This window comes from Streptomyces sp. MMCC 100 (genome assembly GCF_041538145.2).
In the GTDB taxonomy this organism is placed as follows: domain Bacteria; phylum Actinomycetota; class Actinomycetes; order Streptomycetales; family Streptomycetaceae; genus Streptomyces.
This window is the reverse complement of record NZ_JBGORK020000001.1, coordinates 1,251,156-1,305,686: the sequence shown is the minus strand read 5'-3', so window position 1 is coordinate 1,305,686 and position 54,531 is coordinate 1,251,156. Positions and strand designations below refer to the sequence as shown.

Here is a 54,531-nt window from a genome sequence, read left to right as displayed (position 1 = left end):
CCATGTCGAGCAGCAGGGCACGGGCGGACAGAACGGTGGTGGCGGTGGCCGTCATCGGCAGACTCCAAGGCGCGGGGAGGAAACAAGGCGGCCCCGCCCGCCGGTCAGGGAGAACGGGCGGGAGCCACTTTGTTCATCCACGGTACAAAACAGACCGGGGATCGCGCCAGCGGGCCACGTCACCGGAACGCGCCGGAGCCTCACCGGGCCCCGCCGGCCGGCGCTCAGCCGGCGATCGCCTCCCACAGGCTCCACACGCCCAGGCCCAGCATGAGCACCGCCGCGATCTTCGTGATCAGCCCCAGCGGCACCCGCTTCATGAGGGCCTTCCCACCGATGATGCCGAGCCCGGCCACCGCCCACAGCGCGAGCACCGCACCGAGGCCGACGGAGAGCGGATCGTCGTAGCGGGCGGCGAGGTTGGCCGTCATGATCTGCGTCAGGTCGCCGAACTCGGCGACCAGGATGAGCATGAATCCCGCCCCGGCGACCTTCCAGAAGGACTGGTCCTCCGGCTTGCGGATCTCCTCGTCCTCGTCGTCCTTCTTCATCAGCAATACGGCGGCGCCGCCCAGGAACAGCACCCCGGTCACCGCGTGCACGATCTGCTGGGGCAGCAGGGTCAGCACGCTGCCGGCCGCGACCGCCAGCACGACGTGCAGCAGGAAGGCGGCGGCCACGCCCGCGAAGACGTACGAGGCGCGATAGCGGGTGCCGAGGACGAGGCCGGCGAGCGCGGTCTTGTCCGGCAGTTCGGCGAGGAAGACGACACCGAAGACGAGCGCCGTCACGGTCAGGCTGATCAAGGTTCCTCAATCGGTCGGGGCCGCCCCACCGAGAGTGCTGGTTTCGCGGACTTCACGACCTCCGCGACGCAAGACACCTCGGCACGGCAGCACACGGATCCACCCGTGCCGTACGGCACGGGAGTGCGCTGCTTGCCGAAGGTCTCGCTGGCCTGCCTCGCGTGCGAGGCCTGCCTCCGGGCGCCGGCTCAGGCGGGCTGAGCAGTATGTCGACGGTCCGGCGAAGAGCTACTCCCCTTCTGTGCCGTCCATAGTACGCGAGCCTTCCGGACGGGGCCGAGGGCCGAAAGTCCCGCCGGGCAACCGGCCGCGCATTCCGTCACGGGTTCCGTAACGACTTCCGGCACGACTTCCGTAACGACTTCCGTAACGACTTCCGGCACGACTTCCGGCACGGATTCCGGCACGGATTCCGTCACGACGCCCGTCACGACATCCGTCACGGATTCCGTCACGAGTCTCGTCGCACTCCTAGACGTGCCATGCACACGTCACTAACTTCTTACCGACCGCACACCTGTGCGCCATGCGGCGTCGCGAGCATTCCCCTGCCCGCGTCCCAACACCCCCACACTCAAAGGGAGTTCGCATGCCGAAGTTCTACGCGCGTCGACGCCTCGGTTTCCTCGCCGCGTTCACCGGACTCATAGCCTCCGCCGGGCTCCTCAACGGCCCGGCCGCCTCCGCCGCCCTCCCCACCCCGGTCAGCGCCGCCACCGCCCGCACCTACCTCGCCTCCCTCACCGTGAAGACCGAGAGCCGCACCGGCTACGACCGCGACCTCTTCCCGCACTGGATCACCCAGTCCGGCACCTGCAACACCCGCGAGACCGTCCTCAAGCGCGACGGCTCGGGCGTCGTCACCGACTCCTCGTGCGCCGCCACCAGCGGCAGCTGGTACTCCCCCTACGACGGCGCCACCTGGTCCGCCTCCTCCGACGTCGACATCGACCACCTCGTACCGCTCGCCGAGGCCTGGGACTCCGGCGCCGGCTCCTGGACCACCTCGCGGCGCCAGTCCTTCGCCAACGACCTGACCCGCCCCCAGCTCCTCGCGGTCACCGACAACGTCAACCAGTCCAAGGGCGACCAGGACCCGGCCACCTGGATGCCCTCCCGCAGCGCCTACCGCTGCACGTACGTGCGGGCCTGGGTGCAGGTGAAGTACTACTACGACCTCTCGGTCGACTCGGCGGAGAAGTCCGCCCTGCAGGGGTACCTCGCGAACTGCTGACGCCCCGCCCGCGATCCGTTCGGTACGGAACCTCCCCGCCGGCCTCCGTCGTTCCGTACCGTACGGGGCGACGGAGGAGATGATCATTATGGCGGAACTGCGCCTGGGCCCACTGCTGAGGTACACCGACGGTTCCTGCGCGACCGTCTGGGTCGAGACGAGCGGCCCCTGCACCGCCGAGGTGCGCTGCGCCGACGGCGCCCGGGGCACGGCCCGCACCTTCCGGATCGCGGGCCACCACTACGCCCTGGTCCCGGTCGGCGGCCTGACCCCCGGCACGGCGACGGAGTACGAGGTGCTCCTCGACGGCGCGAGCGTGTGGCCGCCGCCGGACTCCCGCTTCCCGCCCTCGGTGATCGCCACGCCGACGGACGACGACGGTCTGCGCGTCGCCTTCTGCTCCTGCCGCTGGGCCGCGCCACCGGCCGGCGGGAAGGACCCGGTGGGCCCGGACGCGCTGGACACCCTCTCCGCCCGTGTCGCGGCCGACCCCGAGGGCGTCCGCCCCGACGTACTGCTGCTGCTCGGTGACCAGGTGTACGCCGACGAGATCTCCGACGCCACCCGCCGCTGGATCGCCGACCGCCGTGACCTGGACCGGCCTCCCGGCGACCAGGTCGCCGACTACGAGGAGTACACCCGCCTCTACTACGAATCCTGGCTCGACCCCGAGGTGCGCTGGCTGCTGTCCACCGTGCCCAGCTGCATGATCTTCGACGACCACGACGTCATCGACGACTGGAACACCTCCGCCGCCTGGCTCGCCGACATGCGGACCACCGACTGGTGGCAGGAGCGGCTGCTGAGCGGGCTGATGTCGTACTGGGTGTACCAGCAGCTGGGCAACCTCTCCCCGGACGAGCTGACCGCCGACCCGCTGTACGCGGCCGTCCGCGAGACCCCCGACGGCACCGACGCCCTGCGGGCCTTCGCGGCGCGGGCCGACGCCGATCCGGCCTCCGTCCGCTGGAGCTACCGGCGCGACTTCGGCCGCACACGGCTGCTGATGGTGGACTCCCGCGCGGCCCGCGTCCTGGAGGAGGACCGCCGCACGATGCTCGACCCGGGCGAGGCCGCCTGGCTGCGCGAGCAGATCATGGAAGGGCGGGACGAGGGCGGCTCCGGGGACGAGGGCGGGGGGAAGGGTGCGGAGGCGGGCCGCGGTGCATACGACCACCTGCTGATCGGCACCTCCCTGCCCTGGCTGCTGCCCCACCTGGTGCACGACGTGGAGGCATGGAACGCGGCGATGTGCGGCGGAGAGCGCGGCGAGCGCTGGGCGCGGCGCGGGGAGCGGATACGGCGCGGGGCCGACCTGGAGCACTGGTCCGCGTTCCCGTCGTCCTTCGACGCCCTCGGCGACCTGATCGCCGAGGCCGGTACGGGGCCGGGGGCGCCCGCGACGGTGAGCGTGCTGTCGGGTGACGTCCACCACGCCTACGTGGCCGAGCCTTCGTGGCCGGGGCGTGCGCCCGACGCGCGGGTGGCACAGCTGACCTGCTCCCCCGTCCACAACTCCGTGCCGCTCTCGATCCGCCTCGGCTTCCGCTTCGGCTGGAGCGCTCCGGCGCGTGCCCTCGGGCGGCGCATCGCCCGGCACGGACGCTGCGCTCCGCCGGCGGTGAGCTGGCGGAGGACCGGCGGCCCCTGGTTCGGCAACCAGATCATGACGCTGACCCTGCGGGGGCGGTCGGCGCGGCTGCGCCTGGAACAGGCCCGGGCGAATCGCGACGGTACGAACGCACTCCGGACGATCACGGACCGGGAACTGGCGTAGCCGGACCGGAGCCGGCACAGACGGACCGGCAGCCGGCACAGACGGACCGGCAGTCGGCACAGACGGATCGCGAGCCGGCACGAACGGACCGGGAGCCGACACGAACGGACCGGGACTCGGCGCGGCCGACGTGGGCTGCGCGGGCGTGCCACGGACCGCGCGGGCGTGTGTCGGCGGCGGGGCCTGCGCCGGGCGGTACGGGCGTGCGCCGGGCGGCGCGGGGTATGGATTGAGACACGTCGGCGGGCCGTGGCGCGCGCGTGGGAGCGCTCCCACCTGCCCCGGCGACAAAGGCGCGCAGGTGACCGCACGTCAGGCTATGGCGAAATGTTGAACTTGCAAGTACTCGTTAGGCACACCTAACGTGGGCAGCCCACTCGGTTCCGTCCCCCACCGGCCCCTCCCCGGCCGGCCGACCGAAGGAGCGACCCCTCATGCCCGGACGCCTCAACAGCGTCAGCGCCCAGCCGTACGTACTCGGCCTGTTCCGCATAGTCGTCAGCCTGCTCTTCGCCTGCCACGGCGCCGCCTCCCTCTTCGGCTTCCTCGGCGGCGCCGCGGGATCGGGCGGCACGATCGACGCGGGCACCTGGCCGGGCTGGTACGCGGCCGTGATCCAGCTGGTCGGCGGCGGCCTCGTCCTGCTGGGCCTCGGCACCCGCCCGGCAGCGGTCATCTGCTCCGGCTCCATGGCCTACGCGTACTTCAAGGTGCACCAGCCGGGCGCCCTGTGGCCGTTGGAGAACGGCGGCGAGGCCCCCGCCATGTTCTGCTGGGCCTTCCTGCTGCTCGCCTTCACCGGTTCCGGTGCCTTCGGCCTGGACCGCCTCCTCGCCCGGCGCACGTCCGAGCGGGAGCAGTCCGCCCCGGAGCGGCAGACGCCGGTCGCGGCCTGACCGGACCGCCACGCCCCCTCCCCGGCACGCACGCCGGCGGAGCCCTCCCGGAACCGCGGTGCCTCCCGCACGTGGAGGCACCGCTGTCGTGTGCGGAGGGGGACGGCGCCGGCAACGTCGGTGTGAACGTCCGGCGGCGAACACACAAGCCCCCTGTGAACCCTCTGCCACACCCCGGGCGTACGCTGTATGGCTGTCATTGGCCGCTCCTGCCGTCCCCGCGTTTCGCGGCATGGCCCGGCCCACGGGGGAGTATCGGGGAGTAGTGGTGGTCGAGAGTCTGGGAAGCATCGGGTCGCTGGTCAGCAGCCCATGGATCTATGCGCTGGTGGCCGTCTCGGTGCTCCTCGACATCTTCCTGCCGGTGCTGCCGAGCGGGGTCCTGGTGATCACGGCGGCGACGGCGGCGGCCGCCGGTTCGGGAGCGGCGGCCGCCGGACGGGTTCCGCAGGACGTCCCGGACATCCTCGTCCTGACGCTCTGCGCCGCCACCGCCTCCGTCATCGGTGACCTGGCCGTCTACCGCCTCGCCTGGCGCGGCGGGGCACGCCTGGACCGCGCGATCGCCCGTTCCCGGCGGCTGACCACCGCGCAGGAACGTCTCGGCGGTGCCCTGGCCCGCGGCGGCGGTGCCCTCGTCGTCCTGGCCCGCTTCGCCCCGGCCGGCCGCTCGGTCGTCTCGCTCGTGGCCGGCGCGGCCCATCGCCGGATCCGCGAGTTCCTCCCCTGGTCGGCCCTCGCCGGGCTGGCCTGGGCCGCCTACAGCGTCGCCCTCGGCTACTTCGGCGGCCAGTGGCTGGGCGCGAGCTGGCTGGCGACGGGAGTGTCACTGGTGGCGCTGTTCGGTGCGGGGGCGGGCGCGGCGTACCTGATGCGCCGCCAGCCCCGGCCGACCGAGGCCTCGTAGCGGCACGGACCACGCGCGGCGTCGCCGAACCGGGTCAAGAGGCCCGTCGCGTGCCGGCGCCTCCCCGTATCTCCAGGCCGGCCAGGAGCTCGGCCGTGGCCTCGGCGACGGCCTCGACGGCGTGCTCGAAGACCTCCTGGTTGTGCGCGGCGGGCGCGCGGAAACCGGAGACCTTGCGTACGTACTGAAGGGCGGCGGCCCTGATCTCGTCCTCGGTGGCCTCCTCGGCCAGCACGGGCGGGCGCAGGGTCTTGATGCTGCGGCACATGACGTCAGCCTTCCCTCTCCAGGTCCACGCACCAGTCGTTCGACCTGATCCAGTGGCCCTTCGGATACTCGAAGTCGGCCTGCCCGAGCAGCGTGAACCCGGCCCCTCGGCAGACCGCGTTGGAGGCGGCGTGGTCGACACTCGGGAACGCGTGCAGATACCGGTGGGACCCGGCCGCGCGCGCCGCCTCCCGTACGGCACGGGCCGCCCGCACGGCCAGCCCCCGCCCCTGGAACTCCGGCAGCACGCCCCACCCGGTCTCCCAGATCTCGGCGTCCTGCCAGGTCCGCCGCCAGTACCCGATGGAGCCGACGGTCTCGCCGCCGTCCGCCAGGATCACCCGGTACATCCGCCCCGGCGCCTGCTCCACGTACCGCCGGTGCCGGGCCAGGAGCTCTTCCTCGCTCTCCGGGCCGCCCAGGTGCTCGGTCATCTCCGGGCTGTTGAGCCTGCGCAGCAGCCACAGGTCCCCCTCCGCCCAGGGGACCAGGCTCACCCGCTCCCCACCCGCTCCGGTCCGTTCGTCCACGCCGTCCATGTCTTTCACGGTAGGGCAGGGGTCTGACAGTCGACCCCCGGCCGCGGGGCCACCCTTTCGCGTGAACCACCGAAGGGAACGCGCGCCTCAAAATCGAACAGGCGTATCATTGGGATGTGGCTACGACCTATGATTTCCCCAGTGACCTCCTCGCCGGTCAGGAGGAACTGCATCAGGTCCGGGCCGAGCTTTCGGCCCTGCTGAAGAGACTTCCCTGGTCCGTCGAACCGCTCGAGGGGTTCAGCGACGACAACGGCTGGCGCAAGGTCGAGCGCCCGGCCTCGCCCGGCTGGTCGGCGGACGAACAGGCCGAGGTCGAGAAGCTCCGGCAGCGCGAGCGCGAGCTGGCCGTGTTCGTCAGCACCCACCGCTACTGGTCGGAGATAACCGGCCCCGACCAGGTGCGCGCCCGGTCGGAACTGAAACGCGCCCACGAGGCCCCGCTCCCGCAGACCCCGCCCGGGCACGCCTGAGGAGCGCCACCCGGGCGGGGTCCGTGGGGAAGGCCGAGGACGACCGGGGACTCAGCCCTTGCCGAGGAGCTTGTTCATCTCGGTGATCTCGGCGTTCTGCGCGGTGATGACGTCATCGGCGAGGGCCTTGGCCGGGGCGTAGCGGCCCTTGGCCTTCTCGGTCCCGGCCATCTCGACGGCGCCCTCGTGATGCTCGACCATCATGGTCAGGAACATCGTGTCGAACGCCCGGCCCGAGGTCTTCTCCAGCTTCGCCATGTCCTCGCCGTCCATCATCCCGGGCATGCCCGAGTGCCCCGAGTGATCCATGCCGGGCATCGATTCCGTCGCCCCCGCGGAGGCCGACGAGGTCATCGGCTCCGGCACCTCCTCGCCCCAGGCCGTCAGCCAGCCGGTCATGGTCGTGATCTCCGGGTCCTGCGCCTTCTCGATGCGCGTGGCGAGGTCCTCGACCCCGGGCGACGCCGACCGGTCCGCGGCCAGCCGTGCCATCTCGAGCGCCTGCCGGTGGTGCGGGATCATGCCCTGCGCGAAGGCGACGTCCTGGGCGTTGTGCGCGTTCTCGCCGGCCTCGTTCCCGGCGGTGCGTCCGGCGTCGGCGCTCGCGGACCCGGAGCCGTGCGGGCCCTCGTGAGCGCTGCGGCCGCTGTCGTTGCCGCCGTCGCCGCCACAGGCGGCGAGGACGAACGCGGCGGTGGCCGTCGCCGCCACCAGGGCGGTACGGCGCGTGAGGGTACGGATGCTGGTCGTGCTGGTCGTGCTGGTCATGCGTGAACTCCTGCTGTGAGCGGGGATGGACATGCCGCTGCACCACGCCGCGCTCGGGCAGCGCGGGTGCGGGGGCGGTGTCTATATCCGCAGGAGTTGGAGTTCGGCGAGGGTGGGCGGCGCCCGCGCACCGTCCGGTGCGTCGACCGCGTACGCGCGTACGGTCCCGTCGCCCACGACGACGGGGACCGGGTCGGGGACGGGCGCCGGCAGCACCGGTCCGTCACTCACCGCGCCGGAGGCGCACACCGCGTCGGCGTGCCGGAGGTGTCCACCGCCGCAGGAGCCGTCGTCCTGCGGACAGCCCGCGTGCGCCTCGACCGCACCCATCGGTGGGGACGCCTCTGACGGCGTGTCCGAGTCCGAGTTCGAGTCCGCGTCCGTGTCCGTGGACGCGGCCATCGGCGCCGCCGACGCGTGCGGGTGCCCGGTGGAGCGCTCCGGGAGGCCGCCGCCCGGCGCCAGCCCGTGCATGCCGAGGAGCCCGGCGAGCAGCCCGAGCACACACACGCCCTGCCACCACCGCGCGGGCGGTCGCTGGACGTGCTGCTCGGGGCTTCTCACGGACCTCATCCTAGGGAGACCGGGAACGACCGCACGCGTAAGGCCCCCGGAAGAACTCCGGGGGCCTTCGCGCCGACGACGGCGCCGGTCCTGGTGGGCGCGGACGGTTTCGAACCGCCGACATCCTGCTTGTAAGGCAGGCGCTCTACCCCTGAGCTACGCACCCAGGACGAGTCGACAGCCTACATGGCCCGGGGCGCTGCCCGGCAAACGCGTTCGCGCCGTGCTCCGGCCGACGGACCGGGGGTTAACCCCACCCCCGATCCGGTAGCCGCCCGGATCCCGGCGGGGGCCCGGGCTCCGTACGGTCGAAGAGCCTCGCCGAGATAGGGTGTCCGCCACCGCGGAGAGCCCCGGGCGCGGCACCTCGTCGTCCGTTCCAGGGGGAGACCGTCATGCCCGCCCGTACCGTTCCCGTCCGCGTGTTCGCCGCCGTCGGAGCCGTCGCCGTTCTCGTCGCGGGCCTGAGCGCCTGCGCCTCCGCCTCGGACGACAAGGACCCCGAGCACCGGTCGTTCGACCTCCAGGGCCGTACGCTCACCGTGGATTCCGACGACTCCGCGCTGGAGATCGTCGCCTCGGACGACCACGCGTCCGGGAAGATCGAGGTCACCCGCTGGTTCTCCGGGTCGGTCGCCGTCGGTTCCGAGCCCAAGGTGACCTGGAAGATGAACGGCGACCGGCTGGTGCTGCGGATGCACTGCTCCGGCGTGGTCGCCGACTGCGCGGCCAGGCATCGCGTCGAGGTGCCGCGCGGCGTCGCCGTCAAGGTGAAGGACGGGGACGGCAGCGTACGGGCGAGCGGGTTCGAGGACGCGCTGAACATCCGTACCGGCGACGGTTCCGTGCACGTCACCGACTCCTCCGGGCCGCTGGAGCTGCGTACCGACGACGGTTCCGTACGTGCCGCGGTCTCCTCCCGCCGGGTGAGCGCGCACACCGGCGACGGTTCGGTCCGGCTGGACCTCGGCACCGTCCCGGACCAGGTGGAATCCCGCACCGGCGACGGCTCCGTGACGATCTCACTGCCCCGGGCCACGTACAAGGTGACGACGGACACCGGTGACGGCGCGGTCGACGTGTCCGTGCCCACGGACGGCGCCAGCGCACACGTGGTCGACGCCCGGTCCGGTGACGGCAGAATCACCGTCCGAACCGCGAACTGACCGACCCGTGTGTTCGTCCCTATCGGGTGGGAGAATGAACCCGGGCAGGACGGACGACACGGGAGAGTGATGTGACGGCGACACCATCGCAGCCGTACTCGCCGATGGTGGCGCGCGCCCAGCGCCTGCCGCACCGCTCCCGCCGGCGCCGGACCGGCGCGGTCCCTGACGTGCTCACCCTGATGGGCCTGCCCCTGCTCGCCGTCTTCGCGCTGCCCGCCGCGTTCGCCGGGGGCGGTACCCGGCGCTGGTTCGGCGGGCGGGCCGAGAGCCAGCGGGCCGAGGCCCAGACCGCGAAGGACGACGCGGCCGCCGCTTTCTACGAGCTGGACACCGCCCAGCGGGACCTGCGGATCTCGATAGAGACGATCGCGGCCGTCGACTCCTCCCCCGCCGCCCGACGCGCGGTCACCGACTTCGAGGCCCTCGGCCGGCGTATCGACGAGGTCAGCCACCAGTACATCAGCGCCGTCGACGCCCACGACCTGGACCGGGACGACCTGGAGGCGTCGGCCGCCGCCCGCGCCCGCACCGAACTGACCGCCGCCAAGACAGAGCTGGGCCGGGTCAAGCAGGAACTGGACCGCTTCGCCGAGGGCCTCGGCCCCCTCCTCGGCAAGGCGGAGACCCAGCTGGCCCGGCTGGCACCCGCCGTGGAGCGCGCCCGGCAGGCCCTGCTCGCCGCCTCCAACGCCCTGGACGCCGCACGCGGATCCGGTCTGAAGGCGGACGACCTCGCCACCCGTCTCGCCACCCTCGGCCCGGAGCTGACCCGCCTGAACCAGGGCGCGGGACAGCACGGAGTGCCCCAGACCCTCGAGCGCGCCGAGCGAGTCACCCGGGAGGCCGAGGCGGTCCGCGCCGAGGCGGAACGGCTGCCCGAGCGCGCCGCCGAGATCGACCACCGCCTGGTCTCGCTGCGCACCCGCGCCCAGGCGCTGACCACCCGCACTGAGCAGGTCGAGCCGGTGCTCAGCGAGCTGCGGCGCCGGTTCACCGCCGCATGCTGGCAGGACCTCCAGCACGTACCGGACCAGGCCACCGAATCGGTCCGGCAGGCCGAGCGGAAACTGTCCGAGGCACAGACCGCCCGCGGCGAACAGCGCTGGCCCGACGCGACCGCCCTGCTGTCGACGGTACGAGCGCTGCTGAACTCGACCGACGAGGCCGTCTCGGCGGCCGGCGACCGGCTGCGGCAGCTGAACTCCGTGCAGAAGGACCCGCAGCAGGAGATCGAGCGCACCCGCTTCGCCATCCGCGACGCCCAGCGCCTGGCCATGTCCGGTCGCAACACCCCCGAGCCCCGCCACGCGCGCCCCCTGGACGACGCCGTGGCCCGGCTGGAACGGGCGATCACCACGCTGGAGGGCCGGCACCCCGACTACTGGCACTTCCTGACGGAGACGGAAGCGGTCCGGCAGACGGTGGCCCATGTGGTCACCAAGATCCGCGAGGAGCGCGGGGCCGGTCACTGATCACCTCGGACGACCGGGGCCGTCGGCCGACCGTGCCGGTTAACCTGTGCGCATGCCTCGCTACGAGTACCGCTGCCGGAGCTGCGGCGACACCTTCGAACTGAGCCGTCCCATGGCCGAGTCCTCTGCTCCCGCCGCCTGTCCGGCGGGTCACGACGACACGGTGAAGCTGCTGTCGACGGTCGCGGTCGGCGGCTCTGCCTCCGCGCCGGCGCCCTCGTCGGGCGGTGGCGGTGGCGGTGGGGGTTGCTGCGGCGGGGGCTGCTGCGGCTGAGGTCGGCTCGCGTCGGACTCCTTCGGCTCCTGTCAGGTCCCTTCGGCTCCGTCAGCTCCCCAGGTAGCGCAGCACCGCCAGCACCCTGCGTGAATAGCCCTCACCTCCGGTCAGCTCCAGCTTGTCGAAGATCGCGTTGGTGTGTTTCTCCACCGCGCTCTGCGAGATGTGCAGGCGGCGCGCGATACCCGCGTTGGTGTGGCCCTGCGCCATCTCGGCCAGCACGTCCCGCTCCCGCACGGTGAGCCGGGCGAGCAGGTCGGTGTGTGTCGTGCGGCCGAGCAGCTGACGGACCACCTCCGGGTCGAACGCGGCGCGTCCGGCGGCGACCCGCTCCAGCGCGTCCAGGAACTCGTCGACCTGGACCACCCGGTCCTTGAGCAGATATCCGACTCCTTCCGTGTCTCCGGTGAGCAGCTCGGTCGCGTATCGCTTCTCCACGTACTGCGAGAGGACCAGCACTCCGACCTCCGGCCACCGCTCGCGTATCTCCAGGGCCGCGCGCAGGCCCTCGTCCGTGTGCGTGGGCGGCATCCGGACGTCGGCGACGACCACGTCCGGCGGGTCCTCGGCGACCGCCTTCAGCAGCAGCTCGGCGTTGCCGACGGCCGCGAGGATCTCGTGGCCCTCCTCCGCCAGCAGCCGCACCAGCCCCTCCCTCAGCAGGGTCGAGTCCTCGGCGAGGATCACCCGCATGGCAGCTCCGCGGCCACGAGGGTCGGCCCTCCCGGCGGGCTGACCACGCTGAGGCTGCCGTCGAGGGCGGCGACGCGCCGGGCGAGCCCGAACAGTCCGCTGCCCGCGGCGTTCGCCCCGCCGCAGCCGTCGTCCCGCACGCTCACGTACATCCGTTCCTCCTCCGCTCTGACCGCGACGCTTATACGGGTCGGCGCCGCGTGCTTGACCGCGTTGGTGACCGCCTCGCAGACCACGAAGTACGCGACGGTCGCGACGGCCTGCTCGGGCTCCTCGGCGAGGTCGTACTCCACTCCCACCGGTACGGACGCCCGCTCGGCCACCGTCTCCAGGGCCGCGCGCAGCCCCGCCTCGTCCAGCGTGGTCGGGTAGATCCGCCAGGCCACCTCGCGCAGCTCGTCCAGGGCACGGCGGCTCTCGTCATGGGCCTGGGCCAGCAGCCGGTCCCGGCGGTCGGCGTCCTGACTGCGGCGGGCCCGGCCGAGCAGCATGCCGAGGGCGACGAGGCGCTGCTGCACACCGTCGTGCAGGTCCCGCTCGATGCGGCGCCGTTCGTCGTTCACGGCGTCGACGACCGCGGCGCGGCTGGCGGACAGCTCGGCGATCCGCCGCTCCAGCTCCTCCTGGTGGCGAGGGCCGAGGAAGTGCCGCGCCAGCTGCCCCTCCAGTCCGGCCACACCGAATATTCCCTGCACGGCGAGGAACACGAGGAAGAAGCCGCCCAGACTGCCCAGGACCAGCGAACCGGGGTTGCGTATGCCGTCCAGCAGGAGCCAGCCGTACAGCCCGAAGGTGCCGTACGCCAGACCGATGGCGGCCGTCAGCATCACGACCCCGCCCAGGACGCCCAGGGTCCAGTGGCAGGCGACGTACCGCAGCGCCCGCACGTCCTCGTACACGGGTGTGACGCGGAGGTCGAGCCACATCCGCAGCCGGCCGCGCTCCAGCTCCGCCAGGATCCGCGCGCCCGCGAGGACCGGGCGCAGTACGGCACGGCGCCCGTCCGGCCAGGCCGCCACCGGCAGCAGGACCACGCCGGCCAGCAGGGCGAAGAGCAGCTCGACGGCGGCCGCGGCGGTCCCCATGATGAGGCCCACCCCGCACCGCACTGCACGTCGCGCCATGTTTCGCATGATCGCGAGGCTAGCCGGGCGCGACAGCCGCGCACACTGCGGAAAACCGCAATTCCCGCCTGTGGTGTACCGCAGTCGATCATGCGGTCTTCCTCAGGGTCCCTTCAGCCGCGGTTTTCTAGCGTGGTCGTCATGACAGCCATCGCAGCGCAGCCGGCCGTGGAAAGCGGCGCGGCCCCGCAGTGGATCAACGACCTCATGGACGCCCTCGGCGCACCCGGCGCCGGTCTCGCCATCGCTCTGGAGAACCTTTTTCCTCCGCTGCCGAGCGAGGTGATCCTGCCGCTCGCCGGGTTCGCGGCGAGCTCCGGCCGGATGAGCCTGATCGCCGTCCTGCTGTGGACGACGGCGGGTTCGGTGATCGGCGCGCTCGCCCTGTACGGGATCGGCGCCCTGCTCGGCCGGGACCGCACGGTGGCGATAGCGGGTAAGCTGCCGCTGGTGAAGGTGTCCGACATAGAGAAGACGGAGGCGTGGTTCCTCCGGCACGGGACCAAGGCCGTGTTCTTCGGCCGGATGATCCCCGTCTTCCGCAGCCTGATCTCGGTACCGGCGGGCGTGGAGCGGATGCAGCTGCCCGTCTTCCTCGCCCTGACGACGCTGGGCAGTGCGATCTGGAACACCGTGTTCGTCCTCGCGGGCTACGCGCTGGGGGACAACTGGTCGGAGGTCTCGGACATCGCCTCCACCTACTCGAAGGTGATCCTCGTGGCAGCCGCCCTGGCACTGCTGGTCTTCATCGGCATGCGCCTGCTGCGGCCGGGCGCCGGACACCGGAGGCGGGGCCGCGGGCACGACGGGCGGCGGGACATACGGCCGCCGGCCGACGACGACGGCCGCCTCGGCTCCGGGGGCGGTGCCGGGGCGGTGGGCCCGGACGGCGGGTTCAGCGAGCCGGGCTCGCCGCGCGCAGGAACTCCCGGAGGATCCGCTCACCGGCCAGGACGCCGCGCTCGGGCAAGGCGCTGATCGTCGGCGCCGCCCACCCGGAGTCGGCCAGCTCACCGTGGCCCGGGCGCCAGCCGCGGTCGGCGGCGAGAAGCAGGTCGGCGTCGAGGAGCGAGTCGCCCGCGGCGAGGGTGAGTTCGGCACCGGTGCGGCGGGCGACCTCGCGCACGGCGGCACTCTTGGTGAGCGGCTTGGGGACGACGTAGATCTTGCGGCCCTGGAGGGACACGGTCCAGCCGCGGTTCTCGGCCCACACGGCGAGTTCCTTCACCCAGTCCTGGGGCAGCAGGTCGCGTTCGACCACCAGGTAGGCGAAGAGGTCCTCGGCGACCCGGTGCTTGCGCACCCACAGCGGGTCGGCGGTGCTCGTCAGGTGGTCGCGGACCTCGGCCAGCGAGGCGCATTCGTCGGCCAGCCGCGCGGTCACCCGTGCGTGCCAGCCGGGGTCGGAGACGCCGTCCACCAGCAGGTGGCCGCCGTTGGCGCAGATCGCGTACTTCGGGGCGGGGCCGGGGAGGTTGATCCGCTGGTACTGCTTGCGGGTCCGGGTGGTGGTCGGCACGAAGAGGGCCGTGTCGCCGAGGTCGGTCAGCAGTCGGGCGGCCGTCTCGGTCAGGTAGGAGAGGGGTCTGCTCTCGTAGACCTCCACGCACAGCAGTCGGGGTGCCCGCAGGTCGGGCATGGTCAGTCCGAGCGCGGCCGCGGAGTAGATGAGCGTGCGGTCGAGGTCGCTGGCGACGAGCACGGGCATCAGAGCGTCACCGCCTTGCCGTCGGCGCCGGTGGCGCCCCGCGTGTACTGGGGGTGGATCAGTCCGACGCAGGTGTAGGGGAGGTCGGCGACCTCCTCCACGGGTACGCCCCGCTGCTCGGCCAGCAGGCGGACGTGGGCCAGGTCGGCGCCGGCGCCGGCCCGGGCCAGCACCTTCCACGGGACACGGCGCAGCATCACCCGCGTGGTCTCGCCGACGCCGGGCTTGACGAGGTTCACGTCGTGGATGCCGTACTCCTCGCTGATGCGCTCGACGGCGGCCCAGCCCTCCCAGGTGGGGGTGCGGTCGGCGGAGAGGAGGTCCTTGGCCTGGGCGTCGACGGTTTCCGTGACGTCCGGGAAGCGGGCGGAGACGGCGTCGAGGAAGTCCGGTGACAGGTCGGCGCCGGCGAGTTCGCGGTAGAACTTCGCGCCGTGGAAGTCGTGCGGGCCGACCAGGTCGGCGCGGAGCACGGTGCGGGATATCAGGCCGGAGACGGTGGAGTTGAGGCAGGCCGAGGGGATGAGGAAGTCGTCCCGGGTGCCGTAGGTGCGTACGCAGGAGCCGGGGTCGGCCAGTACGGCGATCTCCGGGTCGAAGCCGGTGACGCCGTCGGAGGCCTCGAAGTCGCGCAGGGCGGCGGCGAGTTCGCGGGTGATGGCGCCCTTGCCGGTCCAGCCGTCGACGAAGACGACGTCGGCGGGGTCGTGGTGGTCGGCCAGCCAGCGCAGGGCGTTGGCGTCGATGCCCCGCCCCCGGACGATCGACACCGCGTAGTGGGGGAGGTCGAGACCATGGCGGAACCGCGCCCAGCGGCGCATCAGAACGCCGACGGGGGTGCCCGCCCGGGCGAGTGAGACCAGGACGGGGCGGGGCGACCGCTCCGCGAGCACGATCTCGGTGACGGCGCCGACGGCGCGCGCCAGCCGGGCGGCGGACGTCTCCAGCGCCGCGTGGAACAGTTCCTGGTACTGCTCGCTGGGCTGGTACTCCACGGGCAGCGACTCGGCGTAGTGCGCGCCGCCGCTCTGGATCGCCTCTTCGCGCTCTTCGGTCGGCGCCTCCAGCGTCACGTCCGAGAGGTCCTGGAGCAGCCAGCCGACCTCGTCGGGCGCGTACGAGGAGAATGCGGGGCCGCGCAGCGGCTCGGGCAGCATGGAGGGCCTTTCTGGGGCTTGCGGGGCATGCGAGGCGTGTGGGACGTACGACGGGACGACCGCGAGCAGGACGTGGGGGACGTGGTCGGCGAGCCGGGCAGCCAGTCCGTCCGGGGCGTGCAGCGCGGGGGTGTCGGCGGCCGAGTCGACGACGGCGACGACGGCGTCGAAACCGGCGCCCGCGACGTTGTAGGCGTAGCGCTCGCCGGGGCCGTCGGCCGGGTCGTCGTGCGCGGGGAAGACCAGGCGGGTGCGTATGGCGTAGCCGGGGTCGTCGACGGCGAGGACGGGAGAGCGGGTGGTGGTGGAGTAGCGCACGTCGACGTCGCCGCCGACGGTCTGCTCCAGCACTCGGGCCAGGCGGAGGGGGGCGTACATGAGCTCCTCGAAGCCGAGGACGAGTACGCGCCGGGCGCCGGCCGGCAGCGCCTCGGCGATGCGCGCCGCCATGCCGGGCAGGGCGCCCTCCAGCCGGCCCCGGTCCTCGGCGGTGAACCCGTGCCGCCCGCCGTCGGGCACGTCGTGGGGCCAGCCCAGGTCGACACGCTCGACGGAGCCGGACGGAGCGGCGGCGGGGCCCCTCCCGGTCGGCTCCGTGGTCGGCTCCGTGGTCGGCGCCTCGTGCCGGGCGACCAGTTCCTGCCCCTTCTCCAGCACACCCGGCGGCAGTCGGACCGTGCCCGATGCGGTGGTCACCAGGTCGACGCGGGCGCCGATCTCGCGGGCGAAGTCGTCCAGCCGGCCCGCGTCGGCGGGCGAGCGCATGTCGACCAGGGCCACCACGACGTACCGCTTGCGGGGATAGCGCTCGTGCAGGGCGCGGACGGTGTTGAGCACCGTGTTGCCGGTGGAGAACTCGTCGTCGACGAGGACCAGCGGCCCGTCCCCGGCCAGCAGCGCCGGGTTCTCCGGCAGCAGGAGGTGGGAGGTCGCGTGCGAGTGGGACTCCTCGAAGCCGCCCGCCCGGGCGACTCCGGTGACCGTGCGGCGGGTGGAGTGCAGGTACGGGGCGGGGCCCAGGCCGTCGGCGACGGAGTGGCCGAGTCCGGTGGCCGTCTCCGCGTAGCCGAGGACGACCGCGCGTTCGGCCGCCTCGGCGCCGAGCAGGTCGCGGACGCGTCGGCCGAGGGCGACGCCGTGGCCGTACACGACGGAGGGCGACTGCGGGACGTGTTTGCCGAGCACGTTGGAGACGAGGAGGTGCGCCCGCTTGGGGTTGCGGCGCAGGGCGAGCCCCAGCAGGCCGGTCAGCGCCTCGTCGCCGGTGAGTTCGACGCCGAGCCGCTCGGCGACCCAGCTGCCGGACCAGACTCCGGCCTCCCCTTCGGCGTGCGCGGCGTGCGCCCTCTCGGTCATGTACTCGTGCCTCCCGTTGTCCGCCGCGGCACGGGGCCTGGCGTCGGTCATGGATTCTTGCGTTCGGCGTCCGGCGTTCCCGTCGCCCGGCGTTCAGTCGGACAGGCCGGCTGCGAGCAGTTCCACGAAACCGATGTCCTCGTTCGCCACCCCGAAGATCTCGGCGCGCAGCAGGGTCCGCCCGGCCCAGGCGCGGTGGGGCTTCACCTCGTTCATCTTGTTCGTGTAGGCCGACCTCATCACGCCTCCACCGCATCGTTCGGGCCGCAGGATGTCCTGGGCGTCGCTGAACTCCTCGTGGCTGACCACGGACAGGGCGTGCACGGGGAGCACGTGCGAGGGGTGGATGCAGGTCTTGCCCAGCAGGCCGTTGGCCCGGTCCAGGGAGATCTCGCGCAGCAGGCCGTCCATGGAGTGCTCGATGAGCTTCTGGCGCAGTTCGACGGCCTGTCCCTCGAGGAAGGGGCTCTGCCGCAGTTGCGGTTTGAACATCCTCTCCTGGACGCGGAAGTACTCCCACACGGGTCCGGTCACCGTGAAGCCGGTGCCGTCGGCGCGGGCGAGCATGTTCACCACGTCGGCGATCACGGAGGCGACGATCTGGACGTCGTAGGCCGTCATGTCGGGGCCTCGGCGCAGCCCGTAGGAGGAGCAGAAGTCGGTCACGCCGAGCCGCAGGGCGAGCACGCGGTCCCGGTACTTGTCGACCGCGCGGAAGATGCCCTCCAGCGTCTGCACCCGGGACTCCCGGTACAGCAGGTCCGGGGACTCGAGCACGGGCATGGCGAAGAGCCTGCGGCCGCTGGTGGCCTCGGCGGCGGCGAGCGCCTCCAGGAAGGGGATGCCGCGTTCCTCGGTGAACTTCGGCAGCACGAACCCGGACAGCAGCCGCGCGGCGGGGCCCAGGCGCCGTACGAGGTCGGGTATCTGCTCGGGGGTGCGGACCCGGACGAACAGGAGGGGGACATCGGTGTCGGAACGTTCCGCCAGGTCCGTGAGCCGGCGGACGAGGTTCGCCTCGCCGACGGGCACGTCGGCGTCGTCGATCGAGTCCTCCAGGCACAGCACCATCGACACCAGCCCGCGCGCACCCTGCTTCAGGATGTCGTCGGCGAGGCTCGGCCGGGTGGCCGGGCTGTAGAGCGTGGCGCCCAGGGCCGCGGACAGCAGCCGGGCCGGGGAGTCCGCCGTGAAGAAACAGGGCTCCTGATGAAAGAGACGCTTCCGCACATCAGGGGCTATCTGTCCGAAATGACGCATTTAAACTCCCCCGTGGTGTCTGGACAACCTGTGAATCGTCGAAAGGTGGCCGGTAATAGTACGTACGTATCCGTGTCGGAGGTTCCCACCGGGCATGAATTCCAGGTAACCCGGCCGTGTCGACAGCGGCGACCCGGGGCGGGCGGACACGAGCCGAGTACCCGCCCCCGCGTTGTCGTGACCAGGACCGAGAGGGCAGGATGACGGCATGACGCACGCGATGCTGAAGGGGTCGAACGTCCCGCTGCAAGCCACCACGGTACGCGCCGTGCTGCGCTGGACACCCGGGCAGGGGGTCCCCGACGTCGACGCCTCCGCACTGCTGCTGGGGCCGGACGACCGTGTGCGTTCCGACGAGGACTTCGTCTTCTACAACCAGCCCCGGCACCCCTCCGGCCAGGTCTGGCGGCTCGGCAAGAAGCGGGTCGCCGAGGGACTGACCGACACGATCCAGACAGACCTCTCCGGCGTCGAGCCCTCCGTGGGCCGGATCCTGCTGGTCGCCTCGGCGGACGGCGTCGCCTTCGACCGGGTCACGTGGCTGCGCATCCTGCTGTACGACGCCGCAGCCGCCGACGCGGAACCGCTGGCGTACTTCGACGTCAAGCCGGAGACGGGCCAGGAGACGGCGCTGATCTGCGGCGAGCTGTACCGGCGCGGGGAGGGCTGGAAGTTCCGGGCGCTGGGCGAGGGCTATTCCAACGGGCTCAAGGGTCTGGCGACCGACTTCGGCATCTCGGTGGACGAGTCGGAGGGGGCGGACGACCCCATGTCGGCCCCACGGCCCGATCCGGCTCCGCCGGCCCCCGCCCCGTCCGATCCGTCCGCTCCCTCCCAGTCCACGCCCGACCAGCCCACGCCCGCCCAGTCCGTGTCGGCCCAGTCCGTGTCGGCCCAGTCCGTGTCGGCCCAGCCCGTGTCGGCACAGTCCGGGTCCGCCCCGCCGGTGGTCGGTCCCGACCAGCCGACGGCCGTGCAGCCCCTGCCGGAGGTCTCACGGCCGCTGCCGCCCGAGCAGCCCACCGGTGTACCGGCCCAGCCCGCGTACGGCTATCCGCAGCAGCCGGCGGCCCAGCCCGGCTACGGCTATCCCCAGCCCGCTGCCGGCCGGTCCGGGTACGGGTATCCGCAGGCGCCCGCCGCGGCCGCGGTCACCGGGGCGCAGTCCGGCTACGGCTATCCGCAGCCGGTCACCGGGGCGCCCGATCCGGACTTCCGGCTGCCCCCGCAGGGGCCGCAGTTCCTCGGCCGGTAGCCACCTCGCCTCGGACGGGGTGTGCGGCCGCGGGACGCGTCAGCGCCCCGGGCGCGGGCTCAGCGCTCCGCCTTGCTCTTGTGCCCCCGGCCCCATTGCAGGCCCCACCCGTACAGCCGGTCCAGTTCGCCCTGGAAGCCGTACACGAACTTCACCTCGCGGCGGACGATGATCTCGTCCTTGACGTTCTCGATCATCACCACGGCGCAGGACCGGGCCTGCGGATGGCGCTCGTCGAGGCCTATCTCGATGCGGGGGCCGTTGCTCGGGTAGAGCGTGACGATGGCGTGCGTCCGGTCGAAGGCGGGGGTCTGGTCGTAGATGTAGGCGAAGAGCAGCAGGCGCTTGATGGCGTCCCTGTGGTCGAGGTTGATGTAGATCGTCTCGCCGGAGGCCGAGCCGAAGCGGTCGTCGCCGCTGAGTTTGACGTAGGGCGGGGCGTTGACGTCGCCCAGGAAGCCGCCGAGCGGCTGGACCACCCCGCGGGTGCCGTCCTGGAGTTCGTAGAGGCAGCCGAGGTCGAGGTCGACGTTGACCATGCTCTGGCTGTGGCCGACGACCTCGGGGGGCTTGAGCGCCTTGAAGGGGTGCCGCAGCAGGCTTTCCCGCTGGGTGCCCATGATGTCGGAGGTCCGCATCCGCCAGGAGAGGTTGATGCGGAGATTGCCGGTCGCCGCGCCCTGCTTGGTCAGGGAGACCTGGCTGTGCCGTTTGGTCAGCTGGATGGAGTTGGTCGCCGCGCTGCCCGAGTCGAACTCGGACTCGCGGCCGCGCCACAGCCCGTCCAAGAAGCCCATTCCCGCCCCACCTTCGCGTCACCGCCGACGGGGCGGCCCCGAGGAGTCGTCCTCGTCGGCCGCCCCGCTCAGAGCGTTCCTCGTCCGGGCCGGGTTCACACCAGGGGCACGGGTGCACCGGGAGCGCGCCCCGGCCCGGGAATCAAGGGGTTCACACCCCGGAGGAGACCTCCGCCTTCTCCTGGTCGCCGTCTCCCCCGGCCGCCGCCAGTGCGCGGTTGCGGCGCACCGAGGACCAGAAGGACCAGGCGATCAGGATGACGCCGACGAGGCCGGTGATGATCTCGTGGATCTGGTACTGGATGGTGACCAGCAGGATGATGGACAGGGCGCCGATGGCGTAGTGGGCGCCGTGCTCCAGGTAGACGTAGTCGTCGAGGGTGCCCTGGCGGACCAGGTAGACCGTGAGCGAACGGACGTACATGGCGCCGATGCCGAGGCCGAGGGCCATCAGGACGATGTCGTTGGTGATGGCGAAGGCGCCGATGACACCGTCGAAGGAGAAGGACGCGTCCAGGACCTCCAGGTAGAGGAACATGAAGAACGCGGCCTTGCCCGCCAGCTTGACGGCCGACTTGGGCTTTCCGGCGCGTTCGGCCGCCTCTTCCTCCTCGTGCTCGCGTTCCTCCTCCTCTTCGAGTTTGTCCTCGAAGTATCCGGAGAGTCCGCCGACGATCATGTAGGTGATCAGGCCGGCGATGCCCGCGAGCAGGACGGTTTCCGCCTTGTCGGCGTGTGCGCCGCCGTGCTGGTGGGCGTGGGCGCCGAAGGTGATGGCGGAGACGAGGAGCACGATCAGGGCGATGCAGACCGACAGCATGTCGACCTTGCCGAGCTTCGCGAGCGGGCGCTCCAGCCAGGCCAGCCACTTGATGTCCCGGTCCTCGAAGATGAAGTCGAGGAAGATCATCAGAAGGAACATGCCACCGAAGGCGGCGATCGACGGATGGGCGTCCGTCACCAGTTGCTGATAGCGGTCCTTGTCGGTGAGCGCGAGGTCGACGGCCTCGATCGGTCCGAGCTGGGCGCTGATCGCCACGATCACGACCGGGAACACCAGGCGCATACCGAAGACGGCGATGAGAACGCCGATGGTGAGGAAGATCTTCTGCCAGAAGGCATTCATCTTCTTCAGAATCCCGGCGTTGACCACCGCGTTGTCGAAGGACAGCGAGATCTCCAGGATGGAGAGGATCGCCACGATGCCGAAGGCGGTCCACCCCCCGTAGAAGACCGCCGCGACCAGGCCGAGCGCGGTGACCGCGAACGACCAGCCGAAGGTTTTCAGAAGCACTGGCTACCCAATCGTGTGTGTACGGGGCTCCCCCGCGCCGTACTCGGCTTTACGAAACGTTGACTCCGAAGTCTAGAGCGATGCCCCGAAGCCCCGACGCATACCCCTGCCCCACTGCACGGAACTTCCACTCGCCCTGGTAGCGGTAGAGCTCGCCGAAGATCATCGCGGTCTCCGTGGAGGCGTCCTCGCTGAGGTCGTAGCGGGCCAGCTCCTGGCCGTCGGCCTGGTTGACGACCCGGATGAAGGCGTTGCTGACCTGGCCGAAGGTCTGGCCGCGCTCGTCGGCCATGTGGATCGAGACCGGGAAGACGATCTTGTCGCAGTGGGCGGGCACCTTGGAGAGGTCGACCAGCAGCGATTCGTCGTCGCCGTCGCCCTCGCCGGTGAGGTTGTCGCCGGTGTGCTCGATCGAGCCGTCCGGGCTCTTGAGCTGGTTGTAGAAGACGAACCACTCGTCGCCGAGCACCCGGCCGCTGCTGCACACGAGTGCGCTCGCGTCGAGGTCGAAGGGTGCTCCGGTGGTGGAACGCGCGTCCCAGCCGAGCCCGACCAGTACCTGCGTGAGGTTCGGTGCGGCCTTGGACAGGGAGACGTTGCCGCCCTTGGCAAGCGTGACGCCCATGGTGATGGTCCCTCCCCGGGTGATGGTTCTTGGGTTTCCTGCGCGTCCGGCGCCGCACGTAAACCGTGCGGCGCCGGACGTATCGAGACCGTGGCCTCGCCGGACGATCGAGGCCCTCGCCCCGGCCGTTCGGTCGCTCAGACGTTCACGCCGAAGTCCTGGGCGATGCCGCGCAGGCCGGAGGCGTAGCCCTGGCCGATGGCGCGGAACTTCCACTCCGTGCCGTGCCGGTACAGCTCGCCGAAGACCATGGCGGTCTCCGTGGAGGCGTCCTCGCTCAGGTCGTAGCGGGCGATCTCGGTCTCGCCGGCCTGGTTGACGACGCGGATGAACGCGTTGCGCACCTGGCCGAAGGACTGCTGGCGGTTCTCGGCGTCGTAGATCGAGACCGGGAAGACGATCTTCTCGATGTCGGAGGGGACCGTGGCGAGGTTGATCTTGATCTGCTCGTCGTCGCCCTCGCCCTCACCGGTGATGTTGTCGCCGGTGTGCTCGACCGATCCGTCCGGGCTCTTCAGGTTGTTGAAGAAGATGAAGTGCGCGTCGCTGGCGACCTTGCCGCCGCTGTTCAGCAGCAGTGCGCTGGCGTCGAGGTCGAAGTCGGTACCGGTCGTGGTGCGGATGTCCCACCCCAGACCGACGATGACCGCGGTCAGGCCGGGGGCCTCCTTGGTCAGCGAAACGTTGCCGCCCTTGCTGAGGCTGACTCCCACGAGTCCTCCATTGGTGTCCAGGGGCGGGGTGCCCCGTAGTGCGTGGATATCGGATCAACGATTCGATCCTAGTGACGGGTTCCCGCACCCCGCAGGCCCTGAGGCCGACAAATCACAGCGCGTCGAGCGCCTTCACGTACTCGGTCAGGTCACGGGCGTCCGGCAGACCGTTGACCACGGTCCAGCGCACGACGCCCTCCTGGTCGATGACGAAGGTGCCGCGGACGGCGCAGCCCTTGTCCTCGTCGAAGACGCCGTAGTCGCGCGAGACGTTGCCGTGCGGCCAGAAGTCGGAGAGCAGCGGGTACTCCAGGCCCTCCTGCTCGGCGAAGACGCGCAGGGTGTGGATGGAGTCGTTGGAGACGGCGAGCACCTGGGTGTCCCGGTCGGAGAACTGCGGCAGGTTGTCGCGCACCTCGCACAGCTCGCCGGTGCACACACCGGTGAAGGCGAAGGGGTAGAAGAGCAGCACGACGTTCTTCCGGCCGCGGAACTCGGACAGCCGGACGGTCGCGCCGTGGTTGTCCTTGAGCTCGAAGTCGGGGGCCTTGTCGCCGACCTGGATCGCCATGTCCCGTTCGTCCCTTCCGCAGGAAGTTCTCCGTGAGTGGTTCGCTGGAGACACCCTACGCAGGGAGGGTCGCGGACCCGCGGACGGGCCGACAGCCGTCGGCCGTCGACCCGCCCGGAGTCCGGTGTGTCGCGGAGCCCGGGGGGCTACCGCTTGGACTTGGCGGCCTTGGGCGTCGCCAGCCGGCTGCCGCTCCAGTCCTTTCCGACGCTGACGCTCTTGGACGCCGTCAGTCCGGCGGTCGTCGAGGCTTCCGAGATGTCACTGGCCTCGACGTACCCGTCACGGCCGGTCTTCGGCGTGAGAAGGAGGATCGACCCGCCCTCTTCGATGTACGTGGTGGCATCCACCAGCGCATCCGTCAGGTCGCCGTCGTCGTCACGGAACCACAGCACGACGGCATCGGCCACGTCCTCGTAGTCCTCGTCCACCAGCTCGCCCTCGACGGCGCCCTCAATGGCCTCGCGGAGCTCCTGGTCGACGTCGTCGTCGTAGCCGATCTCCTGGACCACCTGCCCGGGCTGGAAACCCAGCCTGGCGGCAGGGTTCGTCCGCTCCTCCGCGTGGTCCGCGGTCGCGCTCACGGGTTGCCTCCTGATCATGTTTCGGTAGATGTCTTCGGCCTCGCGCGTGCGCGAAGCTTGGCCGTAGTCCACACGGGCGGGACGGATCGCGCAAGTACCCGGCGTCCGGGACCGCCGAAACGGTGACGATCCCGGCCGTGTCGCCGCAACTCCAGCCATGCCGTCCAGCCCGAAGGTGACGTACACCACACCTATCTGCCCCGTTTGCGTATTTGGGAACCATGTGTGGGTACGAGACTCGAATGAACGTGCCCCCGATCCTCACGGGAGAACCGGTTACCCCACGGTACAGATGACGACGGCCCCCGCGAGGTACACGATGGGGAACCAGCGGGGGAATCGGCGCAGACACCCGAAAAGGCACCCGGAAAAGACACCTGGAAAAACGGCCCTCTGACAGCGAAGGAACAGCGTGGCTTCCGCATCCGATCGCAGTGATCGCAGTCCGATCATCATTGGCGGCCTTCCGAGTCAGGTTCCTGACTTCGATCCCGAGGAAACCCAGGAGTGGCTCGACTCCCTCGACGCCGCCGTCGACGAGCGCGGCCGGGAGCGGGCCCGCTATCTGATGCTGCGGCTGATCGAGCGGGCCCGCGAGAAGCGCGTGGCCGTGCCCGAGATGCGCAGTACGGACTATGTCAACACCATCCCGACCAAGAGCGAGCCGTTCTTCCCCGGCAACGAGGAGATCGAACGCAAGATCCTCAACGCCACCCGCTGGAACGCGGCGGTGATGGTCTCGCGCGCGCAGCGGCCCGGCATCGGTGTCGGCGGTCACATCGCGACCTTCGCCTCCTCCGCCTCCCTGTACGACGTGGGCTTCAACCACTTCTTCCGGGGCAAGGACGAGGGCGACGGCGGCGACCAGGTCTTCTTCCAGGGACACGCCTCACCGGGCATCTACGCGCGCGCGTACCTGCTGGACCGGCTCAGCGAGGAGCACCTGGACGGCTTCCGGCAGGAGAAGTCCAAGGCGCCGAACGCGCTGTCGTCGTACCCGCATCCGCGGTCGATGCCGGACTTCTGGGAGTTCCCGACGGTCTCCATGGGCCTCGGCCCGATCGGCGCGATCTTCCAGGCGCGGATGAACCGCTACATGCACGCGCGCGGGATCGCGGACACCTCGCGTTCGCACGTGTGGGCCTACCTCGGCGACGGCGAGATGGACGAGCCGGAGTCGCTGGGCCAGCTGTCCATCGCCGCCCGCGAGGGCCTGGACAACCTGACCTTCGTGGTCAACTGCAACCTCCAGCGCCTCGACGGCCCGGTGCGCGGCAACGGCAAGATCATCCAGGAGCTGGAGTCGGTCTTCCGGGGCGCCGGCTGGAACGTGATCAAGCTGGTGTGGGACCGCACCTGGGACCCGCTGCTCGCCCAGGACCGCGACGGCGTGCTGGTCAACCGCATGAACACGACCCCGGACGGCCAGTTCCAGACGTACGCCACCGAGTCCGGCGCCTACATCCGCGACCACTTCTTCGGCGACGACCACCGACTGCGCGCGATGGTCGAGAACATGACCGACGACCAGATCCTGCACCTGGGCCGCGGCGGCCACGACCACCGCAAGATCTACGCGGCGTACAAGGCGGCGCTGGAGCACAAGGGCCAGCCGACGGTCATCCTGGCCAAGACGATCAAGGGCTGGACGCTGGGCCCGAACTTCGAGGGCCGCAACGCCACGCACCAGATGAAGAAGCTGACGGTCGACGACCTCAAGCGCTTCCGCGACCGGCTGCACCTGCCGATCTCCGACAAGGAGCTGGAGTCCGGCCCGCCGCCGTACTACCACCCGGGCCGGGACACCGAGGAGATGCAGTACATGCACGACCGGCGGCTGGGCTGCGGCGGGTACGTGCCGACCCGGGTCGTCCGGTCGAAGCCGCTTCCCCTACCGGACGACAAGACGTACGCGACCGTGAAGAAGGGGTCGGGCCAGCAGTCCATCGCGACGACGATGGCTTTTGTGCGCCTGCTGAAGGACCTCATGCGGGACAAGGAGATCGGCAAGCGGTTCGTGCTGATCGCGCCGGACGAGTACCGCACGTTCGGCATGGACTCGTTCTTCCCGAGTGCGAAGATCTACAACCCGCTCGGGCAGCAGTACGAGTCCGTGGACCGCGATCTGCTGCTCGCCTACAAGGAGGCGCCGAACGGGCAGATGCTGCACGACGGCATCTCCGAGGCCGGCTGCACGGCCTCGCTGATCGCGGCGGGTTCGGCGTACGCGACGCACGGCGAGCCGCTCATCCCGGTCTACGTCTTCTACTCGATGTTCGGTTTCCAGCGCACCGGCGACCAGTTCTGGCAGATGGGCGACCAGTTGGCGCGCGGTTTCGTGCTGGGCGCGACCGCGGGCCGCACGACCCTGACCGGTGAGGGCCTCCAGCACGCGGACGGGCACTCGCAGCTGCTCGCCTCGACCAACCCGGCGTGCGTGGCGTACGACCCCGCCTTCGGGTTCGAGATCGCGCACATCGTCAAGGACGGGCTGCGCCGGATGTACGGCGGCGACGAGCAGCACCCGCACGGCGAGGACGTCTTCTACTACCTCACCGTCTACAACGAGCCCATCCGGCACCCGGCCGAGCCCGAGAACGTGGACGTCGAGGGCATCCTCAAGGGCGTCTACCGCTTCAGCGAGGGCACGGGCGGCTCTGTCCCGGCGCAGATCATGGCGTCCGGCGTCGCCGTGCCGTGGGCCGTGGAGGCGCAGCGGATCCTCGCCGAGGAGTGGAACGTGCGCGCCGACGTCTGGTCGGCGACCTCCTGGAACGAGCTGCGGCGCGAGGCCGTGGCCTGCGAGGAGCACAACCTGCTGCACCCCGAGGAGGAGCAGCGGGTGCCGTACGTGACGCGGAAGCTGGCGGGTGCGCAGGGGCCGTTCGTGGCGGTGTCCGACTGGATGCGGTCGGTGCCGGACCAGATCGCGCGGTGGGTGCCGGGGACGTACCAGTCGCTGGGCGCCGACGGATTCGGCTTCGCGGACACGCGGGGGGCCGCGCGGCGGTTCTTCCACATCGACGCCGAGTCGATCGTGGTGGGCGTGCTGAGCGAGCTGGCGCGGGAGGGCAAGGTCGACCGGTCGGTGCTGAAGCAGGCGATCGACCGGTACCGGCTGCTCGACGTGACGGCGGCGGACCCGGGGGCGGCCGGCGGGGACGCGTAGGGCGTACGCCGGTCGGTGTGACGTACGCCGGCCGGTGTGACGTACGCCGGTCGGTGTGACGTACGGCGGTCGGTGTCGTACGTAGGGCTCACCCCGCGCGTCATGGGCGGGGGTACACGGCTCACCCCCGTCCGTAACGGGCGGGGGCGGGAACGTCCGGGCGACGGGTGATACCGCGCTGCGGTCAGAACATGCCGTAGCCGGGAGACGTCGCTCCGACGAGCCAGACGAGTGCCAGAAGCGTGTCGATGGCACCCAGGACCAGGGCGACCACGGCCGGTACCGGGCGGGAACCCGCCCAGCTGCGGCCCATGGCGAGCCAGCCGCAGACGATCGCCACGGGGCCGAGGACGATCCCCAGCACGAAGAAGCCGGCGACCGCGCAGACGACTCCGACGATTGCGAGCGTCGCGCGATCCGGCCCGTTCCGTGACCACGTCCGGCCACGTGAGCGGGGGTGCCTGCGCGATCCCTGTCCGAAGCTCGCCATCATCAACTCCCTGAACTCCTTGTGGAGTTCGGGTACCCGCGTGCGGCGACTCATGCCTGCTTCACGGCCGATTCGGGCCTGCTTCGAACGTGCTGCCTGCGCGCCGCCCCCCTCCGGCAGCGCGCCGCAGCCTCTCGTCCTCCGTGCCCTGCGGAGGACTTGACCCACTGTGACCTGCGATGTCCGACGGCGGGGAGGGTTCGCGGTCCCTGTCACCCTGATGGACGAACCGGGCGACAGGGCGCGCACTTCGCGGGCGAATCAGATGTGGCCCACGCCCGCGCCCGCGTCCGCGTTCTCACCGCGCTTGGTGAGGAAGGCGACGAACACCGCCACGACCGCGACCCCGGCGGCGACGAGCGAGGCCAGGCTCATGCCGGAGATGAAGGTGTCGTGGGCGACGCCCGCGATCTTTCCGGCGACCTCGGCCGGGGTGCCCTCGGCCACCGGCGGGACGCCGACCCGGACCGCCTCGGAGGCCTGGTGCGCCTGTTCCGGCGTCAGCTCGGGGAGCCCCGCGTCCGCCCAGTTGCCGGCCAGGTCGTTGTCGACCTTGGAGGCCATCACGGCGCCCAGCACGGCCGTGCCGAGGCTGCCGCCGATCTGCATCGCCGCCTGCTGGAGGCCGCCGGCCACGCCCGAGAGCTCCATCGGCGCGTTGCCGACGATGACCTCGGTGGCGCCGACCATGACGGGCGCGAGGCCGAGGCCCAGCAGGGCGAACCAGAGCGACATGAGGCCGCTGCCGGTGTCCGTCTCCAGCGTCGAGATGCCGAACATGGCGACCGCGGTGCACACCATGCCGCCGGCCAGCGGGATGCGCGGGCCGACCTTGGTGATCATCGCACCGGCCAGCGGCGAGGCGACGATCATCATGCCGGTGAGCGGCAGCAGGTGCAGACCGGCGTCGACCGGGCTCATGCCGTGGACGTTCTGCAGGTAGAAGGTGACGAAGAACAGACCGCCCATGAAGGCGATGGCCATCAGGACCATCAGGACCACACCGGCCGACAGCGGCACCGAGCGGAACATCGCCAGCGGGATCAGCGGCTCCCTCACCTTGGTCTCCCAGAAGGAGAACACGACGAAGCCCACCACCGAACCGCCGATGAACAGCCAGGTCTGACCGGAACCCCAGCCCCACTCGGGAGCCTTGATCAGCGCCCAGACGAGAGCGAACATCGAGGCCGACAGCAGCACGATGCCGACGACGTCGAAGGAGCGCGGCGCGTTCTCGGCCCGGTGGTCCAGCAGGATCATGACGCCGAGCACGACGGCGACGATGCCCACCGGCACGTTGATGAAGAACACGGACTGCCAGTTGACGTGCTCGACCAGCACGCCGCCGAGGATCGGGCCGCCCGCGGTGGAGGCGCCGATGACCATGCCCCAGATGCCGATGGCCATGTTGAGCTTCTCGGCCGGGAAGGTGGCCCGCAGCAGGCCGAGCGCGGCCGGCATCAGCAGCGCGCCGAACAGGCCCTGGAAGACGCGGAAGACGATGACCGCCGCGATGCTGCCGGACAGTCCGATGGCACCGGAGGAGGCGGCGAAGCCGGCCACACCGATGAGGAAGGTCTGCCGGTGGCCGAAGCGGTCACCGAGCTTGCCCGCGGTGATCAGGGCGACCGCGAGGGCGAGGAAGTAGGCGTTGGTGATCCACTGGACGTCCGCGAGGCTGGCGTCCAGGTCGTCCTGGATGGCCGGGTTGGCGATCGCCACGATGGTGCCGTCCAGGGCCACCATCATGACCCCGACCGCGACGGTGACGAGGGTGACCCACGGATGGCCCCGCCATCCCTTGGCGGGCGCTGAACCCGCCGGGGTGCCGTCACCCGGTCCCGGCTTGTCGATGGTGGTCTGACTAGTCATACCGCCGAGGCTAATGACAGCCGCTGACAGTTGACAAACCAATTCACGAGTCAGTAACTGACAAGACATCCCCCATATAGCCTGAACTGCGGAATCAGTACGAAGGAGAGGACCTTTGAAGGTGGCCGGCACGTCGGCGCCGCCGGAGACCGCATCCGCGGCCTCCCGCCCTGGCCTGCGCGAACTCAAGAAACAGCGCACCCGGGACCTGCTGCTGCGCTCCGCCCTCGAACTGTTCACCGAGCGCGGTTACGAGGAGACCACCGTCGACGACATCGCCGAGGCCGCCGATGTCTCGCAGCGCACCTTCTTCCGCTACTTCGCCTCCAAGGAGGAGGCGGCGTTCTTCGTGTCCCGGCTCGCGGAGTCCCGCTTCGTCGACGCCGTGCACGCACGTCCGCCCGAGGAGGCGCCCCTGGACGCGCTGCGCCTGGCCCTAGTGGAGAGCTGGAGCACCATCGGCGAGGCCGTCGAGCAGCTGGTCCCGCTGGAGCTGCACATGCGTTTCTACCGGGTGATCGAGTCGACGCCCGCGCTGCTCGCCGCCCATCTGCGGCGCGCGACGGAGCTCGAGGAGGAGATCGCCCGCGTCGTCGCCGGCCGCGAGGGGCTGGACATCGACAGGGATCCGCGGCCCCGCGTGGTCGTGGCCGTCTTCGGAGCGGTGATGCGGGTGACCGAGCGGCTCTGGTCGGCACGCGACGACGCAAGCCTGGCGGCCCTGCGGGACCTGACGGCCGCTTACCTCGACCAGGTGGCGCCCACGCTCACCGGGAACTGGCGCCGCGCCGAAACGTGATCCGTGTCACTGGATTCACGCGAGACCGGCCCGTTCTCCTAGTGTGTCCTCCCAGTGACTTCCTTCGACACCTCCCCGCAGCTCAACGTCTGGCGCGTACTGCTCGCCCTGGCCGTGGTGTTCGTGATGCTGGCGACCACCGGCTGGACCGCCCTGCGCGACCAGCGGGGCCCCACCGCCCTCGAAGCGTCGGTCACGGCCTGGGAGCACGGCCGGATCGACGGACGGCGGCTGCCCGACGCGCAGGCGGCGCCCACCCGGCTGGCCCGCTTCTTCGCCTCGCTCTCCGCATGGCAGCGCACGAGCCTGGCCCACCGGTATCCGCTGGCCGTCGGCAACATGAACGGCGCCCCCGTCCAACTGCGCTACCTCGCCAACCGCTCCGCGCTGCAGAAGGCACGGTCGGTGGAGCGCACCCGCATGCACGACAAGCGCCTGTCCCCGGCCGGGCAGCGCGAGGCGGGCCGGCGGATGCACAACTACGAGTCGCTGCTCGACCCCGGCCGGCACATCCTCGCCTTCGACCCGGCGGGCTCGGGCAAGGTCGCCGAGGTGTTCGGGAACCTGGACCGCGCCGACCGCGTGTCCGTCGTCGTGCCCGGCGTGGACACCGAACTGCTCACCTTCCAGCGCACCGACCGCAAGAAGTACGCGGCGCCCGTCGGCATGGCCGAGTCGCTGTACGCGGCCGAGCGCGCGGCGAGCCCCGGCACCGGCACAGCGGTGATCGCCTGGGCCGACTACACCTCCCCCAGCGGTCTCGGCATGGAGGCGGCCACGGCGAACCGCGCCGCACACGGGGCCGTGCGGCTGAACGCGCTGCTGCGGGCGCTGCCCGGCCGCTCCCCGGTCTCCCTCTTCTGCCACAGCTACGGCTCGGTGGTGTGCGGCCTCGCCGCCGACACGCTGCCCGGCCGGGTGACCGACATAGCGGTGGCGGGCAGTCCCGGCATGCGCGCCGAGAACGCCTCCCACCTCGATACCTCCGCCCGGGTGTGGGCGATGCGGGACGCCGACGACTGGATCCAGGACGTGCCGTACCTGGAGGTCGGCGGCCTCGGGCACGGCGCCGATCCGGTGTCCGCCGGTTTCGGGGCGCGGGTGCTGTCCGCGCGGGGCGCCCAGGGACACGGCGGCTACTTCGTACCCGGCACGGACAGCCTGCGGAACTTCGCGGGGATCGGGGTTGGCGCATACCGCACGGTCGCCTGCGCCACCGAAGGTGACACATGCCGGGCGGGTTTGTCCGCGGCTACGGCGGCCGGACGCGCGTAGAGGCGCAGAAACTCCGGTTTGCGCGGGGAGGGGACGGAGAGGCTCGTGCCGCATACGATGAGCCGCATGGGTGACGTACTGGCCGGATTTCATGCCGCCTGGGAGTTCGAGTCCGACTCCGTGCTCATCCGTTACGAACGGGGGATTCGAACACCCAAGCTGTTCCAGGCCCTGGGGGAACGCCGTGTGCCCCTGGAGGCGATCGAGGGCGTGACGCTCACGCCCGGCAAGCGTGGCACCGTCGTGCTGCGCGTCGAACCGCGCGCGGGCGCCGATCCGCTGATCGAGGCGGCGGCCGGACAGCTGAAGGAGAGCGGCGACCCCTACCGGCTGGTGCTGCCCGCCGAACGGGAGACGCTCGCGGAGTACTACGCGGACGAGCTGCGGGCGCTGCTGACCGAGTCCGGCAAGACCGAACGCTTCCTGGTGGCACCGCCCGAGGCACCTCTGCACTTCAAGGCGTACGACGGGAAGGCGTCCTTCGACGGGAGGGCGGTGTCCTTCCGGTGGTCCTGGACGGGCGCGTCCTCGGCGAAGTGGAAGGCCGGCGACCAGAACTTCCCGGTCGCCGACCTGGGCGGGGTGGAATGGCGGTCCCCCGAGATGTTCGAGGGGTACCTGCGGCTGCTGCCGCGTGACGCCGACACGCCGGTCGGCGTGGCCGCCGCGGCCGCACCGCCCGTCCCCCAGGCCGACCAGGATCCGGCGGCGGTCGTGTTCGGGCTCGGGTACGGGCCGGTGCACGAGTCACTGCCGTTCGCGGCCGCGGTGCTGGCGGCGGTACGGGAGCGGGGCGCGAGCACCCCGGTTCCGGTACCGGTGCCGGCGCCCCGTCGTGACCCGGCGGACATCGCCGAGCGGATACGGCACCTGGGGGAGCTGCATCAGCAGGGGCTGGTGACGGACGAGGAGTTCTCCTCGAAGAAGGCGGAGTTGTTGGCGGAGCTTTAGCGTCTGCCGGGTCTGATTCGTATTCGGGTGCGGGTCGTTCGTGGCTGGTCGCGCAGTTCCCCGCGCCCCTGAGTGTCTCTACTCACGTCCGGCAGAAGTGAACGTCATGTCCGCGTACCGGTCGCCCGCGACCTTCTCCGCGATCGGCTCCAGCAGGGACAGCTCCTCGTCGGTGAGGACGATCCTCGTCGCCCCCGTGTTCTCCTCCACCCGCGTCGGCTTCCGCGTGCCCGGGATCGGGACGACCGGCAGGCCGTGGACCTGGGCGCGCTGGTGGACCCAGGCCAGGGCGATCTGGCCCAGGGTGGCGTCGTGGGCCTCGGCGAGGGTGCGGACCGGGGCGAGGAGGGCCGCGTTGGCCGCCGCGTTGTCGCCGGTGAAGCGGGGCTGCTGGCGGCGGAAGTCGCCGTCGGTGAGGTCCTGGTCGGCGTTGGCGAAGGAACCGGTCAGGAAGCCCCGGCCGAGCGGGGAGTAGGGGACGAGGGCAACGTCCAGTTCGCGGGCGGCCGACACCACGCCCGCCTCGATGTCCCGGCTGAACAGCGACCACTCCGACTGCACGGCGGCGATCGGATGCACCGTCTGCGCGGCCCGCAGCTCGTCGCCCGTCACCTCGCTCAGCCCGAGCTGCTTGACCTTGCCCTCGCGGACCAGGTCGGCCATGACGCCGACGGTCTCCTCGATCGGCACGTTCACGTCGCGCCGGTGCATGTAGTACAAGTCGATGACGTCGATGTCCAAGCGGCGCAGGCTCGCCTCGACGGCCTCGCGGATGTACGGCGCGTCGTTGCGGATGATCCGCCTGTTCGGGTCGTCCGGCGGGATCGACAGGGCGAACTTGGTCGCGACGACGACCTCGTCGCGGTGGGCGTTGAAGAACGGCGCGAGGAACCGCTCGTTCTCGCCCGCGCCGTAGGCGTCGGCCGTGTCGTAGAGCGTGACACCCAGTTCCAGCGCCCGTTCCAGGGTCGCGCGGGCCGCCTCGGCGTCCGAGGGGCCGTATCCGAAGCTCATGCCCATGCAGCCGAGCCCCTGGACGCCCACCTCCGGGCCGTCCGCGCCGAGCCGTGCCGTCGGGATCCTGCTGTGGGTCATCGGTTCCTCTCCCCTTCACGGGTGCGTCCGGCGTCCCCGTAGAAGCTGATCTTCCGGTCGAGTACGGCGAGGGTGTCCTGGAGCTCGGCGATCCGCGTCAGCACGTCGCGGCGGGTGGACTCCAGCAGTTCCCGCCGGTCGGGATAGGTGCTCTCGCCCTCGCGCACCAGCTCCGCGTACCGGACCATGTCGGCGACCGGCATGCCGGTCAGACGCAGTTTGCCGACGAAGTCGAGCCAGTCCAGGTCGCGGTTGCTGTAGCGGCGCTGCCCGGTGTGCGAGCGGTCGATGTGGGACATCAGGCCGATCCGCTCGTACCAGCGCAGCGTGTGGGCCGTCAGGCCGGTGAAGGCGACGACCTCGCTGATCGTGTAGCGGTCCTGCCCGTCGGGGTGCGGGTGGCGCCGGGGCGGGGCGGAGCAGATGTCGGTTCTTGTGACGTTGCTGGTGGCGTTCGGACCGAGGGTCCCGGCCGTGGTCTGCATCACCGTCATGTGCCACACGCTATGGCCTTGGAGTGCACTCCAGGCAAGCGCCGCCGGCCGGAACCCGCCTTCGGAAATCCGCAGGACACACGACCCGGCAGGTCACTAGCGTGCGGGCATGAGTCTCGTACGCCGTGCCGTGCCCGAGGACGCGGAGGAAGTGCTCCGCCTCCGACAGGTGATGATCGCCTCCGTCGCCCCCGACGCCCCCACCGACTGGCAGGCGGGGTCGCTGCCCGGCCTGCGGGAGAGGCTGGCCGATCCGGACGGGAGCTTCGCGGCGTTCGTGGTCGACCACCCGGAGCGGCCGGACGCGCTGGCGGCGCTGGTGGTGGGGACGCTGGAGTACCGGATCGGCGGGCCGGGCCGGCCGGGCGGACTGCTCGGGTACGTCTTCAGCGTGGCCACCGACCCGGACGCCCGGCGTCGCGGATACGCGCGGGCGTGCATGGACGAGCTGCTGGAGTGGTTCCGCGAGCGCGGCGCAGGGCACGTCATGCTCACGGCCTCCCCCGACGCCGAGCCCCTGTACGCGTCGATGGGCTTCACGCGTGACACCACCCCCTCGATGCGGCTGTACCTCTGAGCCGCTTAGGCTCGACGCCATGTCCTTGAACAGCCTCGCGTCGATCGAGAACTGGCCGGTCCCCACCGCCGCGGCGGGCGTCGTACGGGCGGACGGCACCGTCCTCGGCACCCACGGCCCGGCCACGCACCGCTTCCCGCTCGCGTCGGTCACCAAGCCGCTCGCGGCCTACGCGGCCCTCGTGGCGTACGAGGAGGGCGCGATCGAGCTGGAGGAGCCCGCCGGGCCGCCCGGGGCGACGGTCCGTCACCTGCTCGCACACACCTCGGGCCTGGCCTTCGACGAGCACAAGGTGACCGCCCCGCCCGGGGAGCGCCGGCTGTACTCCAACGCCGGTTTCGAGCAGCTCGGCGACCACATCGCGAAGGCGGCGGACATGCCGTTCGCCGAGTACGCGCGGCAGGCGGTGCTGGAGCCGCTGGGCATGACGGACACCTCCCTCGACGGCTCCCCGGCGAAGGACGGCGTGTCCACGGTCGAGGACCTGCTCCGCTTCGCCGCCGAAGTGCAGGCACCGCGCCTGCTGGACCCCCGGACGGTCGCCGAGGCGATGACCGTCCAGTACCCGGGCACGAAGGGCGTCCTGCCGGGCTACGGCCACCAGAACCCGAACGACTGGGGCCTCGGCTTCGAGATCCGGAACGGCAAGTCCCCCCACTGGACGGGCTCCACCTCCTCCCCGCGCACCTTCGGCCACTTCGGCCAGTCCGGCACCTTCCTGTGGCTCGACCCCGACGCCCGACTCGCCTGCGTGGCGCTCGCCGACCGCGCCTTCGGCCCCTGGGCGGTCGAAGCCTGGCCGCCCTTCACGGACGCGGTGCTCGCCGAGGCCCGGGGCCTGTCCTAGGCCATCTCCCACATCAGTGCCTCGGCCCGCGTCACCGCCACCGCCTCCACCCCCTCGGCGTCCGTGACGCGGGCCGCGTCGCCCGCGCCCAGCGTCTCCCCGTCCAGCGTCACCTCGCCCCGCACCACGTGGACGTACACGTACGCCCCGTCCGGCACCGCCGTCCGCTCCCCTTCCGACAGGCGGCGCACGTGGAGCATCGCGCCGGCCTCGGGGACCGCGTACGGGGTGGAGTCGGCGATGCCTCGGACGGTCTCGTAGGCGGGGTCGCCGCCGGGGTCGCGTGGGGCCAGCCACATCTGGACGAAGGTGAGGGGGACGGCGGCGTCGTTGCGTTCGACGTGGCGGACGCCGCCCGCAGCGCTGAGGCGTTGCACGTCACCGGCGCGGACCACCGTCTCGTGGCCGGTGCTGTCGCGGTGGGTCAGCTCGCCCTCCACCACCCACGTGACGATCTCCGTGTGGCTGTGCGGGTGCTCGTCGAAGCCCGCGCCGGGGGCGAGACGCTCCTCGTTGCAGGCCAGCAGGGCCCCGAAGCGCAGGTTGTCGGGGTCGTAGTGGGGGCCGAAGGAGAAGGCGTGGCGCGACTCGATGCCCGCCTCCGGGTCGCCTCCCGGGTAGCGCTCGTCGGCGCGGCGTACGTCCATCACGTCGTTCACCGTAGCCCCGGCGCGGCAAGGCCCGGAGCGCGGCCGTGCCGTCCAGCACCGCCCCGGCGGCACACCCGCCCGTCCCGATAAGGCAGTCTTGTCCCCGTGCCCGAACCCGAAACCGGCAAGCCCGACGCCCCCGCCCAGCCCGCCCACCCGCATACCGCGACCCTGAAGCGGCTGGAGCAGTCCTCCGGATCGCTCGCCGCGCAGGCCATCGCGCGCATGGACGAGACGCTGCCGTGGTACCGGGCCATGCCACCGGAGAACCGTTCCTGGATCGGGCTGGTCGCCCAGGCCGGCATCGCCGCGTTCACCGAGTGGTTCCGGCGGCCGGACGCGCCGCAGGCCATCTCCACCGACGTCTTCGGCACCGCACCGCGCGAGCTGACCCGGGCCATCACGCTGCGGCAGACCGTGGAGATGGTGCGCACGACCATCGAGGTGATGGAGTCCGCCATCGACGAGGTGGCGGCCCCCGGGGACGAGTCGGTGCTGCGCGAGGCGCTGCTCGTGTACGCCCGGGAGATCGCCTTCGCGACCGCCCAGGTGTACGCGCAGGCCGCCGAGGCACGCGGTGCCTGGGACGCGCGGCTGGAGTCGCTGGTGGTGAACGCCGTGCTCAGCGGCGAGGCCGACGAGGGGGCCGTGTCCCGGGCCGCGGCCCTCGGCTGGAACTCCCCCGAGCACGTGTGCGTGGTGCTGGGCACCGCCCCCGACGGGGACTCCGAGCTGACCGTGGAGGCCATCCGGCGCGCGGCCCGGCACGCCAAGCTCCAGGTGCTGACCGGGGTGCTCGGGGACCGTCTTGTGGTGATCGCCGGCGGCCGCAACGACCCGCTGGCGGTGGCGAAGTCGCTGATCGGGCCGTTCGCGCAGGGTCCGGTCGTCGCCGGTCCGGTGGTGCCGGACCTGCTGGCCGCGACCCGGTCCGCGCAGGCCGCCGCGGCCGGGCTGAAGGCGTGCACGGCCTGGCAGGACGCTCCGCGCCCGGTGCTCGCCGACGATCTGCTGCCGGAGCGCGCGATCGCCTCCGACCCCTCGGCCCGTGAGCAGTTGGTGGAGGAGATCTACAGACCGTTGGAGGAGGCGGGGGCGGCGCTCCTCGAGACGCTCAGCGTCTATCTCGAACAGGCGAGCAGTCTCGAGGGCGCGGCCCGGATGCTCTTCGTTCACCCGAACACCGTGCGCTACCGGCTCCGACGTGTGACTGACGTCACCGGATGGTCACCCTCTGATGTACGGTCTGCGTTCACACTGCGGATCGCGCTCATCCTGGGGCGTCTGGCCGACGGAGATCCGCAGCTCTAAGCTTTTGTGCAGGGTCCACAAAACCCGCTCCTGTTCTTCGTCCCTGTCCCCACGGGCGGTCGTGGCCGTCCTCAAGAGAGAGTGTGAGAGTGCTCGTACTCGTCGCTCCCGGCCAGGGCGCCCAGACGCCCGGCTTCCTGACTGACTGGCTCGCCCTTCCCGGCGCCGCGGACCGCGTCGCCGCGTGGTCCGACGCCATCGGACTCGATCTCGCCCATTTCGGCACCAAGGCCGACGCGGACGAGATCCGTGACACGTCCGTGGCCCAGCCGCTGCTGGTCGCCGCCGGAATCCTCTCCGCCGCGGCACTCGGTGACATTGCCGGGATCGCGCCCGGCGTGGTCGCGGGCCACAGCGTCGGCGAGATCACCGCCGCCGCCTTCGCGGGTGTCCTCGACGACACCGCCGCGCTGACCCTCGTACGCCGTCGGGGCCTGGCCATGGCCGAGGCCGCCGCGGTCACCGAGACCGGCATGTCGGCGCTGCTCGGCGGCGACCCCGAGGTGAGCGTCGCGCACCTGGAGAAGCTCGGCCTGACCCCGGCGAACGTGAACGGCGCCGGTCAGATCGTGGCGGCCGGCACCATGGAGCAGCTGGCCGCGCTGAACGAGGACAAGCCCGAGGGTGTCCGCAAGGTAGTCCCCCTGAAGGTGGCCGGCGCGTTCCACACGCACCACATGGCGCCCGCGGTGGACAAGCTCGCCGAGGCCGCGAAGACGCTGGCCCCGGCCGACCCGAAGGTGACGTACGTCTCCAACAAGGACGGGCAGACGGTCGCCACCGGCGCCGAGGTGCTCGAGCGGCTGGTCGGCCAGGTGGCCAACCCCGTCCGCTGGGACCTGTGCATGGAGACGTTCAAGGAGCTGGGCGTCACCGCGATCATCGAGGTGTGCCCGGGCGGCACGCTGACCGGACTGGCCAAGCGGGCCCTGCCCGGTGTGAAGACGCTGGCCCTGAAGTCCCCCGACGACCTCGACGCGGCCCGCGAGCTCGTCGCCGAGCACACCCAGGCCTGACAAGGAGCGCGAGAGCATGTCGAAGATCAAGCCCAGCAAGGGCGCCCCGTACGCGCGCATCCTCGGCGTCGGCGGATACCGTCCGACGCGGGTGGTGCCGAACGAGGTGATCCTCGAGAAGATCGACTCGTCCGACGAGTGGATCCGCTCGCGCTCCGGCATCGAGACCCGGCACTGGGCCGGACCCGAGGAGACCGTCGCCGCGATGTCCGTGGAGGCGTCCGGCAAGGCGCTCGCGGACGCCGGGATCGACGCCTCGCGGATCGGCGCCGTGGTCGTCTCGACCGTGTCGCACTTCGCCCAGACCCCGGCCATCGCCACCGAGATCGCCGACCGGCTCGGCACCGACAAGGCCGCGGCCTTCGACATCTCGGCGGGCTGCGCGGGCTTCGGCTACGGGCTGACCCTCGCCAAGGGCATGATCGTCGAAGGCTCGGCAGAGTATGTGCTGGTCATCGGCGTGGAGCGGCTGTCCGACCTGACCGACCTGGAGGACCGGGCCACGGCCTTCCTGTTCGGCGACGGCGCGGGCGCGGTCGTGGTCGGCCCGTCCCAGGAGCCGGCGATCGGCCCGACGGTCTGGGGTTCGGAGGGCGACAAGTCCGAGACGATCAAGCAGACGGTCTCCTGGGACCGTTTCAGGATCGGCGACGTCTCCGAGCTGCCCCTCGACAGCGAGGGCAACGTCAAGTTCCCCGCGATCACGCAGGAAGGCCAGGCGGTGTTCCGCTGGGCCGTGTTCGAGATGGCGAAGGTCGCGCAGCAGGCGCTGGACGCGGCCGGGATCAGCCCGGACGACCTGGACGTCTTCATCCCGCACCAGGCCAACGTGCGGATCATCGACTCGATGGTGAAGACACTGAAGCTGCCGGAGCACGTCACGGTCGCCCGTGACATCCGCACCACCGGCAACACCTCGGCCGCCTCGATCCCGCTCGCGATGGAGCGGCTTCTGGCGACGGGTGACGCGAAGAGCGGCGACACCGCGCTCGTCATCGGCTTCGGGGCGGGTCTCGTCTACGCCGCGACGGTCGTTACTCTCCCCTAGGCACTCCGTGCCGGATCATGCGGTCCGGGACGGAGAGCAGCAACACCCGCCGCGACGCGGCGGGCCGCCACACCCTCTGGACAACAAAGAAGGAGCGCCATCATGGCCGCCACTCAGGAAGAGATCGTCGCCGGTCTCGCGGAGATCGTGAACGAGATCGCCGGCATCCCGGTTGAGGACGTCCAGCTGGACAAGTCCTTCACCGACGACCTGGACGTCGACTCGCTGTCCATGGTCGAGGTCGTCGTCGCCGCCGAAGAGCGCTTCGACGTCAAGATCCCGGACGAGGACGTCAAGAACCTCAAGACCGTCGGCGACGCGACGAAGTACATCCTCGACCACCAGGCCTGATCCGCCGATACTCGGGCATACCCCGGGTATCCGGGCAGACTGCCCCGCCACCCGGCGGTGGCGCCGTACGAATCCGTATCCCGTTGGAGAAAGAATTCCCGTGAGCTCGACCAATCGCACCGTGGTCGTCACCGGTATCGGCGCAACCACACCGCTGGGTGGCGACGCAGCCTCGACCTGGGAGGGCCTGGTCGCCGGCAGGTCCGGCGTCAAGCCCCTGGAGCAGGAGTGGGCCGCCGACCAGGCGGTCCGCATCGCCGCGCCGGCCGCCGTCGACCCCTCCGAGGTCATCCCGCGGCCGCAGGCCCGCCGACTGGACCGCTCGGCGCAGTTCGCGCTGATCGCGGCGCAGGAGGCATGGAAGGACGCCGGATACTCCGGCAAGGCGGGCGAGAGCGCCGCCGAGGAGGGTGCGGCCCACGTCGACCCCGACCGGCTGGGTGCGGTCATCGCCTCCGGCATCGGCGGCGTGACCACGCTGCTCGACCAGTACGACGTGCTGAAGGAGAAGGGCGTCCGCCGTGTCTCCCCGCACACCGTCCCCATGCTCATGCCGAACGGCCCCTCGGCCAACGTGGGCCTGGCCGTGGGCGCCCGTGCGGGCGTGCACACGCCGGTCTCCGCCTGCGCGTCGGGCGCCGAGGCCATCGGCTACGCCATCGAGATGATCCGCACCGGCCGTGCCGACGTCGTCGTCGCGGGCGGCACGGAGGCGGCGATCCACCCGCTGCCCATCGCCGCGTTCGGCAACATGATGGCGATGTCCAAGAACAACGACGACCCGCAGGGTGCCTCGCGCCCCTTCGACACGGCCCGCGACGGCTTCGTCCTCGGTGAGGGCGCCGGCGTCCTCGTCCTGGAGTCCGCCGAGCACGCCGCCGCGCGCGGTGCCCGGGTGTACGCGGAGGCGGTCGGCCAGGGCATCTCCGCCGACAGCCACGACATCGTGCAGCCGGAGCCGGAGGGCCGCGGCATCTCCGCCGCCCTGCAGAACCTGCTGGACGGCAACGACCTGGACCCGGCCGAGATCGTGCACGTCAACGCGCACGCCACCTCGACGCCGGCCGGTGACATCGCCGAGCTGAAGGCGCTGCGCAAGGTCCTCGGCGACGACGTCGACCACATGGCGGTCTCCGGCACCAAGTCGATGACCGGTCACCTCCTCGGTGGCGCGGGCGGCGTGGAGTCCGTGGCGACGGTCCTCGCCCTGTACCACCGGCTGGCGCCGCCGACCATCAACGTCGAGAACATCGACCCGGAGGCGGAGGCCAACGCGGACATCGTCCGCGGCGAGGCCCGCAAGCTGCCGGTCGAGGGCCGTATCGCCGCGCTGAACGACTCGTTCGGCTTCGGCGGCCACAACGTGGTTCTCGCGTTCCGGACGGTCTGAGCGACGTATCCGTGCGCATGAGGAAGGCCCCCGCCGGTCGGTGGGGGCCTTCGTCGTGCGTGAACGGCGGGCGCGGTCACACCACCTGGTGCAGCCAGCGGACCGGGGCGCCCTCGCCGGCGTGGCGGAAGGGCTCCAGTTCGTCGTCCCAGGGCTTGCCGAGGAGCTTGGCGATGTCCGACTCGAGGTCGGTCTCGCCGCGCTGGGAGCGGACCAGGGCGGCGCGCAGCCGGTCCTCGGGGATCATGATGTCGCCGTGGATACCGGTGACGGCGTGGAAGATGCCGAGGTCGGGGGTGCAGCTGTAGCGCTCGCCCTCGACGCCCGCGGAGGGTTCCGCGGTGACCTCGAAGCGCAGCAGCTGCCAGCCGCGCAGTGCGGAGGCGAGCTTGGAGGCGATGCCGGCCTGCCCCTGCCAGGAGAACTCCGAGCGCCAGGTGCCGGGCGCGGCGGGCTGCCGGATCCAGTCCAGGCCGACGCGCGTGCCGAGCACACCGGCGATGGCCCACTCGACGTGCGGGCAGAGCGCGCGCGGCGCGGAGTGCACGTACAGGACTCCACGTGTCGTCACCGGAACCTCCGGGCTGAGCGGGACATCTCGGAACGGGTGGAACGGCCGTGACCGGGCGGGCCACGTTCATGGCGAGGCTACCGTGCGACAGAGCAAGGAGTGTGACGTACCGTCGGTCCCGCCGCCGACAAACCGCCGCCATTCACCCGGCAGGACGCTTGTACGGGTGTGAGCCGTTGCATCGCCGCCCCCGGGAACCCTCGCGCGGTGTCATGGGTTGAGCACGGTGGAGGCACGAGGCGAGGGGTGGGACCGGTATGGGCCGAAGGACGGACCAGGGGACGCGGTGCGGCCGTCGCCGGGCGCGTGTCGCGCTCGCCGTCCTGACCGCCGCCGTCCTGGGCGTGGGCGCGGCGGGCTGCGACGCCTCGGGCGGCGACTCCCCCGCCCCCTCCGGCAGCGCGTCGAAGCGGGCGAAGACGGCCCCGGCCTGGGACACGAGCCCTGAGTCGGTCGCCGCCGTGGGCGACTCCATCACGCGTGGTTTCGACGCCTGTGCGGTCCTGTCGGACTGCCCCGAGGTGTCGTGGGCGACCGGCGGCAGCGCGAAGGTCGACTCGCTCGCCGTACGGCTGCTGGGGAAGGCGGACGCGGCCGAGCACAGCTGGAACTACGCGGTCACCGGGGCCCGGATGGCGGATCTGACCGCTCAGGTGACGCGGGCGGCGAAGCGCGAGCCGGAGCTGGTGGCGGTGATGGCCGGGGCGAACGACGCGTGCCGGGCCACGACCTCGGCGATGACGCCGGTATCGGACTTCCGGGCCCAGTTCGAGGAGGCGATGGCCACCCTGCGCGAGAAGCTTCCCAAGGCGCAGGTGTACGTGTCGAGCATCCCCGACCTGAAGCGGCTGTGGTCCCAGGGGCGGACCAACGCGCTGGGCAAGCAGGTGTGGAAGCTGGGCCTGTGCCCGTCGATGCTGGGCGACGCGGACTCCCTGGACTCGGCGGCGACCCTGCGGCGCAACACGGTGCGGGACCGGGTGGAGGACTACAACGAGGTGCTGCGGGAGGTCTGCGCGAAGGACCGGCGCTGCCGCACCGACGACGGCGCGGTCCACGCGTTCCGGTTCGGCACGGAGCAGTTGAGCCACTGGGACTGGTTCCACCCGAGTGTGGACGGCCAGGCCCGGCTGGCGGAGATCGCGTACCGCGCGGTCACCGCGAAGTCGCCGTGACCGGATCCGGGCCCTCCTGACCCGCCCGCCCTGACCTGGGCTTGTCCCGGGCATGTCCTAGAGTTCCGCACATGAGCGAACTCTTCGGCACACTTTCCGACGGCACCCCGGTACACCGCTGGACCCTGGAGCGGGCCGGCGTACGGGTACGGGTCCTGTCGTACGGCGGGATCGTGCAGTCGGCCGAGGTTCCGGACCGGGACGGGAACACCGCCGACGTGGTGCTGGGGTTCGCCGACCTGGACGGCTACGTGACGCACCCGGAGCCCTACCTCGGCGCGTTGGTCGGGCGGTACGCCAACCGGATCGCGGGCGGGCGTTTCCCGCTGGACGGGCGGACGTACGCGCTGGCGCCCAATGAGGGGCCGAACGTGCTGCACGGCGGCGGGCGCGGCTTCGACAAGCGCGTGTGGGACGTGGAGGCGGTCTCGGAGGGCGTGCGGCTGAGTCGCGTCTCCCCGCACGGCGAGGAGGGCTTCCCGGGACGCCTGGAGCTGTCGGCGACGTACACGCTGGACGGGTCGGGGGCGCTGCGGATCGTGTACGAGGCGGTCACGGACGCGCCGACCGTGCTGAACCCGACCAACCACAGCTACTTCAACCTGAGCGGCTCCGGGCACGCGGGCGGGCACGAACTGCGGCTGGCCGCCTCCCGGGTCACACCGGTCGACGCCGACCTGATTCCGACGGGCGGCCTCGACGACGTGACGGACACGCGCTTCGACTTCCGGCGGGCACGCAAGATCGGCTCGGGCTACGACCACAACTTCGTCCTCGACAAGGGTGTGACCGACGCCGCCGAAGAGGTCGCCGAGCTGTACGACCCGGCGTCGGGGCGGGTGCTCACGGTGGCGACGACCGAGCCGGGCATCCAGCTGTACACCGCCGACCACCTGGGTGAGCCCTTCGCCCCCGGTGACGGCGTCGCGCTGGAGACCCAGCACTTCCCGGACTCCCCGAACCGGCCCGAGTTCCCGAGCACGGTGCTGCGGCCGGGCGAGGTGTTCCGCTCGGAGACGGTGTACGGCTTCTCGGCGCGTCGGGAGGCGTAGCCGCAGGAGGACTGAGCCCCGGCCCGGCCGTCAGGTTCCGGGCCGGGGCTGTTCACGGGGGCGCGCTCGCGGGCGGCCCGGGTCCGACGTTAATCGTCGCGGTGATCCGGCGGCCCGCGATCGGGCGTCCGATCAAAAGTTCGTACGAACCCTTCACAAACACCCACGAGTCGGTCGCCACGCGCCATGGCGCACGCCCCCTCCGTCACGCGATACTGCCGCCGTCCGGCAGCGCACCCCACGGCGACGGAAGGACCTGGACTCCCTTGGCACCCATACGTGTTCGGTTCGGTGTACTCGGAATGGCCCTGGTGGCGGGACTCGCGGCCCCACTCGCCGCCCCCACGACGGCGACGGCGGCGCCCCCGGCGGGCGGCACCGCCCACGCACCGACCGTCGAGGAACGGCGGCTCGACGGGGAGGTGCCCCGGGAGATCCTGCGGCGCTCCGGATTCGCCGCGGTGGCACCGGCGTTCGCCCGGGGGCTCGGGCGGGCGGACTCCTACCGCGAGGCGCGTGCCGTGGTGGCGCGCGAGGGCTCGGCGCTGTGGCGGCGGGCGGTGGACCGGGCGCAGGGGCGCGGGCCGGCCCGGGGGGACCTCAGCCGCGACGACGACCGGCCGCTGTACTGGGCACGGCTCGGGATGACGCGGGAACTGCGCACCTGGGAGCCCGGGTTCGGGCTGGACGAGCGGCAGCGGGCCGCGCTGCTGACGGAACTGGAGCGCACCTCGCGCGGACAGAGCGACCTGCGGCTGCCGCGTGGCGCGCACGGCAAGAGCACCGGCAAGGGCGCGGACAAGGGCATGAAGCGGGTGCTGCTCACCGGCTTCGACCCGTTCACCCTGGACCGGGACATCCGGATCTCCAACCCGTCCGGTGCCGTCGCGCTCGCCCTGGACGGCACGGTGATCGACACTCCGGACGGTCCCGCGCGGGTGGAGACGGCCGTGTTCCCGGTGCGCTGGCGGGACTTCGCCGAGGGGGCGGTGGAGCGGGCGCTGCGGCCGTATCTGCCGCGGGTGGATCTGTTCACCACCGTGAGCCAGGGCCGGGTCGGGCGGTTCGACGTGGAGCGGACCAACGGGGCCTGGCGGGGCGGCTTCCCCGACAACGAGAACGTCTCCCGCACGGAGACCGTCCCGGTGGCCGATCCGGCCTCGCAGCCGCAGTGGACGACGACCACGCTGCCGTACGCGGCGATCACGGCGGCGGACACCGGCCGCTTCCCCGTGTACGACAACACGACGGTGACCGAGATCCCGGCGGGCGGCACGGAGCCGGTCGTACGGCCGGAGGGGCCCACGCCCGGTTCGACGGCGCGGGAGGGCGGCGGCGGGAACACCGATCCGGCGACCGGGGCGGTCACCGACCCGGGGTTCGTGCGCAACCGGCTGGACATCGTGGCGCAGGCGCGGGCGATCGTGGCCGTGGCGGTCAGTGCCGCGGGGCCGGACCGGGGCTGACCGCGGGGTCGGCCGTACCGCCTTCGGACGGGTCGTCGGCGCCGTCGCGGGTCTCCTCGCCCAGCAGTTCGCGGGCGAGGAGCGTGGCGCCGGCGACCGCGCCGGGCATCAGGAACACCGCGACGAAGGGCACCAGGAAGGACACGCCCAGCGGGGTGCCGAAGCCCCAGACCAGCATCTTGCGGGAGCGCAGCAGGGCCAGGCGCTCGCGCAGTTCGACGCCCCGGCGCTGGAGGGCGACGGCGGCCAGCTCCTCGGTGAGGAAGAAGCCGGTGACGAAGAAGCCGATCACCGGAACCACCGTCTGGCCGACGACCGGGATGAAGCCGAGCGCGAAGAGCAGCACGCCCCAGAGCGCGGCGCGGACGACGATCCGCAGACTGTCGCGGCCGGAGATCCACAGCTCGCGCCAGAGCGGCAGGTCGGACTCGGGGGCGGTGCCGTCCGGGGAGACGTCGCGGTCGACCCGCTCGGAGAGGGCCTCGTAGAAGGGCTGGCCGACCAGCAGGGTGACCGCGGTGAAGGTGAGCACGGCCAGCAGCAGGGCGATGGCGAACAGCACGGCGGTGAGGAAGCCGCGGAAGAGCCCGAGCCAGGGGCTCGACCAGTCGTCGGCGAAGGGGGTGACCCAGCCGGCGAAGTCGTCGCCCCACAGCGCGAGCGCGACCAGCACGCCCAGGTACAGGACCAGGGTGATCAGGCCCGGGACGAGTCCGAAGCCGTAGCTCCGCCCGTGCCGGGCCACCCAGCGCTGGCCCTTCAGCAGATGGCCGAACCCCGCCCCAAGATCACGCATGGGCGGAACTCTACCGGTCGGCGCGCCGGCCCGTTCCGGTCAGGCGAGCGTCACGGTGATGTTGCCGCGGGTCGCCTTCGAGTACGGGCAGACCTGGTGGGCCTTCTCCACCAGGGACCGCGCGGTGGCGGCGTCGACGGACGGGATCTCGGCGGAGATCTCGACGATGATCCCGAACCCGTCGTCGTTCTTGCCGATGCCGACCTTCGCGGTGACGGTCGAACCGGATACGTCGGCGCCCTCCTGGCGGGCCACGACGGCGAGCGCGCCCTGGAAGCAGGCGCTGTACCCGGCCGCGAACAGCTGCTCCGGGTTGGTGCCGGCGCCGCTGCCGCCCATCTCCTTGGGCGGGTTCACGACGACGTCGAGCTTGCCGTCGTCGGTGGCGACCCGGCCGTCGCGGCCGTTCTCGGCGGTGGCGACGGCGGTGTAGAGGACTTCGGACTGCTGGATCGGCATAACGGGTGTCTTCCTCCTAGGTCCGCCGCGACTCGCGCCCACGATCACGACGGATTTCGGAAAGACGCTACCGCATGCCGGAAATCCAGTGAAGCCCGCTCTTCCCCCGCCGGGGGTCAGAGCTTGACGATCATCTTTCCGGTGTTGTCGCCGCGCAGGACGCCGAGGAACGCCTCCAGGTTGTTCTCGATGCCCTCGACGACCGTCTCGCGGTACTTCAGCTCGCCGGAGCGGACCCAGGGGCCGACCTCCTCGACGAACCGCGGCTGGAGGTCGTAGTGGTCGCCGACCAGGAAGCCCTCGATGCGGCCCCGGGTCTGGATGAGCCGGGCGAGGTTCTTCGGGCCGGGCGCGGGCTCGGTGTTGTTGTAGACGGAGATCGCGCCGCAGATGGCGATGCGGCCGTTGAGGTTGAGGGAGCCGATGGCGGCCTCCAGGTGGTCGCCGCCGACGTTGTCGAAGTAGACGTCGACGCCGTCCGGGGCGGCGGCGCGCAGCTGCTCGCCCACCGGGCCGTTCTTGTAGTTGAAGGCGGCGTCGAAGCCGTACTCGTCAAGGAGCAGCTTGACCTTCTCGTCCGAGCCGGCCGAGCCGATGACCCGCGAGGCGCCCTTGAGCTTCGCGATCTGCCCGACCTGGCTGCCGACGGCACCCGCGGCGCCGGAGACGAAGACGGAGTCGCCCTCCTTGAAGGAGGCGGTGCGCAGCAGACCGGCGTAGGCGGTGAGCCCCGTCATGCCGAGCACGCCGAGGTACGTCGACAGGGGCGCCGCGTCCGGGTCGACCTTGACGGCGTTCTTGGCGTCCAGGGCGGCGTACTCGCGCCAGCCGAAGAAGTGCAGGACGTGGTCGCCGGCGGCGAAGCCCTCGGCGTTGGAGGCGACGACCTCGCCGACCGCGCCGCCCTGCATGACCTTGCCCAGCTCGTAGGGGGCGGCGTAGGACTTGGCGGCGCTCATGCGGCCGCGCATGTACGGGTCGACGGAGACGTACAGGTTGCGCACCAGGACCTGCCCGTCACACGGGGTGGGAACCTCCGCCTCGACGAGCGCGAAGTCCTCGGGCTTGGGCCAGCCGACCGGGCGGGTGACCAGGTGCCATTCGCGGTTGACGGCGGGGAGGACGGGGGAGTCGGTCATGGGGCACCTTTCCTGGGGCTTGCTCGGAACTTCCTCGGGAGCTGCTCGCCGAGAATGTTTCAGGTTCTGAAACAACCATGCGGCTGAACATTTCACGTTGTCAAACAAATGAGTACCCTGGTGTCCATGGCCACACCACGCGACACGACGCGCCGACCCGACGCCCTCACCCTCGAAGTCGTCGAGCTGATCGGCGAGGTCGTGGCCCGCTTCCACGCGGACTACGAGGAGGCGGCGGCGGAGCGCGCCCTGACCGGGGCGCAGGCCAAGCTGCTCAGCCTGTTGTCGCTGGAGCCGCTGCCGATGCGGAAGCTGGCCCGGAAGCTGAGGTGCGAGCCGTCGAACGTCACGGGGATCGTGGACCGGCTGGAGGCGCGGGGCCTGGTCGAGCGCCGGCCCGACCCCGGCGACCGGCGGGTCAAGGTCGCGGCGGCGACGGAGGAGGGACGCCGGGTGGCCCGGGGGCTGCGGGAGTCGCTCCGGTTCGCCCGGGAGCCGCTGGCGGGGCTGTCGGAGACGGAGCGGGTGGCCCTGCGGGACGCGTTGGCGACGATGCTGCGGGACGACTGAACCGGCGGACGCGGCAGGGGCGGACGCGGCACGGGGCGGCCCACCCCGGGTGTGGCGCCCACGGCGAGTCCCCGGCGACCGCTAGGCGGACGGGCCGTCCGGGGCCGGGGAGAGCACGGCCTCCGTCGCGGGGCCGGAAGGCTCGTGGTGGAGATGCTCCTCTCACGCCAGGGCAGGAGCAGCGCGCTCGCCAGGCACAGCAGGCCGGCGACGAGCAGGGCCCCGCGCACCCCCGCCGCGGCGGCCAGGAATCCTCTACCTGCGTGCCCACGACCGCGGTGAAATCGACCTGGAGCGGATCCCTTCCGCAGTGCTCGCCATGCCATTCGACCTGGTGCGCAACGACCTGCTCATGGACCCCAAGCCTCTCAAGCCCACACGCATCCAGTCGATCATCGACGAGCTCTTCCTACCTCTCGTTCACATGCACAACAGCGGGCCGAGTTCGACGAGAACCACGCGATCCGCCCCGGTCACCGGAGCACCGAGGGGCTTCAAGCGCGGCTGATTCCGAACCCACGTCAGACTCCACGCGTCAACAACGTCATGACCAGCAACAACTAGGGCGCGTAGCGAGTCGTGATCGATGTACGAAAATCGCCCTCGCGGCGGGGCCTGGACCGCTAGACCTTCTGGAGGCCTGATCGCGGAAGCCCAAACGCCACATCAAGGCGGTAATCCAGGAATCAAGGACCTCATACGAGCCACCCCTTGGCCACAACTGATTACGCACCCCAGTCGCCCGCCCCAGCTGTCGAGTCCGGGTCGACGTGGTGCCCCTGTACCAACGCCGTGGACAGGGAGTCGTGCAGAATCCGGTGCATGGGCAGGGTGAGTGCGAACCGGTTCTCGATGACCGTCAGAGACTTGCGGTGGGCAATTTCGCGTCTGTCCTCGTTGTGGATCCCTGCCGCCTCGATGTCAGCTTGGACGAGAGCGGCATCCGGGCCAGTAACCTCGTGGGACCACGTGTGCATGTACATGTGGAAGCCGCATGCGTAATCGCCGTCGCGGCAGAAGGTGAACTCGGGTGGCGGCACCTTCGGGTTCTGGGACTCGTAGTACAGCATGAAGACCTCCTCGCCGCTGTTGCGGGAGAGGTGGTTGCTGTAGCCGGGACCGAGTTCGCCCGGCCAGTCGCCATGGGCAACGGTGAACGCGAGGTCGCCGTGGGTGCCGTAGCGGACGGCAGCCATCTCCCGGCCCTGGGAGTTGATGTACGTCTCAATGCCCTCGGTCGTGTATGCGCCGAGCAGCACCGGAGCAGAGCCTCGTGCGATGCGGTTGACCAGCTCAACGGCCTCGATGCCGCGGGCCAGATGGATGCAGTAGCCGTACCGAGTGGGAGGCTTGTCGGCCAGCCACCTGATTCCGTGTGTGTTCAACTTTGACTCTCTGTCCCTTGTGATTCGGGCCGCGGCCGGCGGATCCAGCGTCGCCGGCCGCAGCCCAATCATGTCAGGGCCGCGTCATCGGATGTCGCACTTGACGACGGTCCCGGTGGCGTCACACTTCTCGAAACCAGTCACCTTCACCCAGTACTTGTCCTTGTCGAGGAGACGGAACTTGCTGGCGAAGCTGGAAATCCGGCTTCCCGCAGTCGTGTTCACCCAGTTGGACATGGCCGAACGGCCGCACACCTCGTTCCAGTCCGGGCCGGATATGCGCTCGTCGTCCCAGAATCGCCAGACACCGTCGGAGTACTTGGTGGCGTACGTCTGCACGCACTCGTCCCCCGAGAGGACCTGATTGGTGCCGTCCATGCGTTCCGGCATGCCGCCGCTCTGGTACGTGGAGGCAAAGGGGAACTCGTCACAGCTCTTCGTATCACCGGCGGAGATCTCGGGGAGCGTCGTCGTGTCCGGATGGCCGTACTCGGCCGCCCAACCGTCCGGACAGACCACCTTACGGTTCAAATCCGGGTCCCGGGACCACTTGTTCCGCTCCCCGTGCACGCCGTCTGTGTAACGGTCCGCCAGGAACTGCAGCGGCTCACCGTTGTGGAGCTTGGTGTTGATCAGCCAAGCGTTGGCTGCGGCTGCCGGGGTCTTGGCGGTGTTGAACGCGTACCCGGGCAGGTAGTCGGGGAAGACGCAGCCGGCGGCGGAGTATACGGTGTCGCAGCGGACCCAGATCGGGGCACCGATCAGGCCCTGACTGTTGTCGGTGGGCATGGCCTCGGGGACGCTCGTGGAGAAGGTCGCGTACGGCGCGAATGCCATCTTCGTCGACCGTTCCGAGTCCCAGGCCTCCGTGCCGGAAACCTGCCGTCCCACTTGACCGTGGTGGTGCCGGTCTCCACGTGCGGGTCGATGTCCCCGCTGCCGTTCCACATCAGGTTGCCGTCCCATGAGTAGTACGGCTTCTCCGAACAACCGGTGGAGCACTGCGGAACGAGTGTCAGTTTGATCGCGCCGGGGATGGCCGGGAAGGGGACCTTCCCCACCTCCACCGGGAGCGGCATGATCCTCGACCACAGCTGCATTTCGTCACCGGTCATGGATGTCTTCATGTGGTAAGCCGTGAAGAACTCCTGGTAGCCGGACGACTCCTGGTTCGTCTGGTCGGTGACCTCGACACTCCAGATGTGATACATGCATGCCGCATCGCGCGTGAAGGCCGAGAGGTACTTGCCGTTGGCCTCGCAGCTGGGGTTCAGCGGCCCCGCGGCTCGCGTAGTACGCTGCGCGGACCGGGCCTGCTCGATCCGCGCCAGGTCAGCATCGGTGACCGGCCGGGAGTCCATGCACAACTGCTTGGTGCTCTCGGCGCCGGCAGGCTGGCAGTGTCGCTCGCTGCCGTCGGTCGCGGCGGACCGTGCCCGGCTCGTCTGCTCTCCGTACGACTCCCAGCCGGGCACCGTCTGCCAGGTGGTGTCGTGCACCGGGTTCGGGGCGTCCTTGTCCGGGGCGGGCAGCTTGATGTCCACGATGCGGTTGCGGATGCGGAACTTCGAGTACGCCGACCATGTGGTCTCGTACAGCCCGGTCTCGTCGTAGCCGGAGGTCGCGAAGGCGTAGGTCTTGCCGGGCACCAGGGCCTTCGCCGGAACGGTGACTTCGGCGGTCCCGCCAGAGGCAACCATGGGCGAGACCAGTACGCCGTAGTCCTCCCCCGGGATCTTGAGCTGGGCCCCCACTGTGCCGTCGGCGTTGACGTTGTGGATCTTGAATGTCAGGTTGGCGTCGTCGCCGTCCGCGTCGGTGACGGTGTTCTTCAGGACGGCCATGGTCCGGTCGACCTGCCACACCTGGTTTGCATCCTGCGTCCACTGCGGACCCGCGGAGAGGTTCTTGCCCGAAACCGGGCGGTTACCGGCTCGGGCGAGCGATTCGGGCCCGGCGGCCGGCGTCGCGGACGGAGGCGTATCTGGGTTCGGTTTAGTCGTCGGGTTGCCGTCGGCCGCGGAAGCCACTCCCGGGCTCAAGAGCAGAGCGCCGACGGCTATGACCGAGGCTAAGCGGCGACGAGCCACCGAGGGTCTCCTGGTTCCATGACGAGACACGCGCATGTCGTCCTCCCATGCCGCCACCTTCGACACAAGTCCTAAGGCGCACAGCGTTGTTGGTCGTCGGTTGTGTCGCCGAACTGTCTATGCGACCCAAGGAAACCGAACAAGAGTTCCAACTAGGAAGATTGTTTCAATCTGCACGTATCAGACGTGACACCGATCACGGTTGCGCGAGGCGAGGTGATGTTCCTGTGGCAGTCCTGTGAACAGGTGTGCTCGACGGCGCCACCGGACAGCTTGCCCGGCTGCTCCGGACCGACGCCGACGCGTCGGAACAAGTTGCGGGGTGCGGGCAGCACCGCCGACGGGGAACGCGAAGCCCTTACGTGCACCACCACAGGAAGCGGTCGCAGGTTTCCGTGGGGGTCGGGTCCGGCTGTTCCGGCGGTGTGGGGGTCGCCGACGGGGGTGGGTCGTCGTGCGACTCCGGGGACGACGGGTCCGGGTTCGCGGGCGGGGTGGTGCTCGGGACCGGCGCCCCGGACGCGCCGGGACCGCCGGACGCGGTCGGCGTCTGCGACTCCTCCGCCTCCGGGGACTGCGACGCGGACGCCGACACCGTTGTCGACGCGGACGCGCTCGTGGACGGCGGGGCCGAGGCCGGGGTCGTCCCCGAGGGGGCGTCGGCCGGGATCGCCGACGCCTCCCCCACCTCGCGGGTCGCCTCACCGTCCGTCGTCTCGCCGCCCGCGGCGGCCGGCTTCTCCGGGGAGTGCGGGGCGTCCATGCCGAGTTCGGCGAGGCTCAGTCCCCCGGCGGCCAGGACGAAGCCCCCGACGAGGAGCAGGGTCCGGCGGCGGCGCCTGCGGTGGGCGGCGGCCTTGCGGTCGCGGCGGCTGGAGCGGGCGCCGGGAGCGGCTTCGCCGGGGTCCTCGCCGGGGTCCTCGTCGGAGTCGTCCCGCAGGTCGCCCCGGGTTGGTGTCCCGGCGACCGCCGCCACCTCGCGGTCCTCGCCCACCGCCGTCGGCGCGGTCTCCTCACCCGCCGTCAGGTAGGCGTCCGACGCGTGCAGTTCGTGGGCGGGCGTGCCGCAGCCCGGGCAGGCGAGGGCGCCGTTGAGGTGCCGTCGGCACGGGTGGCAGTAGTCCATGACGCGGGAAGGTTAAGTTCCGGAAGGGGCGCGTTCCTAGAGGCCACTGTGAAGGTTGTGTGGGAAAGCGTTCGGCGGCACTTCCTCCCCCTCCCTCGAAACTGCCGAAACCGTTATGTGTCCGACCCATTGACACTCCCAGCACCCCGTCCTTACTGTCACGCCAGCATTTCGAACGAGTGACGAAATACCGAACAGAGCGAAGGGCAGCCGCCGTGCGCATCACCGGAATCAGCACACACGTGGTCGGGACGCCGTGGCGCAACCTGACCTACGTACAGGTGCACACCGACGAGGGCATCACCGGAGTCGGCGAGACCCGGATGCTGGGGCACACCGACGCGCTCCTCGGCTATCTGAAGGAGGCCGAGGCCAACCACATTCTCGGTTCCGACCCGTTCGCTGTCGAGGACCTGGTGCGCCGCATGAAGTACGGCGACTACGGCCGCGCGGGCGAGATCGTGATGTCGGGCATCGCCGTCGTCGAGATGGCGTGCTGGGACATCAAGGGCAAGGCCCTCGGCGTCCCGGTCTGGCAGCTGCTGGGCGGGAAGGTCACCGACAAGGTCAAGGCGTACGCCAACGGGTGGTACACGACCGAGCGGACGCCGGAGGCGTACCACAAGGCCGCGCAGGGGGTCATGGAACGCGGGTACCGGGCGCTGAAGATCGACCCGTTCGGCACCGGGCACTTCGAGCTGGACCAGCAGCAGACGAACTACGCGGTGTCGCTGATCGAGGCCGTGCGGGACGCCATCGGCCCCGACGCCGAGCTGATGCTGGAGATGCACGGCCGGTTCTCGCCCTCCACCGCCGTCCGGCTCGCGCGCGAACTCGCGCCGTTCAAGCCGGCCTGGCTGGAGGAGCCGGTCCCGCCGGAGAACCTCAGGGCGTTGAAGAAGGTCGCCGAGAAGGTCGACATCCCGGTCGCCACCGGCGAGCGCATCCACGACCGGATCGAGTTCCGCGAGCTGTTCGAGGACCAGTCGGTGGACGTCATCCAGCCCGACGTCGGCCACATCGGCGGCATCTGGGAGACGCGGAAACTGGCCGCGACCGCCGAGACGCACTACACGCTTCT

At 71.1% G+C, this 54,531-nt stretch carries 56 protein-coding genes, 1 tRNA gene and 1 pseudogene (2 of these 58 running past the window's edge); 27 read left to right on the top strand and 31 right to left on the bottom strand.

The genetic code is table 11. From position 1 onward, the window contains the following. On the bottom strand, nt 1-55 hold the 5' portion of the coding sequence (locus ABS735_RS05975) for an HAD-IA family hydrolase (protein ID WP_373901785.1). The gene continues 611 nt to the left of window position 1, outside the view; 55 of the gene's 666 nt are visible here — the first part of the coding sequence; it begins with the start codon at nt 53-55; its stop codon lies beyond the left edge, outside the window. Nucleotides 56-224: 169 nt separating this feature from the next. Next, entirely contained in the window at nt 225-806 is a 582-nt protein-coding gene (locus ABS735_RS05970; RefSeq protein ID WP_373901784.1) for a TMEM165/GDT1 family protein, read from the bottom strand. 589 nt (nt 807-1,395) lie between these two features. Here ABS735_RS05970 and ABS735_RS05965 point away from each other — a divergent pair. The 4 genes from ABS735_RS05965 (at nt 1,396) to ABS735_RS05950 (ending at nt 5,620) form a co-directional block, all read left to right on the top strand. Next, nucleotides 1,396-2,040, top strand: a complete 645-nt coding sequence (locus tag ABS735_RS05965; protein WP_373901783.1) for an HNH endonuclease family protein — start codon at nt 1,396-1,398, stop codon at nt 2,038-2,040. A gap of 88 nt (nt 2,041-2,128) precedes the next feature. Further along, on the top strand, nt 2,129-3,817 hold the full coding sequence (locus ABS735_RS05960; RefSeq protein ID WP_373901782.1) for an alkaline phosphatase D family protein: 1,689 nt from the start codon (nt 2,129-2,131) through the stop codon (nt 3,815-3,817). Between the two features lie 434 nt (nt 3,818-4,251). After that, complete coding sequence (locus ABS735_RS05955; RefSeq protein ID WP_373901781.1) at nt 4,252-4,713, top strand: DoxX family protein; 462 nt, start codon at nt 4,252-4,254, stop codon at nt 4,711-4,713. Nucleotides 4,714-4,945: 232 nt separating this feature from the next. Beyond that, entirely contained in the window at nt 4,946-5,620 is a 675-nt protein-coding gene (locus ABS735_RS05950; RefSeq protein ID WP_373901780.1) for a DedA family protein, read from the top strand. A 34-nt stretch (nt 5,621-5,654) separates the two neighbouring features. Here the strand turns inward: ABS735_RS05950 and ABS735_RS05945 are convergent, their stop codons facing one another. After that, nucleotides 5,655-5,888: a DUF2277 domain-containing protein gene (locus ABS735_RS05945; RefSeq protein WP_373901779.1), complete on the bottom strand. Its 234-nt coding sequence runs from the start codon at nt 5,886-5,888 to the stop codon at nt 5,655-5,657. A 4-nt stretch (nt 5,889-5,892) separates the two neighbouring features. Beyond that, on the bottom strand, nt 5,893-6,426 hold the full coding sequence (locus tag ABS735_RS05940; protein ID WP_373901778.1) for a GNAT family N-acetyltransferase: 534 nt from the start codon (nt 6,424-6,426) through the stop codon (nt 5,893-5,895). A 116-nt stretch (nt 6,427-6,542) separates the two neighbouring features. Here ABS735_RS05940 and ABS735_RS05935 point away from each other — a divergent pair, with 116 nt between their 5' ends. Continuing rightward, nucleotides 6,543-6,899 carry a hypothetical protein gene (locus ABS735_RS05935; RefSeq protein WP_373901777.1) on the top strand — a complete coding sequence of 119 codons (357 nt, stop codon included), beginning with the start codon at nt 6,543-6,545 and terminating at the stop codon, nt 6,897-6,899. Between the two features lie 51 nt (nt 6,900-6,950). On the opposite strand, the gene ABS735_RS05930 is transcribed toward ABS735_RS05935, so the two are convergent. From ABS735_RS05930 to ABS735_RS05920, 3 genes are all read right to left on the bottom strand, one after another. After that, a complete protein-coding gene (locus ABS735_RS05930) occupies nt 6,951-7,667 on the bottom strand; it encodes a DUF305 domain-containing protein (protein WP_373901776.1) in 717 nt (238 codons plus the stop codon). A gap of 81 nt (nt 7,668-7,748) precedes the next feature. Then, nucleotides 7,749-8,231, bottom strand: a complete 483-nt coding sequence (locus tag ABS735_RS05925; RefSeq protein WP_373901775.1) for a DUF6153 family protein — start codon at nt 8,229-8,231, stop codon at nt 7,749-7,751. 91 nt (nt 8,232-8,322) lie between these two features. Continuing rightward, nucleotides 8,323-8,397: transfer RNA gene (locus ABS735_RS05920), tRNA-Val, on the bottom strand. A gap of 229 nt (nt 8,398-8,626) precedes the next feature. Between ABS735_RS05920 and ABS735_RS05915 the strand changes: the two genes are divergently transcribed. From ABS735_RS05915 to ABS735_RS05905, 3 genes are all read left to right on the top strand, one after another. Beyond that, entirely contained in the window at nt 8,627-9,397 is a 771-nt protein-coding gene (locus tag ABS735_RS05915) for a DUF4097 family beta strand repeat-containing protein (protein WP_373901774.1), read from the top strand. 71 nt (nt 9,398-9,468) lie between these two features. Beyond that, a complete protein-coding gene (locus tag ABS735_RS05910) occupies nt 9,469-10,872 on the top strand; it encodes a coiled-coil domain-containing protein (protein WP_373901773.1) in 1,404 nt (467 codons plus the stop codon). A 52-nt stretch (nt 10,873-10,924) separates the two neighbouring features. Beyond that, the gene (locus ABS735_RS05905) at nt 10,925-11,146 is read left to right on the top strand and encodes an FmdB family zinc ribbon protein (RefSeq protein ID WP_052842808.1); all 222 of its coding nucleotides are present in this window, start codon (nt 10,925-10,927) and stop codon (nt 11,144-11,146) included. A gap of 51 nt (nt 11,147-11,197) precedes the next feature. Here ABS735_RS05905 and ABS735_RS05900 read toward each other — a convergent pair whose 3' ends face one another. Together ABS735_RS05900 and ABS735_RS05895 are read right to left on the bottom strand one after the other, a co-directional pair. Next, complete coding sequence (locus ABS735_RS05900; RefSeq protein WP_373901772.1) at nt 11,198-11,842, bottom strand: response regulator transcription factor; 645 nt, start codon at nt 11,840-11,842, stop codon at nt 11,198-11,200. Beyond that, nucleotides 11,833-12,975, bottom strand: coding sequence for a sensor histidine kinase (locus tag ABS735_RS05895; RefSeq protein WP_373901771.1), 1,143 nt, complete (start codon nt 12,973-12,975; stop codon nt 11,833-11,835). Before ABS735_RS05895 ends, ABS735_RS05900 begins: the two co-directional genes overlap by 10 nt. Before the next feature lie 132 nt (nt 12,976-13,107). Here ABS735_RS05895 and ABS735_RS05890 point away from each other — a divergent pair, with 132 nt between their 5' ends. After that, nucleotides 13,108-13,944: a DedA family protein gene (locus ABS735_RS05890; protein ID WP_373901770.1), complete on the top strand. Its 837-nt coding sequence runs from the start codon at nt 13,108-13,110 to the stop codon at nt 13,942-13,944. Here the strand turns inward: ABS735_RS05890 and ABS735_RS05885 are convergent. The 3 genes from ABS735_RS05885 to ABS735_RS05875 all read right to left on the bottom strand — a co-directional run bounded on the left by ABS735_RS05885 (nt 13,862) and on the right by ABS735_RS05875 (nt 18,447). After that, nucleotides 13,862-14,674 carry an HAD family hydrolase gene (locus ABS735_RS05885; RefSeq protein ID WP_373901769.1) on the bottom strand — a complete coding sequence of 271 codons (813 nt, stop codon included), beginning with the start codon at nt 14,672-14,674 and terminating at the stop codon, nt 13,862-13,864. The genes ABS735_RS05890 and ABS735_RS05885 overlap by 83 nt on opposite strands. Beyond that, nucleotides 14,674-17,187 carry a phosphoribosyltransferase gene (locus ABS735_RS05880; protein ID WP_373901768.1) on the bottom strand — a complete coding sequence of 838 codons (2,514 nt, stop codon included), beginning with the start codon at nt 17,185-17,187 and terminating at the stop codon, nt 14,674-14,676. The genes ABS735_RS05885 and ABS735_RS05880 overlap by 1 nt, the downstream gene beginning before the upstream one ends. Before the next feature lie 93 nt (nt 17,188-17,280). Beyond that, nucleotides 17,281-18,447 (bottom strand): HpcH/HpaI aldolase/citrate lyase family protein, encoded by a 1,167-nt coding sequence (locus ABS735_RS05875; RefSeq protein ID WP_373901767.1) that lies wholly within the window; start codon nt 18,445-18,447, stop codon nt 17,281-17,283. A 208-nt stretch (nt 18,448-18,655) separates the two neighbouring features. On the opposite strand from ABS735_RS05875, the gene ABS735_RS05870 reads away from it, so the two are divergent. Then, nucleotides 18,656-19,702 carry a TerD family protein gene (locus ABS735_RS05870; RefSeq protein WP_373901766.1) on the top strand — a complete coding sequence of 349 codons (1,047 nt, stop codon included), beginning with the start codon at nt 18,656-18,658 and terminating at the stop codon, nt 19,700-19,702. Between the two features lie 59 nt (nt 19,703-19,761). Here the strand turns inward: ABS735_RS05870 and ABS735_RS05865 are convergent, their stop codons facing one another. The 6 genes from ABS735_RS05865 to ABS735_RS05840 form a co-directional block, all read right to left on the bottom strand. Next, on the bottom strand, nt 19,762-20,499 hold the full coding sequence (locus tag ABS735_RS05865; RefSeq protein ID WP_373901765.1) for a TerD family protein: 738 nt from the start codon (nt 20,497-20,499) through the stop codon (nt 19,762-19,764). 151 nt (nt 20,500-20,650) lie between these two features. Then, nucleotides 20,651-21,793 carry a DUF475 domain-containing protein gene (locus ABS735_RS05860; protein ID WP_373901764.1) on the bottom strand — a complete coding sequence of 381 codons (1,143 nt, stop codon included), beginning with the start codon at nt 21,791-21,793 and terminating at the stop codon, nt 20,651-20,653. 49 nt (nt 21,794-21,842) lie between these two features. Beyond that, nucleotides 21,843-22,418 (bottom strand): TerD family protein, encoded by a 576-nt coding sequence (locus ABS735_RS05855; RefSeq protein WP_003976437.1) that lies wholly within the window; start codon nt 22,416-22,418, stop codon nt 21,843-21,845. Nucleotides 22,419-22,555: 137 nt separating this feature from the next. Next, on the bottom strand, nt 22,556-23,131 hold the full coding sequence (locus tag ABS735_RS05850; protein ID WP_373901763.1) for a calcium homeostasis/redox stress adaptation protein: 576 nt from the start codon (nt 23,129-23,131) through the stop codon (nt 22,556-22,558). Between the two features lie 112 nt (nt 23,132-23,243). Next, complete coding sequence (locus ABS735_RS05845) at nt 23,244-23,702, bottom strand: peroxiredoxin (RefSeq protein WP_373901762.1); 459 nt, start codon at nt 23,700-23,702, stop codon at nt 23,244-23,246. 146 nt (nt 23,703-23,848) lie between these two features. Next, a complete protein-coding gene (locus ABS735_RS05840) occupies nt 23,849-24,286 on the bottom strand; it encodes a DUF3052 domain-containing protein (protein ID WP_007449195.1) in 438 nt (145 codons plus the stop codon). A gap of 412 nt (nt 24,287-24,698) precedes the next feature. Between ABS735_RS05840 and aceE the strand changes: the two genes are divergently transcribed. Further along, on the top strand, nt 24,699-27,455 hold the full coding sequence (gene aceE, locus ABS735_RS05835) for a pyruvate dehydrogenase (acetyl-transferring), homodimeric type (RefSeq protein WP_373901761.1): 2,757 nt from the start codon (nt 24,699-24,701) through the stop codon (nt 27,453-27,455). A 184-nt stretch (nt 27,456-27,639) separates the two neighbouring features. Here aceE and ABS735_RS05830 read toward each other — a convergent pair whose 3' ends face one another. Beyond that, the gene (locus ABS735_RS05830) at nt 27,640-27,948 is read right to left on the bottom strand and encodes a small hydrophobic protein (RefSeq protein ID WP_373902316.1); all 309 of its coding nucleotides are present in this window, start codon (nt 27,946-27,948) and stop codon (nt 27,640-27,642) included. A 258-nt stretch (nt 27,949-28,206) separates the two neighbouring features. Further along, a complete protein-coding gene (locus ABS735_RS05825) occupies nt 28,207-29,817 on the bottom strand; it encodes an MFS transporter (protein ID WP_373901760.1) in 1,611 nt (536 codons plus the stop codon). Between the two features lie 115 nt (nt 29,818-29,932). Here ABS735_RS05825 and ABS735_RS05820 point away from each other — a divergent pair, with 115 nt between their 5' ends. The 3 genes from ABS735_RS05820 to ABS735_RS05810 all read left to right on the top strand — a co-directional run bounded on the left by ABS735_RS05820 (nt 29,933) and on the right by ABS735_RS05810 (nt 32,842). Next, nucleotides 29,933-30,616, top strand: a complete 684-nt coding sequence (locus tag ABS735_RS05820; RefSeq protein WP_373901759.1) for a TetR family transcriptional regulator — start codon at nt 29,933-29,935, stop codon at nt 30,614-30,616. Nucleotides 30,617-30,670: 54 nt separating this feature from the next. Continuing rightward, nucleotides 30,671-31,891, top strand: a complete 1,221-nt coding sequence (locus tag ABS735_RS05815; protein ID WP_373901758.1) for an alpha/beta hydrolase family protein — start codon at nt 30,671-30,673, stop codon at nt 31,889-31,891. A 66-nt stretch (nt 31,892-31,957) separates the two neighbouring features. Next, nucleotides 31,958-32,842, top strand: a complete 885-nt coding sequence (locus ABS735_RS05810) for a DUF4429 domain-containing protein (RefSeq protein WP_373901757.1) — start codon at nt 31,958-31,960, stop codon at nt 32,840-32,842. A 78-nt stretch (nt 32,843-32,920) separates the two neighbouring features. Here ABS735_RS05810 and ABS735_RS05805 read toward each other — a convergent pair whose 3' ends face one another. Together ABS735_RS05805 and ABS735_RS05800 are read right to left on the bottom strand one after the other, a co-directional pair. After that, nucleotides 32,921-33,937, bottom strand: a complete 1,017-nt coding sequence (locus tag ABS735_RS05805; protein ID WP_373901756.1) for an aldo/keto reductase — start codon at nt 33,935-33,937, stop codon at nt 32,921-32,923. Then, on the bottom strand, nt 33,934-34,431 hold the full coding sequence (locus tag ABS735_RS05800; RefSeq protein WP_373901755.1) for a MerR family transcriptional regulator: 498 nt from the start codon (nt 34,429-34,431) through the stop codon (nt 33,934-33,936). The genes ABS735_RS05805 and ABS735_RS05800 overlap by 4 nt, the downstream gene beginning before the upstream one ends. Before the next feature lie 109 nt (nt 34,432-34,540). On the opposite strand from ABS735_RS05800, the gene ABS735_RS05795 reads away from it, so the two are divergent. Both ABS735_RS05795 and ABS735_RS05790 read left to right on the top strand, forming a co-directional pair. Next, the gene (locus ABS735_RS05795) at nt 34,541-35,008 is read left to right on the top strand and encodes a GNAT family N-acetyltransferase (protein WP_373901754.1); all 468 of its coding nucleotides are present in this window, start codon (nt 34,541-34,543) and stop codon (nt 35,006-35,008) included. A gap of 19 nt (nt 35,009-35,027) precedes the next feature. Further along, complete coding sequence (locus ABS735_RS05790) at nt 35,028-35,855, top strand: serine hydrolase domain-containing protein (protein WP_373901753.1); 828 nt, start codon at nt 35,028-35,030, stop codon at nt 35,853-35,855. Here ABS735_RS05790 and ABS735_RS05785 read toward each other — a convergent pair. Further along, nucleotides 35,852-36,502, bottom strand: coding sequence for a pirin family protein (locus ABS735_RS05785; protein WP_373902315.1), 651 nt, complete (start codon nt 36,500-36,502; stop codon nt 35,852-35,854). The two genes, ABS735_RS05790 and ABS735_RS05785, sit on opposite strands and share 4 nt — an antisense overlap. A gap of 108 nt (nt 36,503-36,610) precedes the next feature. Here ABS735_RS05785 and fasR point away from each other — a divergent pair, with 108 nt between their 5' ends. The 5 genes from fasR to ABS735_RS05760 all read left to right on the top strand — a co-directional run bounded on the left by fasR (nt 36,611) and on the right by ABS735_RS05760 (nt 41,621). After that, complete coding sequence (fasR, locus tag ABS735_RS05780; protein WP_052842855.1) at nt 36,611-37,816, top strand: fatty acid biosynthesis transcriptional regulator FasR; 1,206 nt, start codon at nt 36,611-36,613, stop codon at nt 37,814-37,816. A gap of 89 nt (nt 37,817-37,905) precedes the next feature. Further along, a complete protein-coding gene (locus ABS735_RS05775; protein ID WP_373901752.1) occupies nt 37,906-38,832 on the top strand; it encodes an ACP S-malonyltransferase in 927 nt (308 codons plus the stop codon). A 16-nt stretch (nt 38,833-38,848) separates the two neighbouring features. Then, a complete protein-coding gene (locus tag ABS735_RS05770) occupies nt 38,849-39,880 on the top strand; it encodes a ketoacyl-ACP synthase III (protein ID WP_373901751.1) in 1,032 nt (343 codons plus the stop codon). Nucleotides 39,881-39,982: 102 nt separating this feature from the next. Continuing rightward, nucleotides 39,983-40,231 (top strand): acyl carrier protein, encoded by a 249-nt coding sequence (locus ABS735_RS05765; RefSeq protein ID WP_052842858.1) that lies wholly within the window; start codon nt 39,983-39,985, stop codon nt 40,229-40,231. Between the two features lie 100 nt (nt 40,232-40,331). Next, complete coding sequence (locus ABS735_RS05760) at nt 40,332-41,621, top strand: beta-ketoacyl-[acyl-carrier-protein] synthase family protein (protein ID WP_373901750.1); 1,290 nt, start codon at nt 40,332-40,334, stop codon at nt 41,619-41,621. 76 nt (nt 41,622-41,697) lie between these two features. Here the strand turns inward: ABS735_RS05760 and ABS735_RS05755 are convergent, their stop codons facing one another. Beyond that, entirely contained in the window at nt 41,698-42,192 is a 495-nt protein-coding gene (locus ABS735_RS05755; RefSeq protein WP_087791096.1) for a DUF3145 domain-containing protein, read from the bottom strand. Nucleotides 42,193-42,449: 257 nt separating this feature from the next. On the opposite strand from ABS735_RS05755, the gene ABS735_RS05750 reads away from it, so the two are divergent. From ABS735_RS05750 to ABS735_RS05740, 3 genes are all read left to right on the top strand, one after another. Continuing rightward, nucleotides 42,450-43,367 carry an SGNH/GDSL hydrolase family protein gene (locus ABS735_RS05750; RefSeq protein ID WP_373901749.1) on the top strand — a complete coding sequence of 306 codons (918 nt, stop codon included), beginning with the start codon at nt 42,450-42,452 and terminating at the stop codon, nt 43,365-43,367. A 71-nt stretch (nt 43,368-43,438) separates the two neighbouring features. Beyond that, complete coding sequence (locus ABS735_RS05745; protein ID WP_373901748.1) at nt 43,439-44,419, top strand: aldose epimerase family protein; 981 nt, start codon at nt 43,439-43,441, stop codon at nt 44,417-44,419. Between the two features lie 266 nt (nt 44,420-44,685). Beyond that, nucleotides 44,686-45,885 carry a pyroglutamyl peptidase gene (locus ABS735_RS05740; protein ID WP_373901747.1) on the top strand — a complete coding sequence of 400 codons (1,200 nt, stop codon included), beginning with the start codon at nt 44,686-44,688 and terminating at the stop codon, nt 45,883-45,885. Here the strand turns inward: ABS735_RS05740 and ABS735_RS05735 are convergent. The 3 genes from ABS735_RS05735 to ABS735_RS05725 all read right to left on the bottom strand — a co-directional run bounded on the left by ABS735_RS05735 (nt 45,857) and on the right by ABS735_RS05725 (nt 48,279). Then, entirely contained in the window at nt 45,857-46,681 is an 825-nt protein-coding gene (locus tag ABS735_RS05735) for an EI24 domain-containing protein (protein WP_373901746.1), read from the bottom strand. The two genes, ABS735_RS05740 and ABS735_RS05735, sit on opposite strands and share 29 nt — an antisense overlap. A gap of 39 nt (nt 46,682-46,720) precedes the next feature. Further along, the gene (locus ABS735_RS05730) at nt 46,721-47,140 is read right to left on the bottom strand and encodes an organic hydroperoxide resistance protein (RefSeq protein ID WP_061444963.1); all 420 of its coding nucleotides are present in this window, start codon (nt 47,138-47,140) and stop codon (nt 46,721-46,723) included. 116 nt (nt 47,141-47,256) lie between these two features. Next, the gene (locus tag ABS735_RS05725; RefSeq protein ID WP_373901745.1) at nt 47,257-48,279 is read right to left on the bottom strand and encodes an NADP-dependent oxidoreductase; all 1,023 of its coding nucleotides are present in this window, start codon (nt 48,277-48,279) and stop codon (nt 47,257-47,259) included. A gap of 126 nt (nt 48,280-48,405) precedes the next feature. On the opposite strand from ABS735_RS05725, the gene ABS735_RS05720 reads away from it, so the two are divergent. Both ABS735_RS05720 and ABS735_RS05715 read left to right on the top strand, forming a co-directional pair. Next, nucleotides 48,406-48,849 (top strand): MarR family winged helix-turn-helix transcriptional regulator, encoded by a 444-nt coding sequence (locus tag ABS735_RS05720; RefSeq protein WP_373901744.1) that lies wholly within the window; start codon nt 48,406-48,408, stop codon nt 48,847-48,849. Nucleotides 48,850-49,081: 232 nt separating this feature from the next. Continuing rightward, nucleotides 49,082-49,357, top strand: a pseudogene (locus ABS735_RS05715) (TetR family transcriptional regulator C-terminal domain-containing protein); the annotation flags it as partial. Nucleotides 49,358-49,574: 217 nt separating this feature from the next. On the opposite strand, the gene ABS735_RS05710 reads toward ABS735_RS05715, so the two are convergent. The 4 genes from ABS735_RS05710 to ABS735_RS05695 form a co-directional block, all read right to left on the bottom strand. Then, a complete protein-coding gene (locus ABS735_RS05710) occupies nt 49,575-50,234 on the bottom strand; it encodes a hypothetical protein (protein ID WP_373901743.1) in 660 nt (219 codons plus the stop codon). Between the two features lie 84 nt (nt 50,235-50,318). Then, the gene (locus ABS735_RS05705; protein ID WP_373901742.1) at nt 50,319-51,071 is read right to left on the bottom strand and encodes a hypothetical protein; all 753 of its coding nucleotides are present in this window, start codon (nt 51,069-51,071) and stop codon (nt 50,319-50,321) included. Beyond that, nucleotides 50,996-52,099, bottom strand: coding sequence for a hypothetical protein (locus ABS735_RS05700; RefSeq protein WP_373901741.1), 1,104 nt, complete (start codon nt 52,097-52,099; stop codon nt 50,996-50,998). Before ABS735_RS05700 ends, ABS735_RS05705 begins: the two co-directional genes overlap by 76 nt. Before the next feature lie 583 nt (nt 52,100-52,682). Beyond that, complete coding sequence (locus ABS735_RS05695; protein ID WP_373901740.1) at nt 52,683-53,450, bottom strand: SCO2400 family protein; 768 nt, start codon at nt 53,448-53,450, stop codon at nt 52,683-52,685. 215 nt (nt 53,451-53,665) lie between these two features. On the opposite strand from ABS735_RS05695, the gene ABS735_RS05690 reads away from it, so the two are divergent. After that, nucleotides 53,666-54,531, top strand: the 5' portion of a protein-coding gene (locus ABS735_RS05690) for a mandelate racemase/muconate lactonizing enzyme family protein (protein WP_373901739.1). 301 nt of this gene lie beyond the right edge of the window; 866 of the gene's 1,167 nt are visible here — the first part of the coding sequence; its start codon is at nt 53,666-53,668; the stop codon falls past the right edge of the window.

What these genes read in the sequence shown, in the direction of transcription:
- ABS735_RS05720 (WP_373901744.1), top strand. Translation starts at nt 48,406, where the DNA reads ATGGCCACACCACGCGACACGACGCGCCGACCCGACGCCCTCACCCTC.
- ABS735_RS05950 (WP_373901780.1), top strand. Translation starts at nt 4,946, where the DNA reads ATGGCCCGGCCCACGGGGGAGTATCGGGGAGTAGTGGTGGTCGAGAGT.
- ABS735_RS05825 (WP_373901760.1), bottom strand. Translation starts at nt 29,817, where the DNA reads ATGACTAGTCAGACCACCATCGACAAGCCGGGACCGGGTGACGGCACC.
- ABS735_RS05770 (WP_373901751.1), top strand. Translation starts at nt 38,849, where the DNA reads ATGTCGAAGATCAAGCCCAGCAAGGGCGCCCCGTACGCGCGCATCCTC.
- ABS735_RS05895 (WP_373901771.1), bottom strand. Translation starts at nt 12,975, where the DNA reads ATGCGAAACATGGCGCGACGTGCAGTGCGGTGCGGGGTGGGCCTCATC.
- ABS735_RS05725 (WP_373901745.1), bottom strand. Translation starts at nt 48,279, where the DNA reads ATGACCGACTCCCCCGTCCTCCCCGCCGTCAACCGCGAATGGCACCTG.
- ABS735_RS05790 (WP_373901753.1), top strand. Translation starts at nt 35,028, where the DNA reads ATGTCCTTGAACAGCCTCGCGTCGATCGAGAACTGGCCGGTCCCCACC.
- ABS735_RS05900 (WP_373901772.1), bottom strand. Translation starts at nt 11,842, where the DNA reads ATGCGGGTGATCCTCGCCGAGGACTCGACCCTGCTGAGGGAGGGGCTG.
- ABS735_RS05875 (WP_373901767.1), bottom strand. Translation starts at nt 18,447, where the DNA reads ATGCGTCATTTCGGACAGATAGCCCCTGATGTGCGGAAGCGTCTCTTT.
- ABS735_RS05885 (WP_373901769.1), bottom strand. Translation starts at nt 14,674, where the DNA reads ATGCCCGTGCTCGTCGCCAGCGACCTCGACCGCACGCTCATCTACTCC.
- ABS735_RS05830 (WP_373902316.1), bottom strand. Translation starts at nt 27,948, where the DNA reads ATGATGGCGAGCTTCGGACAGGGATCGCGCAGGCACCCCCGCTCACGT.
- ABS735_RS05810 (WP_373901757.1), top strand. Translation starts at nt 31,958, where the DNA reads ATGGGTGACGTACTGGCCGGATTTCATGCCGCCTGGGAGTTCGAGTCC.
- ABS735_RS05765 (WP_052842858.1), top strand. Translation starts at nt 39,983, where the DNA reads ATGGCCGCCACTCAGGAAGAGATCGTCGCCGGTCTCGCGGAGATCGTG.
- ABS735_RS05960 (WP_373901782.1), top strand. Translation starts at nt 2,129, where the DNA reads ATGGCGGAACTGCGCCTGGGCCCACTGCTGAGGTACACCGACGGTTCC.
- ABS735_RS05855 (WP_003976437.1), bottom strand. Translation starts at nt 22,418, where the DNA reads ATGGGCGTCACGCTTGCCAAGGGCGGCAACGTCTCCCTGTCCAAGGCC.
- ABS735_RS05785 (WP_373902315.1), bottom strand. Translation starts at nt 36,502, where the DNA reads ATGGACGTACGCCGCGCCGACGAGCGCTACCCGGGAGGCGACCCGGAG.
- ABS735_RS05865 (WP_373901765.1), bottom strand. Translation starts at nt 20,499, where the DNA reads ATGGGCTTCTTGGACGGGCTGTGGCGCGGCCGCGAGTCCGAGTTCGAC.
- ABS735_RS05750 (WP_373901749.1), top strand. Translation starts at nt 42,450, where the DNA reads ATGGGCCGAAGGACGGACCAGGGGACGCGGTGCGGCCGTCGCCGGGCG.
- ABS735_RS05805 (WP_373901756.1), bottom strand. Translation starts at nt 33,937, where the DNA reads ATGACCCACAGCAGGATCCCGACGGCACGGCTCGGCGCGGACGGCCCG.
- ABS735_RS05695 (WP_373901740.1), bottom strand. Translation starts at nt 53,450, where the DNA reads ATGGACTACTGCCACCCGTGCCGACGGCACCTCAACGGCGCCCTCGCC.
- ABS735_RS05795 (WP_373901754.1), top strand. Translation starts at nt 34,541, where the DNA reads ATGAGTCTCGTACGCCGTGCCGTGCCCGAGGACGCGGAGGAAGTGCTC.
- ABS735_RS05745 (WP_373901748.1), top strand. Translation starts at nt 43,439, where the DNA reads ATGAGCGAACTCTTCGGCACACTTTCCGACGGCACCCCGGTACACCGC.
- ABS735_RS05845 (WP_373901762.1), bottom strand. Translation starts at nt 23,702, where the DNA reads ATGGCGATCCAGGTCGGCGACAAGGCCCCCGACTTCGAGCTCAAGGAC.
- ABS735_RS05735 (WP_373901746.1), bottom strand. Translation starts at nt 46,681, where the DNA reads ATGCGTGATCTTGGGGCGGGGTTCGGCCATCTGCTGAAGGGCCAGCGC.
- ABS735_RS05945 (WP_373901779.1), bottom strand. Translation starts at nt 5,888, where the DNA reads ATGTGCCGCAGCATCAAGACCCTGCGCCCGCCCGTGCTGGCCGAGGAG.
- ABS735_RS05965 (WP_373901783.1), top strand. Translation starts at nt 1,396, where the DNA reads ATGCCGAAGTTCTACGCGCGTCGACGCCTCGGTTTCCTCGCCGCGTTC.
- ABS735_RS05905 (WP_052842808.1), top strand. Translation starts at nt 10,925, where the DNA reads ATGCCTCGCTACGAGTACCGCTGCCGGAGCTGCGGCGACACCTTCGAA.
- ABS735_RS05800 (WP_373901755.1), bottom strand. Translation starts at nt 34,431, where the DNA reads ATGACGGTGATGCAGACCACGGCCGGGACCCTCGGTCCGAACGCCACC.
- ABS735_RS05930 (WP_373901776.1), bottom strand. Translation starts at nt 7,667, where the DNA reads ATGACCAGCACGACCAGCACGACCAGCATCCGTACCCTCACGCGCCGT.
- ABS735_RS05915 (WP_373901774.1), top strand. Translation starts at nt 8,627, where the DNA reads ATGCCCGCCCGTACCGTTCCCGTCCGCGTGTTCGCCGCCGTCGGAGCC.
- ABS735_RS05955 (WP_373901781.1), top strand. Translation starts at nt 4,252, where the DNA reads ATGCCCGGACGCCTCAACAGCGTCAGCGCCCAGCCGTACGTACTCGGC.
- ABS735_RS05705 (WP_373901742.1), bottom strand. Translation starts at nt 51,071, where the DNA reads ATGGCATTCGCGCCGTACGCGACCTTCTCCACGAGCGTCCCCGAGGCC.
- ABS735_RS05730 (WP_061444963.1), bottom strand. Translation starts at nt 47,140, where the DNA reads ATGCCGATCCAGCAGTCCGAAGTCCTCTACACCGCCGTCGCCACCGCC.
- ABS735_RS05890 (WP_373901770.1), top strand. Translation starts at nt 13,108, where the DNA reads ATGACAGCCATCGCAGCGCAGCCGGCCGTGGAAAGCGGCGCGGCCCCG.
- ABS735_RS05940 (WP_373901778.1), bottom strand. Translation starts at nt 6,426, where the DNA reads ATGGACGGCGTGGACGAACGGACCGGAGCGGGTGGGGAGCGGGTGAGC.
- ABS735_RS05870 (WP_373901766.1), top strand. Translation starts at nt 18,656, where the DNA reads ATGACGCACGCGATGCTGAAGGGGTCGAACGTCCCGCTGCAAGCCACC.
- ABS735_RS05880 (WP_373901768.1), bottom strand. Translation starts at nt 17,187, where the DNA reads ATGACCGAGAGGGCGCACGCCGCGCACGCCGAAGGGGAGGCCGGAGTC.